At 41.5% G+C, this 57671-nt stretch carries 57 protein-coding genes (2 of these 57 cut by a window edge); 55 read left to right on the top strand and 2 right to left on the bottom strand.

Annotated elements, in window-relative coordinates; genetic code table 11:
* From BLP87_RS02345 to BLP87_RS02190, 32 genes are all read left to right on the top strand, one after another.
* On the top strand, window positions 1-1960 hold the 3' portion of the coding sequence (locus BLP87_RS02345) for a chemotaxis protein CheA (RefSeq protein ID WP_074461265.1). It extends 167 nt beyond the left edge of the window; the window shows 1960 of its 2127 coding nt (coding positions 168-2127); its start codon lies off the left edge, out of view; it ends in the stop codon at window positions 1958-1960.
* A gap of 38 nt (window positions 1961-1998) precedes the next feature.
* On the top strand, window positions 1999-2502 hold the full coding sequence (locus tag BLP87_RS02340) for a chemotaxis protein CheW (protein WP_074461264.1): 504 nt from the start codon (window positions 1999-2001) through the stop codon (window positions 2500-2502).
* 18 nt (window positions 2503-2520) lie between these two features.
* Window positions 2521-3156, top strand: coding sequence for a chemotaxis protein CheC (locus BLP87_RS02335; RefSeq protein WP_026654766.1), 636 nt, complete (start codon window positions 2521-2523; stop codon window positions 3154-3156).
* A 10-nt stretch (window positions 3157-3166) separates the two neighbouring features.
* A complete protein-coding gene (locus BLP87_RS02330) occupies window positions 3167-3652 on the top strand; it encodes a chemotaxis protein CheD (RefSeq protein WP_074461263.1) in 486 nt (161 codons plus the stop codon).
* A complete protein-coding gene (locus tag BLP87_RS02325) occupies window positions 3649-3990 on the top strand; it encodes a hypothetical protein (RefSeq protein ID WP_074461262.1) in 342 nt (113 codons plus the stop codon). The genes BLP87_RS02330 and BLP87_RS02325 overlap by 4 nt, the downstream gene beginning before the upstream one ends.
* A gap of 26 nt (window positions 3991-4016) precedes the next feature.
* A complete protein-coding gene (locus BLP87_RS02320) occupies window positions 4017-4790 on the top strand; it encodes a FliA/WhiG family RNA polymerase sigma factor (RefSeq protein WP_074461261.1) in 774 nt (257 codons plus the stop codon).
* A 28-nt stretch (window positions 4791-4818) separates the two neighbouring features.
* On the top strand, window positions 4819-6396 hold the full coding sequence (locus tag BLP87_RS02315; RefSeq protein ID WP_074461260.1) for a DUF342 domain-containing protein: 1578 nt from the start codon (window positions 4819-4821) through the stop codon (window positions 6394-6396).
* Window positions 6397-6411: 15 nt separating this feature from the next.
* Complete coding sequence (locus BLP87_RS02310; protein WP_074461259.1) at window positions 6412-6807, top strand: hypothetical protein; 396 nt, start codon at window positions 6412-6414, stop codon at window positions 6805-6807.
* Window positions 6808-6873: 66 nt separating this feature from the next.
* Window positions 6874-7716 (top strand): DUF6115 domain-containing protein, encoded by an 843-nt coding sequence (locus tag BLP87_RS02305; RefSeq protein WP_074461258.1) that lies wholly within the window; start codon window positions 6874-6876, stop codon window positions 7714-7716.
* A 14-nt stretch (window positions 7717-7730) separates the two neighbouring features.
* Window positions 7731-8564: an MltG/YceG/YrrL family protein gene (locus BLP87_RS02300; protein ID WP_074461257.1), complete on the top strand. Its 834-nt coding sequence runs from the start codon at window positions 7731-7733 to the stop codon at window positions 8562-8564.
* A 278-nt stretch (window positions 8565-8842) separates the two neighbouring features.
* The gene (rpsB, locus tag BLP87_RS02295; protein WP_074461256.1) at window positions 8843-9598 is read left to right on the top strand and encodes a 30S ribosomal protein S2; all 756 of its coding nucleotides are present in this window, start codon (window positions 8843-8845) and stop codon (window positions 9596-9598) included.
* 80 nt (window positions 9599-9678) lie between these two features.
* Window positions 9679-10632 (top strand): translation elongation factor Ts, encoded by a 954-nt coding sequence (tsf, locus tag BLP87_RS02290; protein WP_074461255.1) that lies wholly within the window; start codon window positions 9679-9681, stop codon window positions 10630-10632.
* 176 nt (window positions 10633-10808) lie between these two features.
* On the top strand, window positions 10809-11552 hold the full coding sequence (minC, locus tag BLP87_RS02285) for a septum site-determining protein MinC (RefSeq protein ID WP_074461254.1): 744 nt from the start codon (window positions 10809-10811) through the stop codon (window positions 11550-11552).
* Window positions 11553-11564: 12 nt separating this feature from the next.
* On the top strand, window positions 11565-12344 hold the full coding sequence (gene minD / locus BLP87_RS02280; protein ID WP_074461253.1) for a septum site-determining protein MinD: 780 nt from the start codon (window positions 11565-11567) through the stop codon (window positions 12342-12344).
* A 15-nt stretch (window positions 12345-12359) separates the two neighbouring features.
* Window positions 12360-12641, top strand: a complete 282-nt coding sequence (gene minE, locus BLP87_RS02275) for a cell division topological specificity factor MinE (protein ID WP_074461252.1) — start codon at window positions 12360-12362, stop codon at window positions 12639-12641.
* Window positions 12642-12769: 128 nt separating this feature from the next.
* Window positions 12770-13213 (top strand): MarR family winged helix-turn-helix transcriptional regulator, encoded by a 444-nt coding sequence (locus BLP87_RS02270; RefSeq protein ID WP_074461251.1) that lies wholly within the window; start codon window positions 12770-12772, stop codon window positions 13211-13213.
* A gap of 121 nt (window positions 13214-13334) precedes the next feature.
* On the top strand, window positions 13335-13625 hold the full coding sequence (locus BLP87_RS02265) for a metal-sensing transcriptional repressor (protein WP_026515425.1): 291 nt from the start codon (window positions 13335-13337) through the stop codon (window positions 13623-13625).
* Window positions 13626-13752: 127 nt separating this feature from the next.
* Window positions 13753-15591, top strand: coding sequence for an NADH-quinone oxidoreductase subunit 5 family protein (locus BLP87_RS02260; RefSeq protein WP_242871798.1), 1839 nt, complete (start codon window positions 13753-13755; stop codon window positions 15589-15591).
* The gene (locus tag BLP87_RS02255; RefSeq protein WP_074461250.1) at window positions 15591-16460 is read left to right on the top strand and encodes a respiratory chain complex I subunit 1 family protein; all 870 of its coding nucleotides are present in this window, start codon (window positions 15591-15593) and stop codon (window positions 16458-16460) included. The genes BLP87_RS02260 and BLP87_RS02255 overlap by 1 nt, the downstream gene beginning before the upstream one ends.
* Window positions 16461-16477: 17 nt before the next feature.
* Window positions 16478-17167: an NADH-quinone oxidoreductase subunit B family protein gene (locus BLP87_RS16455; protein WP_074461249.1), complete on the top strand. Its 690-nt coding sequence runs from the start codon at window positions 16478-16480 to the stop codon at window positions 17165-17167.
* Complete coding sequence (locus tag BLP87_RS02245; protein ID WP_074461248.1) at window positions 17164-17496, top strand: NADH-quinone oxidoreductase subunit C; 333 nt, start codon at window positions 17164-17166, stop codon at window positions 17494-17496. Before BLP87_RS16455 ends, BLP87_RS02245 begins: the two co-directional genes overlap by 4 nt.
* Window positions 17497-17510: 14 nt before the next feature.
* On the top strand, window positions 17511-18590 hold the full coding sequence (locus BLP87_RS02240; protein ID WP_074461247.1) for a hydrogenase large subunit: 1080 nt from the start codon (window positions 17511-17513) through the stop codon (window positions 18588-18590).
* Window positions 18591-18622: 32 nt separating this feature from the next.
* Window positions 18623-19075, top strand: coding sequence for a 4Fe-4S dicluster domain-containing protein (locus BLP87_RS02235; RefSeq protein WP_074461246.1), 453 nt, complete (start codon window positions 18623-18625; stop codon window positions 19073-19075).
* Window positions 19075-21456: a carbamoyltransferase HypF gene (gene hypF / locus BLP87_RS02230; RefSeq protein ID WP_074461245.1), complete on the top strand. Its 2382-nt coding sequence runs from the start codon at window positions 19075-19077 to the stop codon at window positions 21454-21456. Before BLP87_RS02235 ends, hypF begins: the two co-directional genes overlap by 1 nt.
* Before the next feature lie 2 nt (window positions 21457-21458).
* Window positions 21459-21677: a HypC/HybG/HupF family hydrogenase formation chaperone gene (locus tag BLP87_RS02225; RefSeq protein WP_074461244.1), complete on the top strand. Its 219-nt coding sequence runs from the start codon at window positions 21459-21461 to the stop codon at window positions 21675-21677.
* Window position 21678: 1 nt separating this feature from the next.
* Complete coding sequence (hypD, locus tag BLP87_RS02220) at window positions 21679-22725, top strand: hydrogenase formation protein HypD (protein WP_074461243.1); 1047 nt, start codon at window positions 21679-21681, stop codon at window positions 22723-22725.
* Window positions 22726-22755: 30 nt separating this feature from the next.
* A complete protein-coding gene (hypE, locus tag BLP87_RS02215) occupies window positions 22756-23766 on the top strand; it encodes a hydrogenase expression/formation protein HypE (RefSeq protein WP_074461242.1) in 1011 nt (336 codons plus the stop codon).
* Window positions 23767-23816: 50 nt separating this feature from the next.
* Window positions 23817-24665, top strand: a complete 849-nt coding sequence (locus BLP87_RS02210; RefSeq protein ID WP_074461241.1) for an adaptor protein MecA — start codon at window positions 23817-23819, stop codon at window positions 24663-24665.
* Between the two features lie 96 nt (window positions 24666-24761).
* Window positions 24762-25472, top strand: a complete 711-nt coding sequence (locus BLP87_RS02205) for a pseudouridine synthase (protein WP_176756588.1) — start codon at window positions 24762-24764, stop codon at window positions 25470-25472.
* Window positions 25473-25539: 67 nt separating this feature from the next.
* Window positions 25540-27582, top strand: coding sequence for an NAD-dependent DNA ligase LigA (gene ligA, locus BLP87_RS02200; RefSeq protein WP_074461240.1), 2043 nt, complete (start codon window positions 25540-25542; stop codon window positions 27580-27582).
* Window positions 27572-28549, top strand: coding sequence for a homoserine O-acetyltransferase MetA (gene metA / locus BLP87_RS02195; protein WP_074461239.1), 978 nt, complete (start codon window positions 27572-27574; stop codon window positions 28547-28549). Before ligA ends, metA begins: the two co-directional genes overlap by 11 nt.
* A gap of 114 nt (window positions 28550-28663) precedes the next feature.
* On the top strand, window positions 28664-29149 hold the full coding sequence (locus BLP87_RS02190) for a hypothetical protein (RefSeq protein ID WP_074461238.1): 486 nt from the start codon (window positions 28664-28666) through the stop codon (window positions 29147-29149).
* A gap of 115 nt (window positions 29150-29264) precedes the next feature.
* Here the strand turns inward: BLP87_RS02190 and BLP87_RS02185 are convergent, their stop codons facing one another.
* A complete protein-coding gene (locus BLP87_RS02185) occupies window positions 29265-33518 on the bottom strand; it encodes a 2-hydroxyacyl-CoA dehydratase (RefSeq protein WP_074461237.1) in 4254 nt (1417 codons plus the stop codon).
* Window positions 33519-33697: 179 nt separating this feature from the next.
* Between BLP87_RS02185 and BLP87_RS02180 the strand changes: the two genes are divergently transcribed.
* The 4 genes from BLP87_RS02180 (at window position 33698) to BLP87_RS02165 (ending at window position 36755) form a co-directional block, all read left to right on the top strand.
* Window positions 33698-34606: a hypothetical protein gene (locus BLP87_RS02180; protein WP_074461236.1), complete on the top strand. Its 909-nt coding sequence runs from the start codon at window positions 33698-33700 to the stop codon at window positions 34604-34606.
* An 82-nt stretch (window positions 34607-34688) separates the two neighbouring features.
* Window positions 34689-35567, top strand: coding sequence for a rhomboid family protein (locus BLP87_RS02175; RefSeq protein WP_074461235.1), 879 nt, complete (start codon window positions 34689-34691; stop codon window positions 35565-35567).
* Between the two features lie 7 nt (window positions 35568-35574).
* Entirely contained in the window at window positions 35575-36342 is a 768-nt protein-coding gene (locus tag BLP87_RS02170; RefSeq protein ID WP_074461234.1) for an RNA polymerase sigma factor region1.1 domain-containing protein, read from the top strand.
* Window positions 36339-36755, top strand: coding sequence for a hypothetical protein (locus BLP87_RS02165; protein ID WP_074461233.1), 417 nt, complete (start codon window positions 36339-36341; stop codon window positions 36753-36755). The genes BLP87_RS02170 and BLP87_RS02165 overlap by 4 nt, the downstream gene beginning before the upstream one ends.
* 120 nt (window positions 36756-36875) lie before the next feature.
* Here BLP87_RS02165 and rpmB read toward each other — a convergent pair whose 3' ends face one another.
* Window positions 36876-37061 carry a 50S ribosomal protein L28 gene (gene rpmB / locus BLP87_RS02160; RefSeq protein WP_026512990.1) on the bottom strand — a complete coding sequence of 62 codons (186 nt, stop codon included), beginning with the start codon at window positions 37059-37061 and terminating at the stop codon, window positions 36876-36878.
* 221 nt (window positions 37062-37282) lie between these two features.
* Here rpmB and BLP87_RS02155 point away from each other — a divergent pair, with 221 nt between their 5' ends.
* The 19 genes from BLP87_RS02155 to hisIE all read left to right on the top strand — a co-directional run.
* On the top strand, window positions 37283-37645 hold the full coding sequence (locus BLP87_RS02155; protein ID WP_026654842.1) for an Asp23/Gls24 family envelope stress response protein: 363 nt from the start codon (window positions 37283-37285) through the stop codon (window positions 37643-37645).
* A 33-nt stretch (window positions 37646-37678) separates the two neighbouring features.
* Entirely contained in the window at window positions 37679-39562 is a 1884-nt protein-coding gene (locus BLP87_RS02150; protein ID WP_074461232.1) for a DAK2 domain-containing protein, read from the top strand.
* A 78-nt stretch (window positions 39563-39640) separates the two neighbouring features.
* On the top strand, window positions 39641-41710 hold the full coding sequence (recG, locus tag BLP87_RS02145; protein WP_074461231.1) for an ATP-dependent DNA helicase RecG: 2070 nt from the start codon (window positions 39641-39643) through the stop codon (window positions 41708-41710).
* A gap of 95 nt (window positions 41711-41805) precedes the next feature.
* Complete coding sequence (locus BLP87_RS02140) at window positions 41806-42675, top strand: DegV family protein (protein ID WP_074461230.1); 870 nt, start codon at window positions 41806-41808, stop codon at window positions 42673-42675.
* A gap of 111 nt (window positions 42676-42786) precedes the next feature.
* Entirely contained in the window at window positions 42787-44709 is a 1923-nt protein-coding gene (locus tag BLP87_RS02135) for a DNA gyrase/topoisomerase IV subunit B (RefSeq protein ID WP_074461229.1), read from the top strand.
* A 10-nt stretch (window positions 44710-44719) separates the two neighbouring features.
* Window positions 44720-46957: a DNA gyrase/topoisomerase IV subunit A gene (locus tag BLP87_RS02130; protein WP_074461228.1), complete on the top strand. Its 2238-nt coding sequence runs from the start codon at window positions 44720-44722 to the stop codon at window positions 46955-46957.
* Complete coding sequence (gene rsmD / locus BLP87_RS02125; protein WP_074461227.1) at window positions 46954-47511, top strand: 16S rRNA (guanine(966)-N(2))-methyltransferase RsmD; 558 nt, start codon at window positions 46954-46956, stop codon at window positions 47509-47511. The genes BLP87_RS02130 and rsmD overlap by 4 nt, the downstream gene beginning before the upstream one ends.
* Window positions 47508-48011 carry a pantetheine-phosphate adenylyltransferase gene (gene coaD / locus BLP87_RS02120; RefSeq protein ID WP_074461226.1) on the top strand — a complete coding sequence of 168 codons (504 nt, stop codon included), beginning with the start codon at window positions 47508-47510 and terminating at the stop codon, window positions 48009-48011. The genes rsmD and coaD overlap by 4 nt, the downstream gene beginning before the upstream one ends.
* Window positions 48012-48725 carry an ATPase gene (locus BLP87_RS02115; RefSeq protein WP_074461225.1) on the top strand — a complete coding sequence of 238 codons (714 nt, stop codon included), beginning with the start codon at window positions 48012-48014 and terminating at the stop codon, window positions 48723-48725.
* A gap of 94 nt (window positions 48726-48819) precedes the next feature.
* Window positions 48820-49860: an N-acetylmuramoyl-L-alanine amidase family protein gene (locus BLP87_RS02110; RefSeq protein ID WP_074461224.1), complete on the top strand. Its 1041-nt coding sequence runs from the start codon at window positions 48820-48822 to the stop codon at window positions 49858-49860.
* A 2-nt stretch (window positions 49861-49862) separates the two neighbouring features.
* The gene (locus tag BLP87_RS02105) at window positions 49863-50594 is read left to right on the top strand and encodes a pseudouridine synthase (RefSeq protein WP_083334410.1); all 732 of its coding nucleotides are present in this window, start codon (window positions 49863-49865) and stop codon (window positions 50592-50594) included.
* A gap of 37 nt (window positions 50595-50631) precedes the next feature.
* A complete protein-coding gene (locus BLP87_RS02100) occupies window positions 50632-51240 on the top strand; it encodes a hypothetical protein (protein ID WP_074461223.1) in 609 nt (202 codons plus the stop codon).
* Window positions 51241-51248: 8 nt separating this feature from the next.
* Window positions 51249-52232: an RluA family pseudouridine synthase gene (locus BLP87_RS02095; protein ID WP_074461222.1), complete on the top strand. Its 984-nt coding sequence runs from the start codon at window positions 51249-51251 to the stop codon at window positions 52230-52232.
* Window positions 52233-52283: 51 nt separating this feature from the next.
* Window positions 52284-52820, top strand: coding sequence for a Holliday junction resolvase RecU (locus BLP87_RS02090; protein WP_074461221.1), 537 nt, complete (start codon window positions 52284-52286; stop codon window positions 52818-52820).
* Between the two features lie 149 nt (window positions 52821-52969).
* Window positions 52970-54079 (top strand): ATP phosphoribosyltransferase regulatory subunit, encoded by a 1110-nt coding sequence (gene hisZ, locus BLP87_RS02085; protein ID WP_074461220.1) that lies wholly within the window; start codon window positions 52970-52972, stop codon window positions 54077-54079.
* Between the two features lie 11 nt (window positions 54080-54090).
* Window positions 54091-54726, top strand: a complete 636-nt coding sequence (gene hisG / locus BLP87_RS15955; RefSeq protein WP_026512974.1) for an ATP phosphoribosyltransferase — start codon at window positions 54091-54093, stop codon at window positions 54724-54726.
* Window positions 54727-54729: 3 nt separating this feature from the next.
* Complete coding sequence (hisD, locus tag BLP87_RS02080; protein WP_027208379.1) at window positions 54730-56019, top strand: histidinol dehydrogenase; 1290 nt, start codon at window positions 54730-54732, stop codon at window positions 56017-56019.
* Between the two features lie 184 nt (window positions 56020-56203).
* Window positions 56204-56794, top strand: a complete 591-nt coding sequence (gene hisB / locus BLP87_RS02075; RefSeq protein ID WP_074461219.1) for an imidazoleglycerol-phosphate dehydratase HisB — start codon at window positions 56204-56206, stop codon at window positions 56792-56794.
* A gap of 3 nt (window positions 56795-56797) precedes the next feature.
* Window positions 56798-57671 carry the 5' portion of a bifunctional phosphoribosyl-AMP cyclohydrolase/phosphoribosyl-ATP diphosphatase HisIE gene (hisIE, locus tag BLP87_RS02070; protein WP_074461218.1) on the top strand. 413 nt of this gene lie beyond the right edge of the window, so 874 of the gene's 1287 nt are visible here — the first part of the coding sequence; its start codon is at window positions 56798-56800; its stop codon lies beyond the right edge, outside the window.

Genomic DNA, 57671 nt, shown 5'->3' with positions numbered 1-57671 from the left:
CTATACCAGAATGCAGAACCTTACCCATGACATGGAGGATGTTTTCTCAGATGTCAGAGCGGGTAAGATCAAGATCAAATCAGAGATGATCGACGTGCTTCTTCAGTGTCTTGATGCTATTCAGGGATATGTTGACAACATTACCGAAAATCAGGACGAAGGTACTGAAGAGCATCAGAATATTATAAAAGCTCTCGCTGATATCAGATCCGGAAATTCCGGAGCGGCAGCTGCTTCCGATGGAACTGCTGAAGTTTCGGAGCCTGCGGAAAGTTCTGCACCGGCTTCTGAGCCAAGCGGAGATCCTGCGAGTGACTACAGGGCTATCAAGCTCGACTCTTCCGCAAGAACAACTTTGGAAGAAGCTAAAGCTCAGGGAAAAAATGTATTGGGAGTTACCGTACATATTCAGGAATCCTGTATTCTTAAGGCTGCAAGAGGTTTTCTTGTATTTAAGGGAATCGAAGAGGTCGGTGAGATCGTTGTTTCCGAGCCCAACACACAGGATATTGAAGACGAGAAATTTGATTTCTCATTCAGCCTTGTAATAATTACAGATGAGACAAAAGAAAAGGTAGCTGAAATAGTTAAGTCTGTTTCTGAAGTTGCAGGTTGCGAATGCGGAGAATTCGATCTCGATGCGGAAAAAGCAGCTGCTGAGGAAGCTCCCGAACCTGCACCCGCTGCAGCAACTGCTGCGCCTGCACCCGTTCCCGCACAGGGTTCGGCACCTGCACCCGCACCTGCAGCAGGAAAGGCACCCGCCGCAGGACCTGCAGGCGGAAAGAAGCCTTTGGGTAAGCCTGTTGTAAACAGAACAGTCCGTGTTGATATTGAGAAACTTGATGTTCTTATGAATCTTGTTTCCGAGCTTATCATCGCGAAGAACTCACTTATTTCCGCAGCCAACACTTCGGGTGTCAGCAACGGAAACGTAAATGAGCAGATTGAATATCTCGAGAGTGTTACCACAAACCTTCATGAGTCGGTCATGAAAGTTCGAATGGTTCCTATCGAGAGTGTTCTTCAGAAGTTTCCTCGTATGATCAGAGATCTTAACAAGACTCTCGGCAAGAAGATGGAACTGACAATGACCGGTGAAGATACAGAAATGGACAGAACCGTGGTTGATGAGATAGGTGATCCTTTGATGCACCTTATCAGAAACAGTGCCGATCACGGAATTGAATCAGCTGATATCCGTGCCCAGAGAGGCAAACCGGAAGTAGGACAGATTTTCCTTCACGCTTTCCAGGACGGTAACAGCGTTGTTATCGAGGTTGGTGATGACGGTAACGGAATAGATGCAGAGGCAGTTAAGAACAAGGCCATTGAGAAGGGAATCGTTACACCCGAGCAGGCAGCTCTTTTGACAGAGAAACAGTGCGTAGAGCTCTTGTTCCATCCCGGATTCTCCACAGCCAAGCAGGTTTCCGAGATTTCAGGACGTGGTGTTGGACTTGATGTTGTTAAATCCAAAGTTGAATCTCTTTCGGGTGAGGTATCTGTTAATACCAAGCTTGGTTCGGGATCTACATGGATAATCAGACTTCCTCTTACACTTGCCATTATTCAGGCTCTCATGGTTATTGTCGGAGACGAGAAATATGCAATTCCTCTTGATTCGATCCAGAGTATTGAGGATGTGTCTCCTTCAGACCTTAAACTTGTAGAAAATAAAGAAGTTATCAATCTTCGTGGAAGCGTAACACCTATCGTAAGACTCAATGAAGTGCTTGATACAAAGTCAAGTAAATCAGCAGACGATGATATGGTTGTTGTTATCGCAAGAAAGGGAGATCAGCAGATCGGACTTGTTATCGACGAACTTATGGGACAGCAGGAAATCGTTATCAAGCCTTTGGGTAAATATACAAATAAGTGCAAGCTTATAAGCGGAGCAACTATCCTTGGTGACGGTGAGATAGCACTTATTCTTGATACCAATTCAATTTTCTGATGGTAACATTTGTTTAGCGAAGAAAGGATGAGCCGAATATGAATGAGATAAAAGAAGTTAAAGAAAAAGCCGATAAAGGCGAACTTATCCAGTATATTGTAATTAAGATCGATGATGAGCAGTATGGCATCAACATCAAATTTATAGATAATATTGTAAGAATGCAGCAGATTACGAGAGTACCGAAGGTGGATGCTTTCCTTAAGGGAGTTATCAATATCCGAGGCGAGATCGTTCCTGTTATGAGCGTTAGAATGAAGATGGGACTTTCGGAAGACGTGATCACGGGCGCTTCGAGAATAATCATCTTAAAGACCGAAACGGGAGATCTCGTAGGCATAATCGTGGATCAGGTTAATCAGGTTCTTACTCTTAATGAAAAAGACATTGAGAAAGTCCGTTATGACGATAAAAAGGGACAGTCAAAAGTCTCTTTTGTCAGCGGCGTAGGTCACTATGACGGCGGACTGGTTTCAATACTCGATCTCGATGCGGTTGTGTCTGAGAAAGAATCAAAAGAAAAAGCGTCTAACGCAAGTTAATTTCGGAGGATTTATTTTATGGCAGACATGAGTTTGGATAATTTATCCGACAAGTATTTTGATGTGCTGAAGGAACTTGGTAATATCGGTGCCGGGAATGCAACTACAGCGCTTGCTCAGATGATCGGAACAAAGGTTGATATGTGTGTTCCGCAGGTACGTCTTTTGGACTTCAAAGATGTCGGAGACCTCATGGGCGGAGCTGAGAAGATAATGGCAGGTATTTATCTTGCCGTTGACGGTGATATCGACGGAAGCATTATGTTCCTCTTGGGCAAACAAGCTGCCAGACATTTGGTCGATCAGCTTATGGGTACAGGCCCCAAGCCTGAAGATCAGGATTTTGATGAAGTTGAGATGTCAGCTCTTAAAGAAGTCGGTAATATCATTACCGGTTCGTATCTCAATTCACTTTCCATGATGACAAACCTAAAACTCATTCCGTCAATTCCGTATGTTGCCATTGACATGGCTGCGGCGATACTGAGTGTTCCCGCAATTCAATTCGGAATGATGGGAGACAAGATCCTTCTTATAGAGACACAGTTCTTTGATGAACTTAAGTTGAGCGGTTATTTTATTCTTTTACCTGATATTGATGGATACCGTAAAATTCTCTCTTCTTTAGGCATGGGAGACGTTTCAGATTCGTGAAGGGGCTAATATGAGTCAAATAATTAAGGTTGGAATGGCCGATCTGAATATTTGTGTCAGCCCCGACGGAATTACAACTTTGGGGCTTGGGTCCTGCGTTGGAATTGCTATTAGGGATCCTGTTACCAAGATTGGTGGGCTGGCTCATGTAATGTTGCCGGATTCAACTGAGATTAGGAACAATTCTAATATACCTAAATTTGCAGATACAGGAATTGAGGAACTTGTAAGGCTCATAGTTGCCAAAGGCGGCAATAAAACGCGCCTTGTGGCAAAGATTGCCGGCGGTGCGCAGATGTTTGCTTTTCAGTCAAACAATGCAACGATGCGTGTCGGTGACAGAAATGTCGCGGCATCACTAAAAAAATTAAAGGAGCTAAATATTCCTGTACTTGCTCAGGATACCGGTGATTCGTACGGACGGACAGTAATTTTTTATCCCGAAAACGGAAACTATATTATCAGAGCTGTAGGAAAGCCTGAAAAAATCATATGAATACCGATTTAGAAGAACTGAAAAAAATAAACACCAAACTAATAACTCCACTGATAGTGCTTTCAGCAACGGCTGTAGTATCAGTATTTACGTTCTTTAAGCACTATCCGGTCGGAGAGTGGATTGTTATTGTATTTGTTTCGGTAGTTATATTTTTGGTGATCGGTCTTATCACAGAGAAGATGATCGCCAAGTTTTTGGATATTAACTACGAGAAAGCTTTGGCTGAAAAGCTTGAAGCCGAGAGACTCGAGGAAGAGGCCAGAGCGGCAATGGAGGCAGAAAGTAGTGCCGGGGAAGATGTCGACAATATGGAAGTTCACGACATTCCTCAGTAAAAAAATAGAACCGGGGAAACTTAGACATGGATGATGCAGCTAGAAATAAATTATGGACAGAATATGGTAATACCAAATCCGGGGAACTGAGAGAGCAGCTCATATTGGAGTATGCTCCTCTTGTCAAGCTTGTAGCCGGAAGACTTAGCATGTATCTCGGATTTAACGTCGAATATGACGATCTTGTCGGATATGGCATTTTCGGACTTATAGATGCCATTGATAAGTTTGATCTCATGAAGGACGTTAAGTTTGAAACTTATGCCAGTCTGAGGATCAGAGGAGCAATCCTTGACCAGATCCGTAAGATGGACTGGATTCCCAGAACTATAAGACAGAGACAGAAGAAGATCGAGACTGCGATCAGAGAAATTGAAAAAGAGAGCGGTCATATAGCTACAGACGCCGAAATAGCGGCTAAAATGGATATTACTGAAGATGAATACCAGAACTGGCAGAACCAAATGAAGGTTACGGGGGTAGTTTCCTTAAATGAGTTTATGGATCAGGGTGCGGATATTGCCGATGATTCAAGTAATACCGGTTCAGGTTTCACAAAGCCTGAGGAGGCTATAGAAAAGGAGGAACTAAAAAAGATGCTGGCCGAATCCTTGGAGCATCTTACCGACAAGGAGAAAAAGGTCATTCTTTTTTACTATTATGAGGAGCTTACATTAAAGGAGATAAGTGAGGTTCTGGAGGTTTCGGAGTCGAGGGTATCACAGCTTCACACAAAGGCGCTTCAAAAGATGCGCGAAAAGTTGGGAGATTATCTGGGAATTATTACAAACTCCAGATAGTAAATTTTATTTGATGGAAGAGGATTTTATGAACGGATATTTTCAACTCGTAAACACACCGCAGGGAACCGGTATCAGAATTTATGCCCCAACCGATGGGGGAAAGTCTCTAAACGTTAATGTTGTTCGTGAGTACTTGGACGAAAGAAAAATTCAATACGATGTAATTAAGCTAAATGATGCTGTGAACAAGTCTGACGCAAATGTCTATGTATTTACCGAAGCGAAGGTACTTCCTGAACGTGAGGGGGTAAAGTTTGACGTTTCCAAGGATAAAATGACTGTCACGGCATTTTTCTATCCGCCGACGGAAGGCGCACAGCTTATGACTGAAGCGGAATTTAGAAGCTCAATCGCGTACAGAAAATACACTTATGGAATTCAGGAAGAGAATATAAAAGCTTTTTTTGAACATAGAGAATACTGTAAAGAGATACTTATTGCAAAAGGAAAAGAAGTAGTTCAGGGTAAGAATGCTTATGTTGAGTATCACTTTAATACCAACTTAAGGGCACGTCCTACTCTTAAAGAAGACGGAAGCGTTGATTATTTTCATCTTAACCTGATCAATAATATAAATGAAGGCGACCTTCTCGCCACACTTCACAGGGAAGTTCCGGGAGTGCCGGGAATAAATGTTTACGGAGAACAGATAAAGCCTGCCGTTGTTAAGCCTTCACATATCAGAGCAGGCAGAAATACCATTCTTTCGGATGATAAGCTTACACTTAAATCGGCAAAATCAGGCCATGTAACTTTGAGCGAAGGAAAAGTCGTTGTTTCCGACGTGCTGCAGCTTGAGAATGTCGATGTTGCAACGGGAAATATAGACTACGACGGAAGTGTTGAGATAAACGGCGTTGTTGCCACCAACTTCAGCGTAAAAGCGGGCGGAAATATCATTGTTCGCGGAATTGTTGAGGGCGCTGTTCTTGATGCGGGCGCCGATATAGTGCTTGAATGCGGAGCAAAAGCCGGCGGAAACATAAAAGCCGGTGGAAATATCGTAACAAGATTTATTGAGAATGCGACTGTAAACGCTAGGGGATGCATCACAAGTGAATGTATACTCCACTCAAATGTTTCCTCGGGAACAGAGGTAAACGTAACCGGCCGAAGAGGATTTATTGCCGGAGGAAGAGTTAGTGCCGCAGATAAGATCCAGGCTAAAGTTCTCGGATCCGAGATGGGAGCAAATACCATCATAGAAGTTGGGGCGGATCCGCAGCTTAAACAAAGGCTGAAAGAGCTTCAGAAGGAAATGACGGAAGCACAGAAGAATATAGAAAGCATAAGACCTACCATTGAAGGATTTACGAAGATGCTCAAGGCGGGAGTAAAGTTTAGTCCTCAGCAGGTTGAAAGTGCAAAGAAACTTATAGAGTTAAACAAAAGCCTTACAGAACAGATCCAGGATGACTCGGAAGAATACGCAAATCTTATGGAAAGGCTTGCGGAAGCAAAGGAAGCCGAGGTTGTGGTTGAGGGAACCGCATATCCCGGAACTACCGTTAATATCGGTGAGTTGTCTATGATCGTAAAAAAACCTGTTCACTACAGCAAGTTTGTTGTCAGGGAAGGAGATGTAAGATTAGCACCTATCTAAACGGAGGAGAGAACCATGTCAATAAACAGAATTGACTTTGGCGTGATCGCTGCTTCTAATGAGGTTTCCGCGGTGAAGGCGTCGGAGGATGCAAGACCCATGATGGACAGGCAGAACTTTCAGACTCAGTTTAACGAAGAAGTTGATAATCAGCGCAATTCGGTTATTCAAAAGGATGACGTTAGCGGAGCTAAAGTTTCTGCGGATGCCGGTGAGAAAGGCGGCAATGAATATTCGGGGGACGGCGGAAAAAATAGAAAAAAGAAGCAGGACGAAAAGAATGAGAATAATCCTATTTTAGAGAGACAGCTTTCAGTTGAAAAAATGGAAAAAATTTCGGAACACATGCTTGATCGAAATGGAAAACCTGTAGATCTTGGTATTTCTCACGGTTTTGATTTGAAGATTTAACATTTCTATATTATAATGGTGGAAACGGGCGTGGTGCCTGAATTTTTTAGCAAAATAGGCGGATAAATGATTAGTATTACAGAGATTGTTCTCATCGTTGTCGGATTCGCGGCAATAATATTGGGTTACCTTCTTCCTGCGGGGAAGAAACTCGACGAAGAAGATAAGATGCTCATGGAGAGAGAAATCCGTGAGCTTGTTCGTCGTGAAGTCGAAGACCAGCGAGAAAATATTGAAAATATGGTAGACGATACCGTAGATCTTTCTTTGGACAGAACAGAGAGAGCAATGGAACGTATATCAAACGAAAAACTTTCCGCTATCGGGGAATATTCCGATACTGTGATCAATGATATTCACAAGAATCATGATGAAGTAATGTTTATGTATGATATGCTCAATGACAAGCATAAGAATCTTACTTCAGTGGTTTCCGAAGTAACGAAGAAAGCCGACGAGGCCAAAAAGGTTGTCAAAGAGGTTGAAGAAAAGATAATTCTTCCTACAGAACCGGAAGAACCTGTACCTGTTGCGACCGTTGAGAAAGAGCCTGTCATGGAACTTGAAAAGATCACGGCTAAAGTTATAACTCCGGAAGAAGCTATGGGACTTCATGTTGTAGGAAATACTTCGAATGATGAAGACGAAATAAAACCTATACAGGAACAGCAGCCAAATGCCAAAGTTGTTCCCATCACCGAAGCTGTAAGAGTTGAAGCTAAGAGTACCAATCCCGACAAGAACATGAAAGAACTCACAGCAGCCGATCCGATTTCTCAGAACAGACAGATCATCGAGATGCATAAGGCCGGAAAATCAAATATGGTCATTGCAAGAGAGCTTGGTCTGGGCATCGGGGAAGTAAAGCTTGTGATAGATCTTTCCAACAAGCACAGAAAAGTTAAGTGAGGAATATTCTATAAATGAAACTAAAATATTACCTTAGGGGAATTGGCCTTGGCGTTATAATTACCGCGATAATTATGGGCTTTGCACTGGGAGCGGGAAAAGCACCTATCAGCGATGCCGAGGTAATAGAAAAAGCAAAGGGCCTCGGAATGGTTGAAGGCGGCGTCCTTTCCGATTATTCGGATGAAGATGCAAGCGGTGAAGATATGTTGCCGGAAGACGCCGGCGTTTCGGCATCTGCAGATAAAATGATAAATACGGCAAGCGGCGCTGACGGTGGTCCTTCCTTTAAGGATACATCAGCAAGCAATTCGGCTACGGCCGCATCTGTTGCAGATATTAAAGCCGATGCCGATAAAAAAGTCGAAGCTGATACGGGCATCGGTTCTCCGGCTGTTGCAAACGGTATAAGCGGTGCGGCATACAAGAATTCATCCGCAGCAGCTTCTCTTAGTTCCAAAGATCTTAAAGATGCCGACAAGAACAAAGACAAAGATAAGGATAAAAATAAAGAAAAACCTGTTATTGACAATAAGAAGAAAGAAGAAGTGACGGAAGAACCCGAAGAAGCTTCTGAGGAGCCTGCAGAAGAGCCGAATAATACCGAAGAAAACACTCAGCCTGAACCTACTCCGGCTGAGCCTGTGTCGGTTCAGGTTACAATCTCCGGAGGCTCATCATCAGACAAAGTAGCCAAGATACTGTATGATGCGGGACTTGTCGATGACGCCGTTAAGTTTAACAGATTTCTTATCGAAAGCCATCTTGATACAAGGATTCATTCGGGCAACAAGAACATTATGAAGGGTGCTTCTTATGAAGATATAGCGAAAGCTATCACTCAGTAAATGCATATTAAATAATTTTAGCTTTAAAGCTGTGAAAATAACTTATTTTCACAGCTTTTTTACTTGAAATATGCTTTTCCTTATGATATAGTTAAAAAGCTGTGTTCATAGGTGTGTTTATGCCTATTTCACGGTAAAACAAATAATCACGCACATTTAATTCTCTTTCCGGTGTCGGTAATGCCGATCAGAAGAGAGCTCTGTATATCGGAAAACGCGCCGATATATCGCATGAGCCAGGGATGTGCGGAAGATTCTAACCAAATGGAGGTAATATCATGAGCGTTGTATCAATGAAGCAGTTACTTGAAGCAGGTGTTCACTTTGGACATCAGACAAGAAGATGGAACCCTAAAATGGCTCCTTACATCTTCACAGAGAGAAACGGAATCCACATCATCGACCTTCAGAAGTCAGTTATCAAGGTTGACGAGGCTTACAAGGCAGTATTTGAGATTGCACAGCAGGGTGGAACAATCCTTTTCGTAGGAACAAAGAAGCAGGCACAGGACGCTGTTAAGTCAGAGGCTGAGCGTTGCGGAATGTACTACATCAACGAGAGATGGCTCGGTGGAATGCTTACAAACTTCAAGACAATCCAGAGCAGAATTGCAAGAATGAAGACTATCGAGAAGATGCAGGAAGACGGAACTTTCGAAGTTCTCCCCAAGAAGGAAGTTGCTCAGCTTAAGAAGGAGCTTACAAAGCTTCAGGCTAACCTTGGCGGAATCAGAGATATGAAGAGAATTCCCGATGCTATTTTCGTTGTAGATCCCAAGAAGGAAAGAATCTGCATTCAGGAGGCTGAGTCTCTTGGAATCACTCTTATCGGTATCGCTGATACAAACTGCGATCCTGAAGAGCTTGACTTCATCATCCCCGGAAATGATGATGCTATCAGAGCAGTAAAGCTTATCGTTGGTAAGATGGCTGACGCTGTTATCGAAGCTAATCAGGGTGCTGAGGCTGACGTTGCAGCAGAATTCGTTGCAGAGGAAGCTGAAGACATCGAAGAAGTTGCAGATGCAGAGTAATAGATTGATAACTTTGAACTAAATTGTCGCAGCCAATCATTTATGGTTGGCTGCTATTATAAAAACGGAGGAAAATACACATGGCTATCACAGCAGCAATGGTTAAAGAATTGCGTGAGTCTACCGGTGCAGGAATGATGGAATGCAAGAAGGCTCTTACAGAAACTAACGGAGATATGGATGCGGCAGTAGAATTCCTTAGAAAGAACGGAATCATGAAGGCTGAGAAGAAGGCCAGCAGAATCGCTGCAGAAGGTCTTACAAGAGTTGTTCTTAAGGATGATAAGACAGCAGCAGTTGTAGAAGTTAACTCAGAGACAGACTTCGTTGCACAGAACGAGAAGTTCCAGAGCTTTGTTGAGGCAGTTGCTCAGCAGGCAGTAAATTCAGATTCCAAGGATCTTGATGCATTCCTCGCTGAGAAGTGGAACCTTGATGAGTCTAAGACTGTAAATGATGCTCTTGTTGAGATCACAGCTGTTATCAGCGAAAAGCTCAGCATCAGACGTTTCGAGAAGGTTGTTGCATCAAACGGTATTGTAGTTCCTTACGTACACGGAAACGGAAGAATTTCTGTTATCGTTGAGGCTGATACAGATGTTGTAAATGACGATATCAAGGAAGCAGTTAAGAACGTAGCTATGCAGGTTGCAGCTCTTAATCCCAAGTATGTTTCAACTGATGATGTTTCTCAGGAGTACAGAGATCACGAGAAGGAGATTCTTCTTGCTCAGGCTATGAAGGAGAACGAGGAGCTTCCTGAAGGAAAGAGAAAGCCTCAGGAGATCATCGAGAAGATGCTTATCGGACGTCTTAACAAGGAGCTTAAGGAAATCTGCCTTAATGAGCAGGTATTCGTAAAGGCTGAGGATGGAAAGCAGACAGTTGGCCAGTACATCGCTAAGGTTGCTAAGGACAATAACGCTAAGTTCTCTATCAAGAGATTCGTACGTTTCGAGACAGGTGAAGGTATCGAGAAGAAGAACGAGAACTTCGCTGAGGAAGTTGCTAAGCAGGCTGCCGGTCTCAACTAATAATATTAGATTATTAAATGAGCTTCGGATTTCCGGAGCTCATTTTTTCGGTAGAAAATCATATAATTTGCCCAACAAACCTTTGGCATAAATGGGCTTTGATATCTTTAATTTTTTACAAAAATAGCCTATACTGTTGTAGTATAGATTTTTATAAAGGTTGGGTGAATCAAACATTGAGTCAGTTAGTTACAATTAAGGGTACAAGGTCTGGCATTATTCTTGTTTTGGATCCCGAGGTCGATTTTTCAACGCTTATCAAGGAAGTTGGCGAGAAATTCAAGGAAGCATCTTCTTTTCTCGGAAAAAATAACATGGGGATGATCATCAGAGGCAGAAAGCTCTCTGAATCGGAAGAAGATGAAGTTCTAAAGAGTATCAAAGATAATTCAATGCTTACAATTACATGTATTATTGACGAAGAGTCGGATATTCAGAGGAAATTTGAAGATGTCGCCGCTTCAAACGATAATGTTGATCCTGAGGTCAATACGAACAAGAAGGCAGACAGTGTAGTTAATGTGGATCAGAACAGCGCGCTTATATATAAGGGCAGCTTACGATCCGGTCAGGATATTTCCTGCGAACAAAGTATTGTTATATTGGGAGACGTTAAGCCCGGTGCTAACGTAATCTCCTATGGAAGCATTTTTATCCTGGGAGAACTGCGAGGCAATGCATTTGCCGGTGCAGGTGGTGATAAGGATGCTGTAGTAATGGCACTTGGTCTCAACCCTTTGCAGGTCAGAATTGCGGATTCTATCGCAATATCGCCTGAATCTGAAAAAAGTGCCAAACTCAAACTTGGAAGAAAGAAACCTTCTGTGACTGAGAATGAGCCTGAAGTTGCTTATATCGAAAACGGTCACATTGTGAAGAGTGTTTACGGATCTTCTTTTTTGAGACAATTTAATATGTAAACGGAGGAAACTATGGGAGAAGTTATAGTTATAACATCGGGAAAAGGTGGCGTAGGTAAAACTACAAGTTCCGCTAATATCGGAACGGGCCTTGCAAAGCTGAACAAGAAGGTTGTTCTTATCGATACGGATATAGGACTTCGTAACCTTGATGTTGTTTTGGGACTCGAGAACAGAATTGTTTATAACCTTGTTGATGTTATTGAAGGTAACTGCAAGATCAAGCAGGCGCTTATCAGAGATAAGAGATATGAGAATCTTTTTCTTTTGCCCGCAGCACAGACTAAGGACAAGACAAGCGTTACTCCTGAGCAAATGAAGAAGCTTACTGATGAACTTAAGCAGGATTATGATTATATTATTTTGGATTGTCCTGCAGGTATTGAACAGGGATTCAAGAATGCCATCGCAGGTGCCGACAGAGCACTTGTTGTTACAACACCTGAGGTGTCGGCTGTACGTGATGCCGACAGGATCATCGGTCTTCTTGAAGCAAACGAGATTAAAAAGACTCATCTCATAGTAAACAGACTTCGCCCTGAAATGGTCAAGAGAGGTGACATGATGTCAGCAGATGACGTCATTGATATTCTTGCTATTGAGCTTATAGGTCAGGTTCCTGATGATGAGAGTATTGTTGTTGCAACTAATAACGGTGAACCGCTGGTAGGAGACAACTCACTTGCAGGACAGGCTTATATGAACATCTGTCGCAGAATTACAGGCGAGCAGGTTCCATTTCTTGACCTTGAAGCCAAGAGAGGACTTTTTTCTTGGTTTAAGAAAAAGTGATAAGGGGGCAAAGTTATGAAAATCACTGATTTTTTCAAAAAGAAATCTTCAAGTGATATAGCTAAGGATAGACTGAAGCTTGTTTTAGTTTCGGACAGAGCATCTTGCTCACCTGAGCTTATGCAAAAAATCAGAAGCGATATCATAGAAGTGCTTTCGAAATATGCCGAGATAGATATGGATGGAATTGACATCAATATTACAAGTCTCGATGCTGAAGATAACGGCGGTAAATCCGCACCGGCTCTTTATGCAAACATTCCCATCAAAAATATGAATCATAATTCAAAGCCTTGATCGGTATTGTAACCCGTGAAAATTCAAGAGATTTTCACGGGTTTTTTCTTTTTTTTAAATGAACGCTTAATCGCTGTTGTGATATAATGATATATGATTAAATAGTATAAAATTTTTTGGAGATTGTTATGAATTGTAATAATAACAAATATGATTCGTTAAAACTTGATAATCAATTATGCTTTCCATTGTATGCTTGTTCGAAAGAGATAATCAGAAAGTACAAGCCCCATCTTGACGAGATCGATCTGACATATACCCAGTATATTACAATGATGGTCATGTGGGAGAAGAAGTGCGTCAATGTAAAGACTCTTGGAGAAAGTCTGTATCTTGACTCGGGAACACTTACGCCTGTTCTTAAAAAGCTTGAGAGCAAGGGGTATATAACGAGAGAGAGGTCTGAAAAGGACGAGAGAAATCTTGTTGTTTCCATCACCGATTCCGGTATGAAATTAAGAGAAAAAGCCGCTACAATTCCTGCCAAGATAGGAAGCTGTGTAAAGCTCACAGAAGAAGAAGCGGCTACCTTATACAGTCTTTTACATAAGATTATCGGTAATGTAAGATAATCTTTATTGTAATTTTTTTTAGAAGGAATATAATATAATTTGGTAAAAATATATGTAGATTTATTTTTTGACCGGAGACAAGTTAAAAAAATAACAATACATATATTTATTTGGAGGTTTTATGAGTTCTCATACCCATAAACATCATCATGATCCTGAGAAGATGAAGGCTATTGTAAACAGACTTTCCAAGGCAATCGGACATCTTGAGTCTGTTAAAAGGATGGTTGAGGATGACAGGGATTGCACCGAAGTGCTCGTACAACTGGCAGCCGTACGCGCAGCAATCAATGGAGCAGGCAAGGAGATACTTAAAGAGCACATAAGCCATTGTATCGTTCATGCAGTTTCAGATGGTGATGAAGAGGCTATCGTTGAGTTAAATGATGCCATCGAGAAATTTATGAAGTAATGAGTTGCTCGTGAGTATGTATGTGAAAGGGGCGAACACCTTGGCAAATTTTTTGAATTTAGTTTATTTTCTGATCCTATTTCCCTTTTGTATGGCAATCATAATTTCTTTGTTTAAGCATGCCAGCATGTTTAGAAGCCTGCTTATCATGATGGGCGGTCTGGCTATCATGGGCGTTGCTGTTTATGTTGCCGTCAATGTTCTTTTGTCCGGTGATACATCTAAATTTGTATATCTTGAACATGCAGAGATTCCTGAAAAGGCAATTCTTTGTGGGGAAGTCTTCTTAATGGTACTTGTATGTTTTCTTAGTATCAAGTACAAGAAGTATTATGCAATTCTTTTTTCACTTGTGGGAACGATCCCGGTTTTATGGATGGATCTGACTCATAAGGCAATCGAAGGAAATACCTGCATCAGGATTGATACATTTGCTGCCGTAATGTATTTGATCGTTGGTTTTGTAGGAATTCTTATCTGTATTTATGCATCAGGTTATATGAAGGATTACCATCATCATCACACGGATGTTGAAGATCGTTCCGGATATTTCCTTGCACTTATGTTTGTATTTCTCGGTGCAATGTTCGGACTTATTTCATCAGATAATCTTGGATTTATCTATTTCTTCTGGGAGATCACAAGCGTATGTTCATTCTTAATGATCGGATATACAAGAACGGAAGAGGCCGTAAATAATTCATTTAGGGCTCTTTGGATGAATCTTCTCGGTGGATGCGGATTCGCTGCAGGACTTATGTACTGCAACATGGTTCTCGGAATTTCCAATCTGAGCCAGATCACACCGCAGGCAGCCGGTTCAATTATTGTTCCCGTTACCTTATTTGCATTTGCAGCTCTTACAAAGAGTGCTCAGTTCCCGTTCTCAAGATGGCTTTTGGGAGCGATGGTTGCGCCTACACCTTCAAGTGCGCTTTTGCACTCTGCAACGATGGTTAAGATTGGCGTATATATGCTTATAAGACTTGCACCTGTAATGTACGGAACTCTTACGGGAATCATGATCACCGTTATTGGTGGATTTACTTTCTTTGCTGCATCGCTTCTTGCGATCACTGTCAGTGACGGTAAGAAGGTACTTGCTTATTCGACTATTTCCAATCTCGGACTTATTACCGCTTGTGCGGGAACAGGTACTACCGAAGGTGTATGGGCGGCTGTTATGCTCGTTTTGTTCCATGCCGTTTCAAAGTCACTCCTGTTCCAGACGGTGGGAGATATAGAAAACTGTATGGGAAGCCGTGATATTGAGGATATGCACGGACTTATAATCAAACTTCCCAGACTTGCATTTATCATGATAATCGGTATTTGCGGAATGTTTATGGCACCCTTTGGAATGCTTGTTTCCAAGTGGGCTGCACTTAAATCTTTCGTTGATTCGGGTTCTGTTTGGCTTGTTCTTTTCCTTGTATTCGGATCGGGAAGCACATTGTTCTACTGGGCTAAGTGGCTTGGCAAGATCTGTGCGGTAATTCACCAGTCATTTGAACTTGAAGATATAACTCCCAGAAGTGAGATGGTATCTATTTTACCTCTTACGACAATGATAGTTGTTATGTGTTTTGCTTTCCCCTGGATGTCGGGAAATATGATCCAGCCTATTCTCGATGAGGCTTATCATACAAATATCCCCGATGTTATCGGCGGAAGCGATGTCATCATTATGATGATCATGGTTGCGATGGTATTTATTATTCCAATCGGATCCAGATTCCTTTCCATCGGTAAAAACAGTAAGATGACAATGTCTTACGTTGCCGGTGTAAATGCGGGAGATGACAGACATTATATAGATTCTTTCGGTAAGGAAAGAGCACTTTATATGTCTAACTGGTACATGGATGAAATCTTTGGCGAAAAGAAATTCTTAAAGCCTTGTATTTATGTTGCAACCGTTCTTGTTGCCGTTATGCTTATTGTTGTTGTCGGAGGTGCTATCTAATGGATATTTATATGATATTGAGAGTTTTATTATATATTCTTCTGGCACCTGTTTTAGGAGGCCTTCTTTCCGGAATCGACAGAGTATTTTCTGCCCGTATGCAGGGAAGACAGGGCCCACCGCTTTTTCAGCCTTTCTATGATGTAGCTAAGCTGATGAGCAAGCAGACAACCGTTGTAAACAGTATTCAGGTACTGTTCGTTACAAGTTATCTTATATTTACCATTTTTACAGGTGCATTGTTCTTCGCGGGCGGAGATATGCTTTTGGTATTTTTTGCGCTTTCCATGTCTGAAGTGGTTATGGTCCTTGCGGCTTTTTCAACCAACGGACCATACAGCATCATGGGCGCTCAGCGTGAACTTTTGCAGATGATGTGCTATGAGCCCATGACTCTTTTGGTTGCCATCGGATTTTATTACGCAAACGGAAGCTTTATGGTAAATGAACTGGCAAAGGCTGATGTTCCTGCTATTGTACAGATTCCGGGATTCTTTGTCGGATTTGTATTTGTACTTTTGATCAAGCTCAGAAAATCACCTTTTGATCTCAGTACCTCGCATCATATGCATCAGGAGATGGTAAAAGGTCTTACAACCGATCTTTCGGGCGGAAATCTTGCACTTGTGGAGATCGCGGAGTGGTATGACGTGGTACTTATGATGGGTATTGTCGGAATGTTCTTTGTTACTTCTGCACCTGTCAGTATTCTTGGAGCAGTGATAGCCTGCAGCGTTGTATTCTTCCTGGAGACATTTATCGATAACCTGTTCCCCAGAGTTAAGTATATGACAATGCTTAAGGTTACCTGGTCGGTTATATTGATTTTTGCAGGTACAAATTTGCTTATTCTTAATGTATTGAAATAAGAAGAAGGGAAAGAACAATGAAAATATCAAAATCACCATGGGTGTTACATTATGACGGATCTAGCTGTAACGGCTGTGATATAGAAGTTTTGGCTACGATGACTCCGCTCTATGATGTGGAGAGATTCGGAATTATAAATACGGGTAATCCCAAGCATGCCGATGTGCTCCTTCTTACGGGAGGAATGAATGCGCAGACGGCGCCTGTCGTAAGACAGCTTTATAATATGATGCCCGATCCTAAGGTTGTTGTTGCTTGCGGAATATGTGCATGCGACGGCGGAATCTTCAAGGAGTGTTATAACATTTTGGGCGGCGCCGACAAGATTGTTCCTGTTGACGTATATGTTCCCGGATGTGCCGTTAGACCTGAAGCTCTTATTCAGGGCGTTGTTAAGGCGGTTGGAATCCTTGAAGAAAAGAAGAAGAAGTTAAAACAGTCAATGAAGGCCGGATATTGTACTGTAGACTACAGCAAGATGGCTGTTCATATGACAGAAGAAGACTATAATCCTGCAGATCAGTATGATGCGGTTCTTACTGAGGAAGCTCTCAGAGAGCAGGCGGAAGAAAAGATCAAAGCTTCTGCAAAGCCTGTTCCCAAGCCTGCAGCTCCCGCTGCGGCTCAGAATGCTGCACCCGCCGCGAATACAGGTGCTCCGGCTACTACCGCAACAAATGCTGAGAAAGGAGACAATAAGCAATGAATACCGAGTTTGTAAATGTTAATCCTGAGAATGTCATTGACGAGTCTCAGAAGCTTAAGTTTGACGGATATCATCTTATGCAGCAATGCGCAACAAGAATACCTGATGCTTTTGAACTTATTTATACATTCGGAAAAGATCTCGAAGTTAAGCAGCTTAAGATCACACTTCCCGAAGATAATGAGATTTCAAGTATCACAAGTATTTTTCCTTGTGCTTTTATCTATGAAAATGAGATGCACGATCTTTTCGGAGTTAAGATCAAGATGATAAATATTGATTATGAAGGAAAGCTCTATCGCACAGCTATAGAGACACCGTTCAAATAATTGGAGGAACTGTAATGTCTAACAGAAGTGTAATTCCATTTGGACCTCAACATCCGGTTCTTCCGGAGCCTATTCACTTGGATCTTGTTATGGAAGATGAGAAGGTGGTTGAGGCTATTCCTTCAATCGGATTCATCCACAGAGGTTTGGAGAAACTGGTTGATAAAAAAGATTTTAATGAGATGGTTTATGTTGCAGAGCGTATCTGCGGTATCTGCTCACTCGGACACGGACTTGGTTATTCCGAGGCAGTTGAGCATATCATGGATATCGAAGTGCCTGCAAGAGCCAGATATATGAGAACTATCTGGTCTGAGCTTAGTAGGATCCATTCACATCTTCTCTGGCTCGGACTTTTGGCAGATGCTTTCGGCTTCGAAAGCCTTTATATGGACTGTTGGAGACTCAGAGAGGAAGCCCTTGATATGTTTGAGGAGTCTACCGGCGGCCGTGTAATCTTTTCCGTTATGAAAATCGGCGGAATCAGAAGAGATATCACCGACGATATGCTCAAGGATTTCGATAACAGGATTTCTAAAATGGAGGAAGATCTTAAAGCCATTGCAAGGCCCTTCCTTGAGGATGCAGCCGTTCAGACAAGACTTAAGGGCGTAGGTGTTCTCAGTGCGGAGCAGGCGGATGCGCTTGGATGCACCGGACCTTTCCTTAGAGCAAGCGGAATTGTAAGAGATATCAGATCTACAGGTTATTGTGCATACGGTGATGTCAACTTTGAGCCTATCGTAAGCAGCGAAGGCGATTCCTATGCGCGTACATATTGCCGTATACAGGAGATATTCCAGGCATTTGACATTATTCATCAGCTTATAGCAAAGATGCCTGACGGACCTATCGAAGCTCCCGTCAAGGGAATGCCGAACGGCGAATATATGATGAGAATAGAGCAGCCCAGAGGCGAAGCTCTTTACTATGTTAAGGCAAACGGAACCAAGTTCATTGACAGAATGAGAGTTCGAACACCTACTTTTGCAAACCTTTCAGGCCTCGTAGAGATCCTTAAAGGCTGTGATCTTGCTGATGTTCCTATTCTTGTACTTACGATCGATCCTTGCATCAGTTGTACGGAGAGATGATGTAGTGAACTCAGCACAGATAGGAGATTGAAATGGCAATTGTAAGTTTTAAAAATACAATTTTAAAGAACCTTTTTTCAAAGCCATATACCAGAAAAACCGAGAAAGAGTTTCCGGAAGGAACAAGAGGACATGTTGAGAATGACATGGATCTGTGTATCCTTTGCGGTCTTTGTTCCATAAAGTGTCCGACTCATGCCATAACGGTCGATAAGGTGGAAAAAACTTGGAACATCAGACCTATGAGCTGCATCCAGTGCAGATGCTGCGTGGACAGCTGTCCCAAGAAATCTCTTTCTATGGGAACAAGGTTCCAGGAACCCGGCAGTGAAAAGGTTGTAAAATCGTTTAAGCAGTCCGAGAAGGCTATTGCCGCTCAGGAAGCTCTTATGAAAGCTGCAAAAGAAAGAGCTGCCGCTGCAGCCAAAGCAAAGGCTGAAAAGGATGCTCAGGATAAAGCAGCACAGGAAAAAGAAAACAAATAATGATTCTTTTGATCAAAGTAAAAGGGGCGGTACAAGGAGTAGGATATCGCCCCTTTATTGCTAAGAAAGCAACTGAATACGGATTAAAAGGCTATGTCAAAAACATAGGAGCAGCTGTAGAGATTCTTGTAGAGGGAGATAAAGAAAAGCTCGATGCTTTTTCAGATCTTCTGAAAAAAGAATATCCTGCGGGTGCTTTTATTTTAGATGTCGAGATTTCTGAGAAGAATGAAGAAACGGTTGATCTTAAGGACTTTTCCATTGTTGAGAGTTCAGATATCGACCTTTCATCCGAACTTCCGGTTTTTCTTCCGGATATCGGAATCTGCGACGATTGTCTTAATGAAATGCTTGATCCGGGTGACAAAAGATACGGATATCCGCTTATAAGCTGCGCGGTATGCGGACCGAGAATAAGCATAGCCGATGCGCTTCCTTATGACAGGGACAATACGGCGATGAAGCCTTTTAAAATGTGTCCTTCCTGCAAAGCCGATTATGTAAACGGAAGACGCAGGCATGCTCAGACGGTCTCATGCTTCGACTGCGGTCCTCAGCTCATCTTAAAGTATGAAGAAAACGGAGAGATGATTTCTATAGATAAAAAGGATTCTGTCAATAAAGCAATCGGGCTTCTTCAAAAAGGCAAAATTTTGGGCATAAAAGGCGTTTCCGGTTATCAGCTTATCTGTTTACCTCAAAGTGCTGCGGCAGCTCGTTTAAGGGAAATAAAAGGGCGTGAGAGCAAACCTTTTGCAATTATGTTTGCAGATTCTCAGACAGCAAGAGAATATTGCAGATTAAGCTCTTTTGAAGAAAAAATATTAAATTACTCCGCAAGGCCGATAGTTCTTCTTGATAAGATAAAAGATTTTCCCAAGGAAGTATGCGGAGACAGCGACTATATCGGAGCATTCCTTCCGTCTGCCGGAATACACAGGCTTTTATGTGATGCTTTGGGCCCGCTTATTGTAACAAGCGCGAACAGATCGGGCGAACCTATTGTAACAGAAGATGATGATTTTACCGGGAAATTTTTTGACCGTAATAAATTCAAAAACTGTGAGGATGAAAAGATCAATACGGAAGTTCACGAAAATCATTGCGTCGACGGTGTTCTTTGGCATGAGCGAAGGATAAACATGGCGCAGGATGATTCGGTTGTTTTTGCATGCAGAGCATTTAATGAAAGCTCTAATGAAAGTATTGATATAAGTTCTTTTGAAAATGACAAAGCTCTTTTTATCAGGAAATCGCGCGGCTATGTTCCGCTTCCTCTTATATTAAAAGGCGTTAGCGGCTGTGAAAAGTCCGTTCTTTCCTTGGGTGGTGATTTAAAGAGCACTTTTTCTTTCGGGAAAAAAGACAGGATAATCATATCACAGTACATCGGTGATCTGGAAGAAGTCGGATGTTTTGATAATTTCAAAGACTATATCGAAAGATATATGAAGCTCTATCATATAAAGCCTGAAATGATCGTATGTGATATGCATCCCAAGTATCATTCGGCCAAATATGCGGAGAAGCTTGCGAAAAATATGAATATTCCGATATATAAGATACAGCATCATCACGCTCATGCATTGTCTGTAATGGCTGAGTATTCGTTAAAGAGCTGCATCGGAGTTTCACTTGACGGAACGGGATACGGAACAGACGGTAAGATCTGGGGCGGAGAGTTTTTACTATGTAACAATACCGAGTTTACAAGGGCCGGTCATCTTTCATATGTCAAACTATGCGGCGGTGATAAGGCTTCTGTTAACTCAGAGCTTGTCAAAGAATGTTATGAATATGCATCGGATGAAGAAAGCGCTGAAAGCACCGGTATCAATCCGCTTATAAAGGCGGCTCTTTCAAATAATATAAATACATTTGAAACTTCAAGCACGGGAAGATTGTTTGACTGTATATGTGCGCTTCTTGAGATAAAAAAAGAAAACTCCTATGAAGGTGAGTGCGCGATACTTCTTGAAAAAGCCGCGCGAAGGGGAGAAAATTTGAATAAGCCGGTCTTTTCATTTAAGATAGATGAATCGGAAGGTATGATCGTTGCAGATCAGATACAGCTATTTAATGATGTAAAAGATGCATATGAGAGCGGCAGATATGAAAAAGAGGCCGTTGCTTATGCTTTTCACTCGGCACTTTCTGAAGCTATTGCAAGAATCTGCCATATTATAAGAGATAAAAACAGCGAAAATAATGTATGTCTTTCAGGAGGCGTATTTGCTAACAGGATTTTACTCGAAAAGACTGTAAGTGCGCTTAAGGAAGACGGATTTTTGGTATATATAAATGAGTTTGTTCCTGCGGGAGATGCGGGAATTTCGCTCGGGCAGGCTTACTATGGCCTGCTGTCGCAGAAAGAGGTGTAAAGATGTGCGTTGCGATACCGGGAAGAGTTATAAGTATTGACGGAAGGAAGGCCACCGTTGATTTTAGCGGAAATACTGTTATTGCAGACGCCGGACTTGTTGATACAAAAGTCGGCGACAGAGTCCTTGTTCATGCGGGATGTATCATCCAGACGATGAATGATGAACTTGCCGATGAAGTTGAAAGTCTTATGAAAGAAATCGAGGATTTAAGTAACTGATATGGCAGATTTTGATATAAAAATGATTGCTGAAGAACTTAAAAACTATGACGGCGAAGAAGTCAGGATCATGGAAGTTTGCGGAACCCACACCGCAGCCATATCCGAAAACGGTATTCCTTCCATGCTCTCTGAAAAGATAAAGCTTATCTCGGGGCCGGGATGCCCTGTCTGCGTAACCGTTACGGCGGTTATCGATAAGCTGATCGAATTGTCGATGCGAAGCGATACGGTTGTTCTTACATTCGGAGATCTTATAAGAGTCAAAGGGACTTTTAAGTCACTCGCAGAGGCAAAAGGCGAGGGCGCCAACGTAAAGATGGTCTATTCGCCTATGGAAACGGTAAAGCTTGCAAAGGAAGATCCTTCTCACACATATGTGTTTGCGGCTATCGGCTTTGAGACTACAACTCCCGTATATGCAACTGTCTTGGAAGAAGCTGTAAAAAATAATCTGAATAATTTAAAACTTCTCACATCCTTAAAGACCATGCCTGAAGTTATAAGATTTGTTGTCAAGAACGGCGGCGGAGTTGACGGATTCATAGCTCCGGGACACGTTGCGACGATCACGGGAAGCAATATTTACAAAGAACTTTCAAAGGAGCTTCAGATACCCTTTGTCGTATCCGGATTTGAGGGAACACAGCTTCTTTTGACCATATATTCTCTTGTAAAAATGAAGGGAAAAGGCGGTTTTAAGAATCTGTATAAGAGCGCTGTTAGAGAAGAAGGCAATATTAAGGCAAAAGAAATTATCCAAAAGTTTTTTGAGCCTTCGGATGCATCGTGGCGAGGCATGGGAAAAATTCCCGGTTCCGGACTTATACTCAGGGAAGAATACAGAAAGTTTGATGCCGGAAGCGATATGCTCGATGAGGACAATATGCCTCCGGGATGCAGATGCGCGGATGTTCTTGTAGGAAAGATAAAACCGGCCGACTGTCCTTTGTTCGGTAAGAAGTGTACGCCCGATACGGCTCACGGAGCCTGCATGGTATCGACAGAGGGAAGCTGCTATAATTATTTCATTTCAGGCAGAAGATAAGATCACATTACAATATGAAAGAGGCGGGATATGAAGGTAACAATGGCGCACGGAAGCGGCGGAGAGTCAACTTCCGGACTTATAAAAAATGTTTTTGCCAAATATTTTAATAATGATATATTAAACAGACTCGAAGACTCTGCGGTTGTTCCGGGAAATTCAAGGCTTGCGATGACAACAGACAGTTTTGTTGTAACACCGATCGAATTTCCGGGAGGCAATATCGGAAGACTTTCTGTCTGCGGAACCGTAAACGATCTACTTATGAGCGGATCAAAGCCCATGTATATCACATGCGGTTTTATCCTTGAAGAGGGACTTGATCTGGATGATCTTGAAAGACAGGTCAAAGCACTTTCCGAGTGCGCAAAAGAGGCCGGAGTAACGATAGTTACTGGAGATACTAAGGTTATCGAAAACAGAGGCGGAGAGCCGGGGCTTATAATCAATACTTCCGGAGTCGGCTTTATTCCCGACGGTTCTGAGGCTATCGGTCCTTCCAATCTTAAGGATGGTGATGTCATCATTCTTTCAGGAAATCTCGGAGATCATCATGCGGCCATTCTTTCAAAAAGAATGGGAATCGAAAATAATATACAGTCCGATGCGGCACCTTTAACAGAGGCTGTCGGAAATCTTATGGCGCAGAAAATAAGAGTTCATGCTATGAGAGATGTTACAAGAGGCGGACTTGGCACTGTTTTAAATGAGTTTGCGGAAAGCTCGGATTGTGAAATAGACCTTTATGAAGAAAAGCTCCCCGTATCTTCTGAAGTAAGAGATTTTTGCGGACTTCTCGGACTGGACCCGATATATATGGGTAATGAAGGCAAGTTTGTTCTCAGTGTTCACGCGGATGATGCTAAAAAGGCACTTTCAATAATTCGTGGTTCAAAATACTGCGAAAATGCAGTGGTTATCGGCGAAGTCAAAAAAAATAATCGCGCTGTTGATATGCACAGAGTCATATTAAATACTGCAATAGGCGGTAAAAGAGTGGTTGGCCTAATGTACGGAGAGGGTCTTCCAAGAATCTGTTAAATGTTGTAAAATAGTTATGCTGTGCAATCGTATATATGCGAGGTAGATTAATGGAATTTAAGAGAATCAATAAAGATACCGTCAACTGTATCATCACCGAAGATGATATGGATGAACAGGGAATAAAGCTTGAAGACCTTTTTGAAAAGAAAAAAGAGGCACTGGATTTTTTACATGATGTTATGCTTAAGGCACAGGAAGAAGTTGACTATAAGCCGACAGGTTCTTTTATGCCGCTTCAGATAACTGTTTTACCGGATCATTCGATTTCACTTACTCTTTCCGAAAATGCATCGGCTTCATTCGGGGAAATCTTGAGAAATCTTACTGAGAAGGCGGGAGTCAATATTCCAAAGAACGTTCTTGAGGATATTGGAGATGCAGTTGATGAAGACAGACTTTCAAGGCTTAATGATTACCTTAAGAGTCTTAAGAATCTGACCAATTCAATGAAGAATATAATAAATAAAGAATCCGTACCTATAAATGTAAACGGATCTGCCGATAAGAACAAGAATCTTGCCGACAGTCTTTCTGTCGGTGCAAAGAGAAAAGCGGAGAATCCCCGTATTCACAACGAGGAGAATCTCAAGCAGCTTCAGTTCAGCGAATTTGTATTTTGCTTTGACAGCTTCAGGGAAGTCAAAAAATTCTGTGTCAAAGCACCTGTCGATAACAATATCTGCAGCACATTGTACAAGGATGCTGAAAACGGAAAGTATTTTCTTGATATCAGAAGAGGCGACGAAGATACCAAGAAATTCGCTTCGCTGTTTACAATGGCTTATGAATTTGGACACTTCCAGTGTTCGGCACCACAGGCCATCTCATTTATCAGAGAGAGCTATGAGTGCATAATCAAGGAAAATGCGATAAATCATCTTGCAGAGATGTTTTAAACGGAAAAAAGAGTTTTGTATACAAAGCTCTTTTTTAATTGAATGAATAGGAAAATTCGTTGAAAATCCTATCAGTGTATTTAATCTGAGGTGATAATGAGGCTTAACAAGTATATTGCCTCCTGCGGTATATGCTCAAGGAGAGAAGCTGATAAGCTTATAGAAGATAACAGAATAACGATAGGCGGCGTTGTTGCAACGTGTGGTGCGCAGGTTAATGAAGGAGATGTGGTCTGCTTCGACGGAAAAGAAATTCATCCCCAAAGCGACAGGATTGTTCTTGCTTACTATAAACCTGTAGGTGTTGTATGCACGGAAAGTGATGTTCATGCCAAGAAAACGGTAATAGAAGACCTCGGATATAAAGAGCGCGTGACCTATGCGGGACGCCTCGACAAAGATTCCGAGGGACTTCTTATAATGTCAAACGACGGCGATCTTATAAATTCAATGATGAGAGCCGCAAACAAACATGAGAAAGAATATGAAGTCACGGTAAATAAGCCTGTGACGGGTGATTTTATAAATGATATGTCGGGCGGAGTTTTTTTGCGTGAGCTCGGTGTCAGGACAAGGAAGTGCAAGGTCTCCAAGACAGGGAAAAGATCTTTTGACATAATACTCACACAGGGGCTTAACAGGCAGATACGGCGAATGTGCGAAGAACTCGGATATGAAGTTGTTACACTTAAAAGAGTTCGCGTAATGAGTGTTAAGCTTAGCGATTATAATCTTAAACCCGGAGAATATGCGCAGCTTTCCGATGAGGCCAAAAAACAACTGTACAGTGAAGCCGGAGTTAAATAGTTTGACCATATTCATGCATTTGCTGATATAATGAGGTTTATAGATTTTTTAATTCGGGGAGTGTTGTATGTCATTAAATCAAGATACAGATTTGATAAAAAAAGAGTATGAGGGGCTTGTTAAGACAATAAAGTATCATATGGATCTTTATTACAATCAGGACGAACCTGAGATTTCCGACTATGAGTACGATATGATGATGAAAAGGCTCAAGGAGATCGAGAAGGAGCATCCTGAATTTGTAAAGAAGGACTCGCCAAGCAGGATAGTTGGCGGAGTTGCCAAGAGAGAAGCGGGAGTTAAGATCACGCACAATGTCCCGATGCTTTCTATAGAGGATGTCTTTAGCAAGGAAGAAGTTAGTGAATGGATCGGAAAAGTAACGGCAAGACACAGTGATGCTGTTTTTTCCGTTGAGCAAAAGATTGACGGGCTAAGCCTGTCACTTAGATATAACAGAGATGAAAGTGATGGAAAGCTTCATCTTAAGACTGCGGAAACAAGAGGCGACGGCTATATCGGCGAAGATGTTACGGAAAACGCCCTTGTTATTCCTGATGTAAAAAAAGTGATCGATCTTCCCTATGAGTATCTTGAGCTCAGAGGCGAAGTTTATATGTCTCACGAAGATTTTGACAAGTATAACGAGATACAGGAAAAGCTTGGGAAAAAGCTTGCCGCAAATCCGAGAAATCTTGCTGCCGGAACGCTCAGACAGCTCGATCCGCAGGTGACCAAAGAAAGAGGTCTTCGAATGTTTGTATTTAACGTTCAGGACGGCCCGGCGGAGGTAAAGAGCTCACATGTTGAAGGTCTGGATATCCTTGAAAAAGCAGGCGTTAAGACTGTTTATCACAGAGCTTGCGGTTCAGCGGATGAAGTTATCTCAGCCATCGATGATATCGGCAACATGAGAGAAAATCTTGATTTCGACCTTGACGGCGCCGTTATCAAGATCGATACAACTTCTTGGAGAGAGGAATTCTCAACAAGCTCCAAGTATTCAAGCGGACATATCGCATACAAGTATCCGCCTGAAGAAAGAGTTGTTGTTATGGATGAGATCCTTGTCGATGTCGGAAGAACCGGAAAGCTTACGTTTACAGGAAGTTTCCATGACAAAGAAACAGGGAAGGCTGCGAGACTTTGCGGAACAAGTGTATCCAGAGCAACGCTTCACAACCAGGACTACATAAACGAAATGCAGGTCGGGATCGGCGGTGAGTACAAGCTGTTTAAGAGCGGAGAGATCATTCCGAAGTTAAACGGCTGCGTAAAAGCGCCTGATGAAGTTTATAAAGCACCGAAAACCTGTCCTGTGTGCGGAGGCGTGCTTGTAAGAGAGGAAGATACCGCTGATATCAGATGTATCAATCCTATCTGCCCAGCGCAGGTTACCAGAACGATCGCGTATTTTACATCAAGAGATGCCATGAATATTATGGGACTTGGCGATACGCTTGTTGATGCGCTTGTTTCCGGCGGATATCTCAATAACTACGCGGATATTTACAGCCTTAACGAGCACCGTGATGAACTTATCGAAAAGGGAATCATCGGAAAAGAGAAAAATACTGACAAGCTTCTCGGTGAGATAGAAAAGTCAAAGTCAAACGATGCGGTCAGACTCCTTACGGGACTTGCTATAAGAAATGTCGGAAAGTCAACGGCACGTGAGATCATGAAGCATTTTGACAATATCATGGATCTTTCCAAAGTTACAAAAGACGGTTTCCTTCAAATTCCGGATATCGGAGAGACGACCGCGGGCGATCTTTATGAGTTCTTCCATGACGAGAAGAATCTTGCGGTCTTATCAAAGATGCAGACCCTCGGAGTAAATATGGAAGCTACAAGAGATGAAGACGCTTCCGATATATTTGCCGGAAAAACTATCGTTGTTACGGGAACGCTGCCTACACTTGGCAGAAAAGAGGCGGAAGAACTTATCGTTAAAAACGGAGGAAAAGCCTCCGGCAGTGTTTCCAAAAAGACAAGTTTTGTTCTTGCGGGTGAAGCGGCAGGCAGTAAGCTTACCAAAGCAAACGATCTTGGTATAAAAGTTATAGACGAAACTGAATTTATGGAGATGATTAAAAATGCCAATTAAAATACAGAATGATTTACCTGCCAGAGAGATTCTTGAAAAAGAAAATATATTTGTGGTAGATGAAAACAGAGCCTGTCATCAGGACATAAGATCGCTGCAGATATGTATTTTAAATCTGATGCCGTTAAAAGAGGACACCGAGCTTCAGCTTCTGAGGTCAATGTCTAATACACCGCTTCAGATTGATGTTTCTTTTATGCAGATGAGTTCACATCATTCAACGAACACATCGCCCAATCATCTGAATCGTTTTTATAATACATTTGATGAACTTAAAGACAGAACATTTGACGGAATGATCATTACCGGAGCGCCTGTCGAGCAGATGCCTTTCGAAGAGGTTGATTACTGGAAAGAGCTCTGCGAAGTATTTGAATGGACAAAGACAAACGTAACTTCCACATTTCATATCTGTTGGGGCGCACAGGCCGGAATATATTATCATTTCGGAATTGATAAGAAACCTCTTGCAGAAAAGAGATTCGGTATATATGAACACAAAGTCATGAACAGGAAAGTTCCTCTTGTAAGAGGCTTTGACGATGTCTTTAAACTTCCTCATTCAAGACATACAGAGACTCCTTCGGATGCGATCCATGCGTGTGAAGATCTTGTTGTTCTTGCCGAGTCTGAGATTGCCGGAGTGTTCCTTTGTATGAATAAGTCGGGAAGCCAGATCTTTGTGATGGGACATGCGGAATATGACAGGCTGACACTTGATTCCGAGTATAAACGCGATCTGTCAAAGGGACTTGATATCAGGATGCCAATAAATTATTATCCGGACGACGATCCTGCCAATAAGCCGGCTCTACAGTGGAGAAGTCATGCGAATATCTTATATACAAACTGGATCAACTACTATGTATATCAGAATACGCCTTATCAGTGGGGACAGATTCTTGATGAGGAAAAGAGAAAGTTGGCATCAAAAGGGCTTACGCAGCAATGCGTACATACTAAATAGCAAGTCCCGATTGGTTGTAAAATATTCCTAAATAAGTTAAAATATATATGTTGATTCGTTCATATTACTACGATATAGTGCATCGAAAGCGTTAAACGAAAAGGAGAATGCTTTATGGGTCTTGAGCTTGAAAATAATGAAAATGAGATGGAAAAAAAGAGCGATATAAAGAAGAAACCTACCAAAAAGACCAAAGAGATGCTTGAAGAGAATGCAAGGCAGATAGAAGAACTTAAAAATGAGAAAGTTAAACTGAGTGATGTCTTGAACGATCTTGAAAAAGAAGAGGCCGATCTCGGAGAAAAGTCTGCTCTTAAAATGAAAGTCAATCATAGAAAATTTGGCGAAGGACAAGTGATTACACAGGACGGCAAATATATTGAAGTAAAATTCAAGGATGTTGTTAAGAAATTTGTTCTTCCCGGTTGTATTGCCGATAAATATCTTGAAGTTGATGATGAAGATGTCTATAACTATTATGTGAAATGTAATGAGGCTCATAAGAAGCGCATGGAGACGGAGCTCAAGATAAAGTCCGCTACTTACGCCATCCAAAGGCATGAGGATGCGATTGAGAAGCTCAATGCAAAATATAAGTAATATACTTGGGAAAAAAATCCCTTTATCCGGTAGCATTTAATATGGGCATGAAGATAATATAATAACAAAAACACCGTACACCTTTAAGGGGTACGGTGTTTTTGCGTATATGTCATCAGCTTGTTTTTCTGACTTTTTCTTCAACTTTCTTTTGTGCGGTTGAAAGCATCAGCTTGATACGGTTTAGCTGATTAACTTCCGAAGCACCCGGATCGTAGTCTATTGCAACAATGTTACAGCCGGGATAGAGGTGACGCATCTGCTTGATAACACCTTTTCCGACCACATGGTTGGGAAGACATCCAAAAGGCTGAGTACAAACAATATTGCTTGTGCCATTCTTTATAAGTTCGACCATCTCACCTGTAAGGAACCATCCTTCACCTGTCTGATTTCCGATATCTACGATAGGTTTTGCATATTCAACGGTCTCATATATATCGGTAGGCGGATCGAAGTGAACACTCTTTTTGAGAGCCTGCGAAGCACCGCTTCTGAGTTTCTCTATTGCCCATATACCAAGCTTGCACAAAAGAGCTGTTTTCTTGGATGTTCCGATATTCTCTGCTTTGTAGATCTGATTGTAGAAGCAGTAGAGCATGAAATCCATAAGATCCGGAACAACAGCCTCGGCACCTTCATCTTCAAGGAGCTTAACAAGGTGGTTGTTTGCTGCGGGAGCAAATTTAACAAGGATCTCGCCAACGATTCCGACACGAGGTTTTACTTCGTTTGTGACCTCAATCCTGTCAAAGTCCTCAACAATCTGTCTGCACATTTTTTCAAACTTAAAGATACTCGGATGATCTGATGTAACAAACTCTTTGCATCTTTCAAGCCATTTCTCGTGACAGGCATTTACAGAACCCGGAATCCTCTCGTAAGGTCTCATTCTGTAAACACATCTCATAAATATATCGCCGAAGATAACAGCATAAGCAGCCTTTACAAACATCTTGGCATCGATATGGAAGCCCGGATTTGCTTCAAGTTTACTTAAGTTGAGTGAAACTACGGGAATCTGCTCCATTCCGGCTTTTTTAAGAGCACGTCTTATAAAGCTTACATAGTTTGTTGCTCTGCATCCGCCGCCTGTCTGAGACATCATTACGGCAACCTTATCAAGATCGTATTTTCCGGATAAGAGCTCGTCCATAATCTGTCCGACAACCCAAAGTGAAGGGTAGCAGGCGTCATTGTTAACATATTTAAGTCCGACTTCGACCGCGTGTCTGTTGTCATTTTGCATTACGACAAAGTTGTAGCCGCAGGATGCAAAGGCGGGTTCAAGAATGTCAAAGTGAATAGGAGACATCTGAGGACAGAGTATCGTATAATTCTTTCTCATATTCTCATCGAATATCACTCTGTTATGTGCGCTCGATCTGATGGTCCTTTCCTTAATATGCTGCTTGCGGACTCTGATGGCAGCAAGCAGAGATCTTACTCTGATCCTTGCGCTTCCGAGGTTGTTAACTTCGTCAATCTTAAGACATGTATATATCTTATCCGAACCTGCAAGGATATCGTTGACCTGATCTGTTGTAACTGCATCAAGTCCGCATCCGAAGGAGTTTAACTGGATAAGATCAAGATCATCCCTTGTCTTTACAAAGCTTGCAGCAGCATAAAGTCTTGAATGATACATCCACTGATCCGAAACAATAAGAGGTCTCTCAGGTTTTCCGAGGTGCGAAACACTGTCCTCTGTAAGAACTGCGACACCGTATGAGCAGATCATATCAGGAATTCCGTGGTTGATCTCGGGATCTACGTGATAAGGTCTGCCTGCAAGAACGATACCGTGCTTATTGTTTTCTTCCATCCACTTAAGGGTTTCTTCGCCCTTTTTGCGGATATCGTTTCTTGTATTTTCCATTTCATCCCAGCCAAGTTTTGCGGCTTTTATGATCTCGCCGGCCGGAATCTCCGAAAACTCTTTTACAAGTGCATGAGTAGCGGTCTCAAGATCTGTAAATGCCATGAAGGGATTTCTTATCCTGACGTCGCCGTTTGTTATCGCCTCAACATTGTTCTTGATATTCTCGGAATATGAAGTGACGATGGGGCAGTTGTAGTGGTTGGTTGCGCCCTCAACCTCTTTTCTCTCATAGAAAAGACCGGGGTAAAAGATGAAATCAACCTTCTGCTTAATAAGCCACTCGATGTGTCCGTGCGAGATCTTTGCGGGATAACATTCGGACTCACTCGGGATTGACTCAATTCCAAGTTCGTAAATCCGGTGTGTGGACCTCGGTGAAAGTACAACTTTATAACCAAGTTCCGTAAAGAAAGTGAACCAGAAAGGATAGTTCTCATAGAAATTAAGAACTCTGGGTATTCCAACGGTTCCTCTTTTTGCCTTTTCGGCGGAAAGAGGTTCATATTTGAATATTCTCTTATATTTATAGTCAAAAAGATTTGGGATATTGTCGGCATTTTTTACCTTGCCGATTCCGCGCTCACATCTGTTTCCTGATATGTGCTGGCGGCCGCCTGTAAACTTGTTGATCGTAAGTCTACAGTGGTTGGTACATCCCTGACATGTCGTCATGCTTGTCGAATACTCGAGCTTATTGATCTGGTCAATCGACAGCATGGTAGTCTTGTAATCATCTGTTTCAAAAAATCTGTCTCTTGCAATGAGAGCGGCACCGAAAGCGCCCATGATTCCCGCAATGTCGGGACGGATTGCTTCAGCACCCGAAATAATCTCAAACGCACGAAGAACGGCATCATTATAGAAAGTTCCGCCCTGAACCACGATGTGTGAACCGAGGTCCTTTGCATCTGAAACTTTTATAACCTTAAATAAAGCATTCTTGATAACGGAGTATGCAAGACCTGAAGAAATATCGGCAACATCGGCACCTTCTTTCTGAGCCTGCTTAACTCTCGAATTCATAAATACGGTACATCTAGTTCCGAGATCAACTGGAGACTTCGCAAACAAAGCAACTTTAGCAAAGTCCTGAACGCTGTATGACAGAGATTTTGCAAAAGTTTCGATGAAAGAGCCGCAACCCGATGAACAAGCTTCGTTCAACTGCACCGAATCAACGGAGTGGTTCTTGATATGTATACACTTCATATCCTGACCGCCGATATCAAGGATACAGTCAACTTCGGGATCGAAGAAAGCGGCAGCGTTGTAGTGAGCTATCGTCTCAACTTCACCGTCATCAAGTAAAAGCGCAGACTTAAGCAGAGCTTCACCGTAACCTGTAGAGCAAGCTCTTGAAATCTTAACGCCTTCCGGCATAAGCTTATATATTTCCTGAATGGAAGAAATCGCTGTTTTAAGCGGACTTCCGTTATTACTTGAGTAAAAAGAATAGAGCAGATCGCCGTCTTCACTTATAAGAGCACACTTTGTTGTGGTTGAACCGGCATCGATTCCGAGGAAAGCGTTACCTTTATAGTCATCGAGCTTTCTTGTCTTTACCTTGTGACAATCCTGACGTGCTCTGAACTTTTTATAATCGTCTTCATTTTCAAAGAGAGGATCGAGACGTGATACTTCAGCATCCATAACAATCTTATGAGAGAGTTTTTTTATCATCTCATCCATTTCATAAGAAATCTTCTCATCTGCGTTAAGAGCAGAACCGATAGCGGCGAAAAGATGAGAGTTCTCTGTCTCAATCGTATGCTCTTCATCAAGATTAAGTGTCCTTATAAATGCCGCTTTAAGCTGATCGAGGAAGTGAAGCGGTCCTCCGAGAAAAGCAACATGTCCGCGAATAGGCTTTCCGCAGGCAAGACCGGATATTGTCTGATTAACTACCGCCTGAAAAATAGAAGCGGCAAGGTCTTCCTTAGTTGCGCCTTCATTGATGAGCGGCTGAATATCTGACTTGGCAAAAACACCGCATCTTGCTGCAATAGTATAAAGTGAATTGTAATTTTGGGCATACTTATTAAGCCCTGAGGCATCTGTCTGTAAAAGCGACGCCATCTGGTCGATAAAAGAACCTGTACCGCCGGCACAGATTCCATTCATACGCTGTTCTACATTTCCGTCTTCGAAATAAATAATCTTTGCATCTTCTCCGCCGAGCTCGATCGCAACGTCAGTCTTTGGTGCGAGAGTCTTAAGTGAAGTCGATACAGCAATAACTTCCTGAACAAAAGGTACATCAAGATGTTTGGCAAGTGTAAGTCCGCCCGATCCCGTGATAACGGGATGAAGGATGATATTACCTGACTTCTTGCCGGCCTCTTCGAGCAATTCCGCCAGTGTTTCCTGAATGTTTGCGAAGTGCCTTTTATAGTCGGAAAAGATTATATTTCTTTCTTTATCCAATAGAGCTATCTTGACTGTGGTAGATCCGATGTCAATTCCTAAAGTATAGTCGTTAGAAATCATTTTTAACCTCTTCTTATTAATATGCATAATTATATTGATTATAATGCACGAGAGATTAAAAATCAATTTACTGAATCCGATATACGCTGTAATGCTCTGTTTAAGGTCAAACTGTTTATGCTATACTTAGGGGACCGCTGATTAATTCAGCATTTTCCTATATATTCGGAGATTTTGATATGGAAACAGAAATTGACAAGATATTAAAGAAAGAGCAAAAAAGACAAAGGAAAGAAGCAGAGAAAAAACTTGAAAAAGAAAAAGATCGTGCGCGTGAGTGGTGGAATGATGTCACCATGCTGTTCTATGATATTTCAATAGATGCAAATAACAAAAATTATAAAGCTTCGCTCGGAACCGTTATAGTCTCTGATGAGATAAAGACGCAGGCTGCGGAGAAATACGAATCAGATAAGAAGAAAAAGATAATAATGTATTTTATTTATCTTGTAGCCTGCATGATATTTGTGCTGGCGCTTGCCTTATCCGTGTATTTTCAAAATGTTGCCGGGATCTTCTGGTCATCATTATCCATGATCGCGGTCTATTACATAATAAAAGCGTTTGAAAGCAAGCATAAACTCGGCTTGAGAAAATATTTTGAAGAAAAGGATTCCAATAAAGAAAAGCTATATAAAGCAATAGCTCTTTTGGCCAAAGCAAAGGGATGTACCAAGGACGATCTCAATATTTATTTTCTTGGAGGATTTTATAAGAAGAGGTTGAATATCTTAAGTCTTTATCATGAGCAGATTTTGGGCATAATATTTGCGGCAATGCTTTTGCCCGGAATATCTCAGCTTGTGAATGAACGGTATGAATATATTATGATGTCGATATTCACGCTTCCGGGGCTTTCCGATAAGGGTGCCGTGCTTGCCGCCAATGTGCCGCTTCTTGGGATATCGCTGTATGCGGTCTTGTTCTGGTTTATGACACTTACAATATGCATCCTTACACAGCTTCCTGCAAATATACTTATAAATGAGATAACCAAAATGCTGACAACGGATGAACTTTTTTATTTTTTTAAAGATTGTATTTTCGAAGACAGGCTAAAAAAAGCAAATAAGCTTCAGGTAGAATAGCAGTAACAAACACACATGTTTACAATAAATTCTCACAATGTTAAAATCAAAAAATATCAAATAAAAAACAGAGGCTTATCAAATGAACAAATTTTTGAATGATCTTGAGAGAAAAATCGGCAAATATGCGATTGTGAATCTTACAAAGTACATTGTTATGCTGTATGCCGTGGGTTATGTCTTACAGCTTGCACCTCAGAGCGTTAATATAACAAATCTTCTTAATCTTGATCCTTATCTTATACTTAAAGGACAGGTGTGGAGGCTTGTATCTTGGGTGCTCATACCGCCGGGAAGCTTTAGTCTTCTTATTATCATAACATTGATGTTCTACTATTTTGTCGGAAACGGCATGGAGAGGACACTTGGGACATTCAGATACAATGTGTTTATTTTTGGCGGAATGATACTTATGATCATTGCATCTTTTGTTACAATGCTTGTGTATCAAGTATTTTTCGGTATTACAGGTGATGCTCTTGGGATGCTTATGTTCAGATCTTCGGGGGCATTCAGCACGTATTATATCCAGATGATGGTATTTCTTGCTTTTTCGGTTATATACCCGGATATTCAGGTTCTTCTGATGTTCCTCATTCCTATAAAGGTGAGATGGATTGCTATCGCATATGGGATCATTCTTGCATATCAGTGCATCGGAGCGCTTATAAATAAAGATTTTGCGACGTTTTTTGCGATAGCTTCGCAGTTTATCAATCTTTTGCTCTTCTATATGAGTACAGGTAAGCTTAATCATATAAGACCCGGAGAGATCAAGAGAAAAAGAGAATTCAAATCAAGCGTCAAGATGCAGCCAAAGGGAATTACAAGGCATAAATGCGCGGTCTGCGGAAGAACGGAGCAGGACGATCCCAATCTTGAATTCAGATTCTGTTCAAAATGTAACGGAAACTACGAGTATTGTCAGGATCATTTGTTTAATCATGTACATGTAAAGTGAGGCTTAAATGGGAAATTTAGACAACAAGGAAAAAGAATTTGCAGAGACACTTAAAATCGTTACAAGAACAGCGAGAGAGAACAGAAATATCATTTCCAAAGAAGAAGTAATTGAGGCTTTTTCAGATCTCGACCTTTCTTCCGAACAGTTTGAGATGGTATTTGAATATTTGAGAAACCACAAGATAGGTGTAGATGAGCCGGCTCCCGAGACTGAGGATGAGTTTACCGAAGAAGAAAAGAACTATCTCGATGAATATATAAGCAGCTTGGAGCAACTTCCGACTTTTACCGACGGAGAAAAAGAAGCGATCAAAATTGCGGCACTTGCGGGCGAGAGCGATGCAAAATTAAAGCTTATAGATATGTATCTTCCTCTCGTCGTTGACGTAGCAAAGATGTATGCCGATCAGGGCGTATATATCGAGGATCTTATCGGTGAAGGAAACTATGCGCTTACAAGAGGCGTAAATATGCTCGATGCCGTAGGTGAGCCACAGGAAATTGAGAGCTTTTTGTACAAGCTTATGCTTGATGCAATGGAAAATATAATCGAACAGGACCTTGAAGAGGCTGCAGGCGGCCAGAAGGTTGTTAAGCTTGTTCAGGAAGTTGCGGATAAGGCCAAAGAGCTTGCTGACGACCTCAGAAGAAAAGTTACAGTGCAGGAGCTTATGGAAGAGACCGGCTGGGACGAAGATAAGATCAGAACCGCGATCAAGTTCAGCGGCGACAATATAGAAGATCTTGACAGCGGAGAGAAAAAAGAGTCATGAATAACATTGTAAACGATGATGATTTTAAATACTGCATGCAGGATCTTGAGCGAAACTATTTCGGCGCAAGATACAGCTACGACGAGCTTCTTAAGAATGAGATGGTTCCGTTTAAATTCAAGACTATCATTATGAAATATATAAAAGAAGATGTTGATATGGATGTCACTCTTGAAAGTCACTTTTACTATATGACAAAGGAGACTTACGACTACAGAGTCTACAAGCAACTTCGAAGCAGAATAAGAGTTTCTCAGTACAAAGATATGAAGAAACCCGAGAAAGGCTATAAAGAAAAGGTCTATACGATAGAGAGCCTTGTGAAGATCACTCCTGAAGAAAAAGAGCAGATGGGAATGATCGTAAGGGAGCTTATCATATCAAAGCTGGCTCTTTTTGGTTTCAGCATATAATATTGTTTGACGAAATATTTGATTTACAACAGGCGGGAAAATTTCCTGCCTTTTTCATTTGAAGTGCAAAAAAAGAAGCGGGGTAAAAACCTCGCTTCTTACTTTTGGTTTCAAATTCGATTAAGCTCTTTCAACCTTATTTGATCTAAGGCAGCTAGCGCAAACGTGGATTCTCTTTGTGCCGCCGTTAACTTTAACAGCAACGCGGTGAACATTTGAATTCCAAACTCTGTTAGATCTTCTATGAGAATGGCTTACATTGTTACCGAAATGAACGCCTTTGCCACAAATATCACATTTAGCCATTTTGACACCTCCTTATAAGCCATGTTCGTTCAATAGCATATTATTGCATACATCCGCAACATTGATATATTAGCAGAAGAAAAACAGAATTGCAAGCAAAATATACGAAAAAATATGTTGCTAAAAATTATATGGTTTATTTTTCGATAAATTGCTATTATAATACATGTGTATGCTAAAACGGAGCTTCATAGGAGTTCCGAGTATTAAGGAGGATATATATGAAGGCTTCTTCTATGAATACTCACATGGGTAGTATATCTATTGACAACGAAGTTATCGCTCAGTACGCAGGAGCTGTAGCAATGGAGTGCTTCGGTATAGTGGGGATGGCAAACGTTAATGTTAAGGACGGACTTGTGAGTCTTCTTAAGATTGATTCAATGACAAGAGGAATCAATGTTTCTCTTGATGCAAATAACAAACTGATACTTGACTTCCACGTAATTGTTGCTTATGGAGTTAGCATTTCAGCTGTTTCGGATAATTTGATCGACAATGTTAAATACAAGGTTGAAGAATTTACCGGGCTTGAAATCGAGAAGATCAACATCTATATTGAAGGTGTTCGCGTAATTGATTAAGCCAAGCTATCAAGTTCTAGGAGGAATTTTGTTTTGAGTAATAATATAATTGACGCTAAAATGCTGGCTAAGATGTTTTTAAGCGGCGCCAAGAATCTGGAAGCGAAAAAAGAATGGATAAATGAACTCAATGTGTTCCCCGTTCCGGACGGTGATACCGGCACTAACATGACAATGACTATCATGTCGGCTGCCAAAGAGGTTTCAAATTTAGGTGACAATGCTTCCATGGAAGCAATTTGTAAAGCCATTTCTTCAGGCTCACTCAGAGGAGCAAGAGGTAATTCCGGAGTTATTCTTTCTCAGCTTTTAAGAGGATTTACCAAAGTTGTTAAACAGCATGATGAAGTTGATGTGGCAATACTTGCAGAGGCATTTGACAAGGCTGTAGAGACTGCTTATAAGGCAGTTATGAAGCCTAAGGAAGGAACAATCCTTACAGTTGCCAAGGGTGCAGGAGAGAAGGCACACGAACTTGCAGTAGAAGGCACAACGGATATCGCTTATTTCTGCGATGAAGTTATCAAATATGCGGACGAAGTTCTTGCAAAGACTCCCGATATGCTTCCTGTTCTTAAGCAGGCAGGTGTTGTGGATTCAGGAGGACAGGGTCTTGTTCAGGTACTTAAGGGAGCATTTGACGGATTCCTCGGAAAAGAGATCGATCTTTCCATCAGTGAGGAACAGGTTACTCCCGGAGCAAGAGCAAAAGAGTCTGCACAGGAAGAGGTTGATATTAAATTCGGATATTGTACCGAGTTTATAGTTCTTTTGAACAAGCCTCTCAATATTAAACAGGAGATCGATTTCAAGGGATTCCTTGAGTCTATAGGTGACAGTATCGTTCTTGTTGCGGATGATGAGATTTGTAAGGTTCACGTTCATTCAAACGATCCGGGACTTGCGATACAGAGAGCGCTCATGTACGGTCAGCTTTCCAACATGAAAATCGACAACATGAGAATGGAACACAGAGAAAAGCTCTTCCATGAAAACAAAGACGGTTCATGGGCAGAGATAGAGACAGAGATTAACGGAGCTGCAGAGCTCACTCCTACATATGAGCCTGATGACAAGAATATTCCTCTTGCAGGAAAGGTTGATTCTTCAGCTGTTTCCGAAGCTAAGAGTGATAATGCTCCCAAAGCCGATACTTCGGCACAGTCAAATGCTGAGCCTGAAGTAAAAGAAGAGACAAAAGCTCAGGAGCCTGCTCCCGTAGCAGAAGAACCCAAGATGCCCCGTAAGGATGTGGGATTTGTTACCGTTTGTGCGGGCGCAGGTCTTGCAGAGATATTCAGAGGTCTTGGTGTTGACTACGTAATTGAAGGCGGACAGACAATGAACCCCAGTACCGCAGATATTCTTGATGCGGTTGAGAAGGTTAATGCAGATACTGTTATCGTCCTTCCAAACAACAAGAATATTATACTTGCTGCAAATCAGGCAGCCATTATGTCTGAAGATGATGACAGCGACAAGAAGATAATCGTTGTTCCTTCCAAGACTGTTCCTCAGGGTGTTACCGCGATCATCAACTATGTTCCCGATATCCCTGTCGAGGACAATGTTGCGGCAATGACTGAAGCGATAACAACAGTTAAGACAGGTGAAGTTACTTATGCTGTCAGAGACACAGTTATTGATGATGTTCAGATCAGACAAGGTGATTTCATGGGAATCGGCGACTCGGGTATTCTTTCCGTAGGCGTTGATATGTCTGATGTAACATTTGATATGCTCAACAAGATGATGAATGACGATCTTGAACTTATCAGCATATACTACGGTGATGATGTTAAAGAGAGCGATGCAGAGGACCTCAAAAAGAGGATTTCAGATAAATATCCTCAATGTGACGTTGAGCTTCAAAATGGCGGACAGCCAATTTATTACTACGTTATTTCAGCAGAGTAATTATTGTATATACCGGCCGGGCAGTTTAGCCCGGCTTTTCAATTTCATGGCAATTTAATTATAAAAAATGAGGAATATATGGGCGAAAGAGAACTTTCGGAATCAGTTATAAATTTAAAAGGTATCGGTGAAAAGACGGGTAAGCTCTTTAATAAATGCGGTGTATATACCTGTAGAGATCTTATATATTACTTTCCGAGAACATATGATGAATTCAAAGCTCCCGTTCATGCGTCTGAACTTGTTGAAGGTGAAGTCTGCGCTGCTACACTTACGATTGTCGGAAGCATTATGAAAAGAAGAGTCAGAAATCTTTCCATAATATCTTTTGAAGCCGTAGATTACACCGGAAAAATTAAGATGACATACTTTAATGCGCCTTATCTTGCAAGCTCTTTAAAATCCGGTACAACCCATGTTTTTAGAGGCGTTGTCAGGAAAAAAGGAAATTTTTTTACCTTTGATCAGCCCAAAATGTACAAACCAAGTGAATATGACACTTTATGTGGCAAATTGATGCCAAGATACCCGCTTGTAAAGAGTCTTAGCAATAATACAGTCACAAAGGCGGTTCAAAATGCCTTTAAAAACGCAGGAAGATTTGATGAATTTGTGCCCGAAGATATTATAAAAAGACTTGGGCTTATGAGCTATTTTGATGCGATATATAACATACATTTTCCGAAGAATTCCGCGATTCTCGAGCAGGCAAGGAGAAGGCTTGCGTATAATGAGTTTTTCCTTTTTATATTAAAGCTTCGTCTCTTGAAAAAAATTCAGGAAGAAAACAAAAATACTTTTCCAATGATGGAAGTTGCGGAAGCTAAGCGCTTTCTTGAAAAACTTCCGTATAAACTTACAAATGCGCAGTTAAATTCATACAATGATATTTTAAGCGATATCTCCGGCAGATATGTCATGAATAGGCTTATTCAGGGAGATGTGGGTTCCGGAAAGACCGTGGTTGCTTTTCTGGCTCTTTTAACTGCTGCCGCAAACGGCTATCAGGGAGCAATTATGGCTCCTACGGAAGTTCTTGCCGCGCAGCACTTTGAAGGCTTTAAGGAGATGATAGACAAATACGGACTTACGAGCCTTAAACCGGTTCTTTTGACGGGAGCTCTTTCTGCAAAAGATAAGAGAGAAGCCCAGAGAATGATAAAAGAGGGCGAAGTCAACTGCATCATCGGAACAAATGCCCTTATTCAAGAAAAAGTCGAGTACAAGAACCTGGCGCTTGTCGTAACGGATGAACAGCATAGATTCGGCGTTCGTCAAAGAGAAGCTCTTGCCGGAAAAGGTGAAAATGTTCATGTTCTTGCGATGAGTGCAACACCGATTCCGAGAACACTTGCAATTATCCTGTACGGCGATCTTCATATTTCGATAATTGATGAGCTCCCCGGCGGACGTATTCCGATAAAAAACTGCGTTGTAGGAACCGATTACAGAAATACCGCTTATAAATTCATATGCGATCAGGTAAAAGAGGGTCATCAGGCGTATATTATCTGCCCGATGGTCGAAGAGGGCGAACTTGACGGCGTTGAAAATGTAACAGATTATACAGACAAATTAAAATCTGTATTTCCTTCCGACATCTCTGTTGCGATGCTTCACGGAAAGATGAAGCCTTCTATGAAGGATGAGATAATGGAGGCGTTTGCAAGAAAAGATATTGATGTTCTTGTTTCGACTACCGTTATCGAAGTTGGTATAAACGTGCCCAATGCTACGGTCATGATGATAGAAAATGCCGAGAGATTCGGCCTTTCGCAGCTTCATCAGTTAAGAGGGCGTGTCGGAAGAGGAAATGCGCAGTCTTACTGCATCTTTTTGAATACATCAAAGTCTGATGATGCAAAGAAGCGCCTAGATATAATGAATAAGTCAAATGACGGATTCAAAATTGCGGAGGAAGATTTAAAGCAAAGAGGTCCGGGCGAGCTGTTCGGTCTCAGACAGAGCGGAGAACTTAATTTCCGTATCGGTGATATTTATCACGACAGCGACCTCCTAAAAGAGGCTTCGGTGGATGCCGACAGGATTCTTTCAGAAGATCCGGAATTAAGCGATACACAATATAATGTACTTAGAAGTACGTTAAATACTAAATCGGCAAATTTTGTTGACTTTACTACTTTATGAACGTAATATTATTTTAGGGAAATGCTGATTAAATCGGTATTTTCTTTATTTAAGAAGGTTAAAAATAGGAGGACGGCTATAGCCGAAAATATTTTATGGCCAAAATAGCGATTTTAACAGACAGTAACAGTGGAATAACACAGGCACAGTCCAAAGAGCTCGGAATTTTCGTAGTTCCTATGCCTTTTATGATCGATGAAGAAGAGTTTTTTGAAGATATAAATCTTACTCAGGAGCAGTTCTATCAAAAGCTCGGTGATAATGCGAATGTTTCTACAAGTCAGCCCACTCCCGATTCTCTTATGAAGATCTGGGATGAGCTTTTGAAAGACCACGACAGTATTATCTATATTCCCATGAGTTCCGGACTTTCAGGCTCTTGCCAGAGCGCTTATATGTTTGCTCAGGAAGAGTATGAGGGCAAGGTTTTTGTGGTTGATAACCAGAGAATCTCCGTAACTCAGAGACAATCTGCGATCGATGCAAGAGATATGGCAGAAAAAGGCTACTCTGCAGAAGAAATCGTGCAGAAGTTAATGGAAACAAAATTTGAATCAAGTATATATATCATGCTTGATACGCTATATTACCTCAAAAAAGGCGGAAGGATCACACCTGCTGCCGCTGCGCTCGGAACACTGTTAAGACTGAAACCCGTCCTTCAGATTCAGGGCGAGAAACTTGATGCTTTTGCCAAAGCAAGAACCAGCAATCAGGGCAAGAGCATAATGATAAATGCTATAAAGAATGATATAGAAACTCGCTTTGGCGGAGAAGAGGCAAAAGATTACTGGATAGCTGTTGCTTATACCAAGGATATTGATGCCGCAAACGAATGGAAAAAAGAGCTTGAAAAAGAGTTCCCAGGCATGGATATTCACATGGATCCGCTGTCACTTTCCGTTGCATGCCACATCGGTCCCGGTGCACTTGCTGTAACGGTAACAAAGAAGCTGCATTTTTGATTGGATTAAAAGAATTGGATCAAACGATATTGATAGCGATGCTTTAATCGCTTCATCATGCAGAATAATATTTATGAAAAGAAAAAAGTTTTGAAAAGGGGTTTAAATTATATGGCTTCACACGATGCATATGATGCTTCGAGTATTACTGTCCTGGAAGGTCTTGAGGCAGTAAGGAAACGTCCCGGAATGTACATCGGAAGCGTAACCACGAGAGGCCTTAATCATCTTGTGTATGAGATCGTGGACAATGCGGTGGATGAGCACCTTGCCGGATTCTGTACTCTGATAAAGGTCACTTTGGAAGCGGACGGCTCCGCGACAGTTTCCGATAACGGAAGAGGTATTCCCGTCGGTATGCACGCAAAGGGAGTTACTGCTGAACGAATCGTTCTCACAACACTCCACGCCGGTGGTAAATTCGATAATAATTCTTATAAAACAAGCGGTGGACTTCACGGTGTAGGTTCATCGGTTGTTAATGCGCTCTCTACAAGAATGAGCGTCAAAGTCTATAAGGACGGATATATCTATCAGGATACTTACGAGAGAGGTATTCCGACAACAGAGCTTAAGAACGGTCTCTTAGAGCCAATCGGAACTACCAAAGAAACAGGAACAACGATCAATTTCCTTCCCGATGATACTATCTTTGAAAAAACAAGATTCAAGGAAGATGACATTAAATCAAGACTTCACGAAACGTCTTATCTTAATCCTTCACTTACAATAATATTTGAGGATAAAAGACCCGGTGTCGAGGAATATATGCAGTTCCATGAGCCGGACGGTATAACAGGCTTTATTCGCGATATGAATAAGTCAAAAGAGGCTGTTCATGACGTTATTTCTTTCAGAGGCGAGAGCGAAGGCGTTGAAGTTGAAGTTGCTTTCCAGTATGTAAACGAATTCCATGAGGAAGTGCTGGGATTTTGTAATAATATCTATAATGCCGAAGGTGGTACGCATCTTACGGGATTTAAGACTATTTTTACCAACATAATCAATCAGTACGCACGTGAGCTTAATATATTAAAAGAAAAAGACGTCAACTTCACGGGAACAGATGTAAGAAACGGTATGACCGCCGTTGTATCGATTAAACATCCCGATCCCAGATTTGAAGGTCAGACAAAGACTAAGCTCGACAATCAGGATGCCGCAAAAGTTGTTTCCAAGATCACGGGCGATGAGATGACAAGATTTTTTGACAGAAATCTTGAGACACTTAAAGCTATCATAGGTTGTGCGGAAAAAGCGGCAAAAATCAGGAAGACTGAAGAAAAAGCCAAGACAAACATGCTTACCAAGCAGAAGTATTCCTTTGATTCCAACGGAAAACTTGCAAACTGCATAAGTAAGGATGCGTCCAAGTGCGAGATCTTCATCGTAGAGGGAGATTCCGCGGGCGGCAGTGCGAAGATGGCACGAGACAGAAATTATCAGGCCATTCTTCCCATCAGAGGTAAGATTCTTAATGTCGAGAAGGCAAGTATCGACAAGGTTCTTGCAAATGCCGAGATAAAGACAATGATAAATGCTTTCGGATGCGGATTTTCCGAAGGATACGGCAATGACTTTGATATAAACAAGCTAAGGTATGACAAGATCATCATCATGGCGGATGCCGATGTAGACGGTGAGCATATTGCGACTCTTTTGCTCACTCTTTTCTACAGATTTATGCCTGAGCTTATATACCAGGGACATGTCTATATTGCTATGCCTCCGCTTTATAAGGCTATGCCTTCAAGGGGCAAAGAAGAGTATCTGTACGACGACAATGCGCTTGTAAAATACAGAAATACTCACAAAGGAAACTTTACACTTCAAAGATATAAGGGTCTTGGTGAGATGGATCCCGAGCAGCTTTGGGAAACCACACTCGATCCCGAGAGAAGACTTTTGAAAGCGGTCGAGATTGAGGATGCGAAGATGGCATCTCAGATGACTGAGCTTTTGATGGGAGTTGACGTACCTCCCAGACGTGAATTTATACATCAGCATGCAACAGATGCTGAGCTTGATATTTAAAGGGGAAAATATGGAAGACAGAATTATAAGGACCGAGTATTCGGATATAATGCAAAAGTCGTTCATAGACTATGCCATGAGCGTAATCGTTGCTCGTGCGCTTCCTGATATAAGAGACGGACTTAAACCTGTTCAGAGAAGAACTTTATATGATATGTATGAACTCGGCATCAGATATGACAGACCGTACAGAAAGAGTGCGAGAATTGTCGGCGATACCATGGGTAAATATCATCCTCACGGAGACAGTTCAATCTATGACTGTCTCGTTGTGATGACACAGGATTTTAAAAAGATCGTTCCTCTTGTTGACGGTCACGGAAACTTTGGAAATATAGAGGGCGACGGCGCTGCGGCAATGCGTTACACAGAGGCGAGACTCTCTAAGCTCACACAGGAAAACTTCCTTGAAGATCTTGATAAAAATGTAGTTGATTTTGTTCCGAACTTTGATGAAACGGAAAGAGAGCCTTCGGTTCTTCCTGTTAAGATCCCGAACTTTCTCATAAACGGTTCGGAAGGTATCGCGGTAGGTATGGCAACAAGCACGCCTCCGCACAATCTTGCGGAAGTGATCGACGCCGAGATAGCATATATACAAAATGATTCCCTTACGACAAAGGACCTCATGAAGTATATAAAGGGACCTGATTTTCCTACTGGCGGTGTCGTTATCAATAAGGACGAGCTTCTTAATATCTATGAAACGGGTACCGGCAAGATCAGGATAAGAGGTAAGGTTGAGACCGAGAAAGGAAAGAACGGTCATATCAATCTTGTGATAACCGAGATTCCTTACACCATGATTGGTATGGGCATCGGTAAGTTTATGGCTGATGTTGCGGAACTTGCCGAGAAGAAGATCACAAATGATATCATCGATATCTCAAACCAGTCTTCAAAAGAAGGAATAAGGATTGTTATCGAACTTAAGAAAGATACTGACGTTGATAACTTTACCAATCTTCTTTACAAGAAGACAAAGCTTGAAGATACATTTGGTGTAAACATGCTTGCTATCGACAACGGCCGTCCCGAGACAATGTCTCTTAAGGATATTATGAGGGCGTGCGCCGATTTCCAGTTTGAGATAGCAACAAGAAAGTATACAACGCTCCTTAAGAAAGAACAGGAGAAGAAAGAAATCCAGGAAGGCCTTATCAAGGCGTGCAACGTTATAGACCTTGTTATCGAGGTTTTGCGCGGTTCAAAAGACAGGGCAATGGCTAAGAACTGCCTTGTAAACGGCGTTACCGACGGTATTAATTTTAAATCAAGAGAATCAAAAGCAATGGCTGCACAGCTTCTTTTCACAGAGGTTCAGGCCGATGCCATTCTTGAGATGCGTTTATACAAGCTCATAGGACTTGAGCTCGAGGCTCTTATAAAGGACCATGAGCAGACGGTCGCAAATATATACAGATATGAGGATATTCTTGAGAGCCACGAGTCGATGTCAATGGTTATCCAGGACGAACTTGGCAAGATCAAGAAAGAATATCAGGCAAAAAGAAAAACCGTTATTGATAACAGGGAGAATGCCGTATACGAAGAAAAGCCCGTTGAGGAAATCGATGTTGCATTCATCATGGACAGATTCGGATATGCTAAGACGATCGATGCGACGACTTATGAAAGAAACAAGGAGACTATCCAAGCCGAGTTTAAGTATTCATTTGTGATGAAGAATACAGGTAAGATTTGTCTTTTCACAAGTGCGGGTAATCTGCATACCATCAAGGCGATGGATCTTCCTCAGGGAAAGATGCGAGATAAGGGCGTTCCGATCGACAACGTAAGTAATTACAATGCTTCCGATGAAACGGTCATTCTTGTTGCAAGTCAGTCGGAACTTAATCTTTACAGGCTTATCTTTACAACAAAGTCATCCATGATGAAAACGGTAGACGGCGGTGAATTTGATGTTTCAAAGAGAACCGTTGCCGCAACAAAACTCACGGACGGCGATGAACTTGTAAACGTTGAAGTGCTTAAAGAACAAAAGACTGTTATACTTAGAACAGAGGATGGTTATTTCCTCAGATTTCCTGTCGACACCATTCCGGAGAAAAAGAAGACTGCAGTCGGTGTCCGCGGAATGAGGCTTGGAAAAAATGATTTTGTCAGAGACGTTTATTATCTGAACGATCTTGAAGAAAAAACTGTTGAGCACAACAATAAAAAGCTGGAGCTTGCCCATCTTAAGATAACAAGCAGAGATACTAAGGGAACAAAGGTAAGAATATGAGAGTAATTGCGGGAACTGCAAGAAGGCTTAGACTTGTTACCCCCGAAGGTAATGACACAAGGCCGACTCAGGACAGAATAAAAGAGACACTTTTTAATATGATCCAGAACGAGGTACCGGGTGCCGTATTCTTAGATCTTTTTGCCGGAAGCGGCGGAATCGGCATTGAAGCACTTTCAAGAGGAGCTTCAAAGGCATATTTTATCGAAAACTCTGCGGCAGCATATAAGTGCATAATGCAGAACATTAAGACGACGCATTTTGAAGAAGATGCCACGGTCCTTAAGCAGGATGTTGTCATCGGACTTAGGAATATTCATGAAAAAGAGGTTGATATTATCTTCCTCGATCCTCCGTATCACGAGGATCTCTATGAGAGAACGCTTGCTCAGCTCGGAACGATGAACTATGTTACCGAGCATACGATGATAATCGTTGAAAGTTCATCAGATATGGACTTTTCATTCGCTGAAGATTATGGTTTTGAAGTTAGACGCGAAAAAGAATATAAAACAAATAAGCATGTCTTTTTGTACAGAAAGGAAGCGCTATGAAAACAGCGGTTTATCCGGGCAGTTTCGATCCAATAACCTACGGTCACTTGGACATAATAAAACGTGCGGCTTCAATGTTTGACAAAGTAATTGTTGCCGTAATGTGTAATTCAGCGAAAACTCCATTGTTCACACTGGATGAACGTGTTAAAATGATTAAAGAGTCTGTAACTGGAATTGACAACGTTGTAGTTGAATCTTTCAGTGGACTTTTAATCGATTATTGCAAGAAAGAAAACATACATATCGTCATCCGTGGACTAAGAGCGATAACCGATTTCGAATACGAACTCCAGATTGCACAGACCAATAAGGAGTTGTCACATGATGAGGTCGATACGGTTTTCCTCACAACTAATATCAAATACTCATATCTTAGCAGCTCTGTGGTAAAAGAGGTCGCAAGTTATAAAGGTGATATATCACCTTGTGTTTCAGATTTTGTCGCAACAGCTCTATACAAAAAGTTTGAAAAACAGAAAGATCAGGGGGATGTATAAATGACCAGCAAAATCGAGCAGTTAATTGATGAGATCGAGACTTATATTGATAATTGTAAGCCTCAGCCATTGTCACAAACAAAGATTATTGTAAATAAAGAGGAAATTGATGAGCTTTTACGTGAGCTTCGTCAAAAAACTCCCGAGGAAATTAAGAAATATCAGAAGATCATCAGTAATAAAGAAGCCATCTTAAACGATGCGCGCAGAAAAGCCGAAGATATAGTAAATCAGGCTACAATAAAAACAAACGAGCTTATAAATGAGCATGAGATCATGCAGCAGGCTTATGCTCAGGCCAATGAAGTTGTTTCACAGGCTGCTGTTCAGGCGAAAGAAATTCTGGACAATGCAATGACCGAAGCCAACAGCATGAAATCGGCAGCCGTTCAATATACAGATCAGCTCCTTGCGGGAGTTGAAGATATCATCACTCAGTCTATAGATGTAACAAGCAAGAGTACAGATGATATCGTAGAGACAATAAAGCAGAACAGCATCAATATGGTAAAAGAAATTTCTCAGAGTACAGACAGCGTTCTGTCTGCGCTTACTCAGTATGGTGAAGTTATCAAGTCTAACAGAGCGGATTTAAGACCGCCTGAGACTGTTTCAACCAATACTGTACCTGCCGAGGAAAATTCAACGGGCGAGTCTCAGGGACAGGGACTTACCGAGCAGGAAGCCATTAATCTTGATATGCTGAACGGTTAAACAGAATAGCTAAGCTGCCGCTTTTTTGCGACAGCTTTTTACATTTTCAGTAGGAACCAAGGATTTTGTTTTAAAAAGAAAAGAGGAGAGAAGTATGAGAAGATCTATCGCAACTATTGTTACAGCCGCTTTGTTATCTGTAAGCGGACTTGTTCCGTCAACTGTTGTTACTTCAAATGCAGCCGATAAGCCGGTGGTTATCGTTATCGATCCCGGACACGGCGCAGACAACCGCGGTGCGGAGTACAACGGTCTTACCGAGAAAAATATCAACCTTACGGTTGCGAATTCAATGAAAGCGGAACTTGAAAAGTATGACAATGTAACCGTTTATATGACAAGAAATGCAGATCAGGGACTTTCTCTTGAAGACAGAGCTGCTTTTGCACAGAGCGTAAATGCTGATTTCCTGTTCAGCCTTCATTTCAATGCATCCAAGGATCATAATTTCTACGGATGTGAAGTTTGGACATCGGCATTCGGTAATCAGTACCAGAAGGGAACAGATTTCGGAAAGATTGAGATCGCAGAGCTCGGAAGCCTCGGAATTTATCAAAAGGGCGTTAAGACCAAGATCGGATCAAAGGGATCTGATTATTACGGTGTTATCAGAGCATGTACTGCAAGAAATATCCCCGGTGTAATTATTGAGCATGCATATATCGATCACGGTTATGATGTTCAGAAGGTTAAGTCACAGAACTTTTACGCTCAGCTCGGTGTAAAGGACGCAACTGCCGTTGCAAAGTATTTCAAGCTTAAGTCTTCAAAGACGGGAGCCGATTTCTCGGGATTTAAGTATGATCCTACACCCGCACCCGCAGGTCCCGTTCGTCAGGATGAAACAGCCCCCGATGTATGTGATATAAAGGTTCTTGCATCAAGCAAGAAGGACGGAAACGTTCTTGTTCAGATGACAACCAAGGATAATCAGAGTCCTGTTGCTTATTTTGCATACAGCTATGATGGCGGAAAGACTTTCAGTCCTTTCCAGATGTGGGACAGATCCAAGGAAACTCAGTCATATAACGTAAAGGTTCCTGCCGGATATGAAAATCCCGTGATCGTATGCCGCGCATATAATATTTATGAACTCGGTAAGGAAAGCAATGCTGTTCCTGTAAAGGATTATTGATCTTGAGACTCGATAAATATCTGGGTGACCACAATTTAGGAACCCGAAAACAGATAAAAGAATATTTGAAAAACGGTCGTTGTACGGTAAACGGTATTGTTGCCGTTAAACCTGATGTACATATAAACGAACTGTCTGATGAGATTGCTTTTGATGGTAAAGTGCTTTCTTATGCCCGCTTTCACTACTTCATGCTGTATAAACCGGCAGGAGTAGTGTCTGCGACAAATGACAAAAGAAATGTTACCGTTCTCGATCTTCTTAAAGAAGAGAATTTAAAGAATTTAAGCCCCTGCGGAAGACTTGATATAGACACCGAGGGGCTGCTTCTGATAACTGACGACGGAGTGATGATACATAATCTGTTGTCTCCCAAAAAGCATGTGGACAAGGTATATGAAGTCCATATAGCCCATGAACTTTCGGAAGAAGATATCAAAAGACTTACAGACGGAGTTGATATCGGAGATAAGAACGATGACGGTTCCGTTAAGCCAACGCTTCCTGCGGTTGTAACGCAGAAGGAACGTGACAACGACGGAAATCCCGTTATCGAACTTACCATACACGAAGGCCGTTTTCATCAGGTTAAAAGAATGCTTGAAGCGGTCGGAAATGAAGTTCTTTTTCTTAAAAGACTTTCAATGGGACCGCTTTTTCTTGATGAAAAATTAGCGCCCGGTGAGTATAGAGCACTCACGGATGAAGAAATAAAGAAGTTAAGTAAGAACTGATATTATATTCTTATATTTTTTACGGAAGGTGAATAAAGTGAGTCTTCACAGAGTATATAAAGGCGATTTTGGTTATATCACATACAGAAAAAAGGTTGCAATATTTAGAACGGTTATATGCCTTGCGATCACTGTCGGAATATATCTGACAGGTCTTTTCAGATACGGTTCGCAAAAAAATGTTATGAGTATCATCGCGGCTCTCGGATGCCTTCCTACGGGCTGGAGCGCCGTAAATATGATAATGTTCATAAAAGCAAGAGCATGCACCGAAAGTGACAAGAATAGGATCGAAGCATGCAGAGGCGGGCTTCTTATTCATTACGACCATGTGATAACGGCTTATGATAAGAATTTCAATGTGTCCGCATCAACCGTTCTTGATAAGAATATTTGCTGCTATTCTTCGGATGAAGATATTGATGAGATTGACTGTGAGAAGCATATCAAGAAAATGATCGCTCAGAGCGGATATTCAAGCTACAGCATCAAGATATTTACGGATATAGATAAGTTCTGCGAAAGGCTTACTCAGCTTGAGAAGCTTCGCTCGGATAAAAATATCGATCCCGTAGCAATTGAAGAGAGTTGGATTCCCGGAACGACACAGACTCCTGCATCAATTCTTTTGTCCATTTCATTATAAGGGTGACCATGAAAGAAATTAAAATTGGAAAAAACGTAGCGGGTAAGCGTCTTGACAGCTTCTTAAAGGGGTATCTTCCGGGAGCTTCCGGCGGATTTATTTATAAGATGTTGCGTAAAAAGAATATTACTCTAAACGGCAGGAAAGCTGACGGAACAGAGAAACTTAGCGAAAACGATCTTATTAAGATCTTTTTTTCTGACGAAACGTTCGCTAAATTCAAAGGAAATAGTGACGGTATAAAGAATGCCGGCAGTGTCGACAAAGAAATTGACCTTTCAAAATACGGAGATGTGAAGGTTGTCTACGAAGATGACAATATTATTCTTGCATCAAAGCCTGTAGGACTTCTTTCGCAGAAAAGTTCTCCGAAAGATATAAGTTTAAACGACTGGCTGATTGATTATCTTTTGTCCGAAAAAAGCGAAGCGACAAAAGATCTTGACGTATACAAGCCTTCTATATGTAACAGGCTCGACCGCAATACTGGAGGAATCGTCATCTGCGCGAAATCACTTCCCGGCGCGCGGGAAATGAACAATCTTTTAAAGAGCAGAAATCTTGATAAGTATTACAGGACGATAGTTTCTGGAAATCTTACCGAAAGTATTTATCTAAAGGGCTTTTTATATAAAGATGAAAAGAAAAATAAGGTCTTTATAAAAAAGAATGACCCAAAAGATGAAAGATATTCATATATCGAAACTCAGATTGTTCCTGTAAAATATAATAAGGATGCGGATCTTACCATGCTTGAAGTTAAGCTTATAACCGGAAAACCGCATCAGATAAGGGCTCATCTTTCAAGTATCGGACATCCTCTTATAGGCGATGTCAAATACGGCGGAAAAGTATACAAGAAAGTCAATCATCAGCTTCTTTTTTGTTATAGGATATGTTTTCCGGATGATATGCCCGATGAATTTGAAAATATCAGGGGAAGAGAATTTAAGACGGATCTTCCCGATGTTTACAATAGATTTTTTGAATAATAACATGCTGCAAAACAGTGTTATCATAAATACATTATAAAGGGGAATACAATGCCGACCTGGAAATCAAGAGGACTTCGAGGTTCTACTTTGGAGGAACTAATTAACAGGACAAACGAAAGGTACAATGAGCTTTCGCTTGCTCTTATTCAGAAGATCCCGACTCCGATAACTCCCATACAGATTGATAAGAGTACAAGACATATTACGCTTGCATATTTTGAGCAAAAGAGTACCGTCGATTATATAGGTGTCGTGCAGGGGATTCCCGTTTGTTTTGATGCAAAAGAGTGCGCGGCGGAGACGTTTGCGCTTGAAAATATCCATCCGCATCAGGTTGAGTTTATGAAAACTTTTGAAAAGCAGGATGGGATTGCTTTTTTTCTGATCTATTATACGGGACTTAATGAATTTTATTATCTGCCGTTCAGAAAGCTGTGTGAATTCTGGGAAAGAGCGGAAAAAGGCGGAAGAAAAAGCTTCAGACACGATGAATTGTCAGAAGAATATGTAATTAAGTCTCCCGGTGAAAACGGTCTTCTTATTCCTTATCTGGATGCACTTCAAAAAGACTTGGATGCCAGATAATAAAAGTGATTGACAGCTTTATAAAATTGATGTTAAACTCTGTGGTATAGTAATTAATTAGCACTGTGCAATACTAAAGTGCATGTGCTTTTATTATTTTTTGTTTTTGGCTTTTGGTTTTTATGACATACAAATTAAGTGAGGTTTTTATGAATAAAGTTCTTTTACATACTCCGGACGGAGTACGTGATGTATACGGAAGTGAATACAGCGACAGACTTATTATCGAAAACAAGATCCACAACGTGATCAAGAGCTACGGTTATAGCGACATTGATACGCCTACGTTTGAGTTCTTTGATGTTTTTGCAGAGGAGATCAATGCTTCGGATGCACGTGAACTCTATAAGTTTTTTGATAAGGACGGAAATACTCTGGTTCTCAGACCCGATTTTACGCCCGCGATCGCACGCTGCGCATCAAAGGTGATGCTTGAGGATTCGAAGCCTGTGAGAGTTTGCTATAAAGGCAAGACTTTCCTTAATACGTCAAGCCTTCAGGGTAAGCTCAAAGAGAATACAAATATCGGCGTTGAGCTTATGAATGACTCTTCGGTATATGCCGATGCGGAGAATATAGCTCTTTTGATCGAGGCTCTTAAGAGCACGGGACTTACAAATTTCCAGATCAGTATCGGTGATGCGGATTATTACAAGGGAATCTGCGAAGAAGCCGGAATCGATGCAGAGACAGAGGAAGAGATCAGAGAGCAGATCATTGATAAGAATATTTTTGCCGTTGAGGGTATCTTGAGTGAGAGAAATGTTCCCGAGAAATATCGCGGGCTCATCGGTAAAGTTGCTGAATTTATCGGAACCGATCAGGCACTTGATAAGGCTCAGAACGAAGTCAGCAACAAGCGTTCACTTGATGCGATAAAGAGACTCAAGGATCTCTACAGGGTTCTTACAAATTACGGTGTTGAGAAATATGTTTCTTTTGACCTCGGAATCCTCAGTAAATTCAACTACTACACAGGCGTGATTTTTCTTGCGTATACATACGGCGTGGGAGATGCGATTGCCAAGGGCGGAAGATATGATAATCTTCTCGGAAAATACGGAACGGATGCTCCTTCAATCGGTTTTTCAATTGTGATCGACGATCTTATGTCGGCTCTTTACAGACAGAATGCTGAGGTTGAGCATGAAGCCGAGCGCGTTGTCATAACATACAATGAGAACAATTTTGAGGAAAAGCTTAGCAAAGCAAAAGAACTTAGACAGAATGGCACAAATGTTGCTTTGGAGGCTGAATGATCGGAGGAGACATGAGATACTTAACTTTTGCACTTGGAAAAGGCAGACTTGTAAAAGATACAATGGAACTTTTGAATAAATGCGGGATTGAATGCGAGGAAGTTCTTGATAAGAAGACAAGAAAACTTATTTTTACAAACGAGGAACTCGGACTTAAGTTCTTTCTTGCAAAGGGACCCGATGTGCCGACTTACGTGGAATACGGAGCCGCCGATATCGGAATTGTCGGAGCGGATACAATCCTTGAAGAGAACAGACGTGTATATGAAGTCCTCGATCTCGGATTCGGAAAGTGCAGGATGTGTGTGTGCGGACCGCATGATGCAAAAAGCCTTTTGGAACATCGCGAGATGATCCGCGTTGCAAGCAAATATCCCAATATTGCAAAAGATTACTTTTTTAATAAAAAGCATCAGACCGTAGATATCATAAAGCTTAACGGATCTGTTGAGCTCGGACCTATTGTTAATCTCTCGGATGTTATCGTTGATATAGTTGAGACGGGTTCCACACTGAGAGAGAACGGACTTGAAGTTCTTGAGGAAATCTGTCCGTTGTCTGCAAGGGTAATCGTTAATCAGGTTAGCATGCAGATGGAAACAGAGCGAATCAGAAAGCTCATCAATGCCATGAAGGAGAATTTATAAGATATGCGCACATTAAAACTTACAGAAGAGACTCAGAGTGAACTTCTCGGAAATCTTTTAAACAGAAATCCCGGAAGCTACACAGAGTATGAGAATATTGTAAACGATATAATCGATAATGTCAGAAAGAACGGCGATAAGGCTGTTTTCGAATACACTCTTAAATTTGACAAGAGCGAGCTTAACGCTTCAAACATAAGAGTTACAGAGGATGAGATCAAGGAAGCTTATAAAGAACTTGATCCCAAGTTTGTTGAAGTTATGAAAAAGAGCGCTGAGAACATCCGCGTATTTCATGAGAAGCAGAAGAGAAACTCATGGATTGATACAAGAGAAGACGGAAGCATTCTCGGACAGCGTATCCTTCCCATCGAGATCTCGGGCGTTTATGTGCCGGGCGGAAAGGCAGCTTATCCTTCAAGCGTTCTTATGAACGTTGTTCCTGCCAAGGTTGCGGGTGTTGAGCGAATTGTTATGTGTACACCTCCCGGAAAAGACGGAAAGGTAAATCCCGGAACTTTGGTTGCAGCAGATATCGCAGGTGTTACGGAAGTTTACAAGGTCGGAGGAGCTCAGGCTATTGCTGCCATGGCCTTTGGAACGGAGAGTATTCCCAAGGTTGATAAGATCACAGGCCCCGGAAATATCTTTGTTGCTCTTGCAAAGAAAGCTTGCTTTGGGCACGTTTCAATCGATTCCATCGCAGGCCCCAGTGAGATCCTGGTTGTTGCGGATGAGACCGCAAATGCAAGATATGTTGCCGCAGATCTTCTTTCACAGGCAGAGCACGATGAACTTGCAAGCGCTATTCTTGTTACAACTTCAGAGAAGCTTGCAAATGACGTTTCTGCTGAGATCGAGGGATTTTTAAAAGAGCTTTCAAGAACGGATATTATCAAGAAATCTCTTGATAACTACGGATATATTTTTATTGCTGATGATATGGATGCCGCTGTGGATGCCGCAAATGCAATTGCATCCGAGCACCTTGAGATTATTACAAAGGATCCGTATGAGGTTATGACTAAGATAAAGAATGCGGGAGCTATTTTCTTGGGCGCTTATTCTTCAGAACCTCTCGGAGATTATTTTGCAGGTCCCAATCACATTCTTCCGACAAACAGAACTGCAAGATTTTTCTCACCTTTAAATGTTGACGATTTTATGAAGAAAACAAGTATCATTTCATATTCGAGAGATGCTCTTTGCAAGGTTCACGAAGATATTGAACTATTTGCCAAAGAAGAGGGACTTACTGCTCACGCAAATTCGATAGCTGTAAGATTTGAATGATATAATACGGTTGTTATTGTATTGCTTGATATTGTAAATACCGATAATTACTTTTTTGTAATTGTATATAATTGTTTTAAAATTGCAAGTGTACTTTCTAAAAAGTCCATAAAATGCAAGTTTACAGTTTTTAGTCATTAAATAACAACAATATTTTGTACTTAACAACAAGGAGACACAAGCTATGGATAACAGAATTGCAAGTGTTACCCGAAACACTAAAGAGACTCAGATTACCGTGACCATCAATCTTGACGGAACGGGAACAAGTGATATTTCAACAGGCATCGGCTTTTTTGACCACATGCTTGAAGGATTTGCAAAACACGGTCTGTTCGATCTTACCGTGAAGGTTACGGGAGATCTGAATGTTGACGGACACCACACTGTCGAGGATACAGGAATTGTTCTTGGGCAGGCTATATTGCAGGCGGTCGGGGACAAGAAAGGAATCAAGAGATACGGAAGCATGATCCTTCCAATGGATGAAACTCTTGTCATGAGTGCCGTGGATCTTTGCGGAAGACCTTATTTTGTGATGGATGCGGATTTTAACGCGCCGATGGTCGGAGATTTTGACACACAGCTTGTGAGTGAGTTTTTCTATGCTGTTTCTTATGCAGCAATGATGAATATTCACCTCAGAGTTATAACGGGATATAACGAGCACCACAAGATTGAAGCCATGTTTAAGGCATTCGCCAAGTCGCTTGATGAGGCTACATGTTTCGATCCAAGAATCAATGATGTTCTCAGTACAAAAGGAGCCCTTTAAATTATGACAGACAACAAGAAATTTATACCTTGCATTTATCTTTGTGAAGATAAGGCATGGTCTGACTTTACAAAAACAGATGTTATCAGCGAAGATCCCGCAGCTCTTGCGGAAGCTTATTCGGATGCGGGTGCCGACGAGCTTATAGTTTTCGATCTTTCACCCGAAGGAAATGACAAGCTCCACGAAGATTCACTTCATATGCTTCAGAAGATCTGCAAAGCCGTTGACGTTGATGTTTTAGGCGCAGGAAACGTAAAGCGCATGGAGGATATCAAGAAACTTCTGTATGCGGGATGCAAAAAGGCATTTCTTAATTATTCAAAAGAGGGTAACAGAGAAATCCTTAAAGAAGTTTCGGATAAGTTCGGCAAAGACAAGATTGGCATCTGCTATAGCAATCCTCAGAATATAACAAATGATATTGAAAATGTTGATAATCTTGCATCGGAGCTTATATTTTTAGGCGAAAACGGTAAGTTTATGACGAATTCTCTTTTGCCCGTTGTATTATATGTTGTTTCAGGCGATGACAACGGTCTTATAGAGAATCTTAAATCCGAGAAGATTCATGGCGTTACCGGAACATACGTAAATGCAAATTACGGAAGGATAAACGAATGGAAGGATGTCTGCAAGAGCGAAGGCATACCTGTATTTAGACTTGAAGCTGCTTTTTCATGGGATCAGCTTAAAAAAAATTCCGAAGGTATGGTTCCCGTAATTGTTCAGGACTATCGTACGGATCAGGTTCTTATGCTTGCTTATATGAACGAGGAAGCCTATAACACTACGATCAAGACCGGCAAGATGACATATTTTAGCAGAAGCCGCAACGAGCTTTGGATCAAGGGCGAGACAAGTTCACATTATCAGT

This window comes from Butyrivibrio hungatei, from assembly GCF_900101605.1.
Taxonomy (GTDB): domain Bacteria; phylum Bacillota; class Clostridia; order Lachnospirales; family Lachnospiraceae; genus Butyrivibrio; species Butyrivibrio hungatei_B.
The sequence above is the reverse complement of the archived record's forward strand: the minus strand, read 5'-3'. Positions and strand labels throughout refer to the sequence as shown.

Bases quoted from the DNA above. Each gene is read 5' to 3' on its own strand.
- BLP87_RS02340 (WP_074461264.1), top strand. From the start codon at position 1,999: ATGAATGAGATAAAAGAAGTTAAAGAAAAAGCCGATAAAGGCGAACTT.
- BLP87_RS02335 (WP_026654766.1), top strand. From the start codon at position 2,521: ATGGCAGACATGAGTTTGGATAATTTATCCGACAAGTATTTTGATGTG.
- BLP87_RS02330 (WP_074461263.1), top strand. From the start codon at position 3,167: ATGAGTCAAATAATTAAGGTTGGAATGGCCGATCTGAATATTTGTGTC.
- BLP87_RS02325 (WP_074461262.1), top strand. From the start codon at position 3,649: ATGAATACCGATTTAGAAGAACTGAAAAAAATAAACACCAAACTAATA.
- BLP87_RS02320 (WP_074461261.1), top strand. From the start codon at position 4,017: ATGGATGATGCAGCTAGAAATAAATTATGGACAGAATATGGTAATACC.
- BLP87_RS02315 (WP_074461260.1), top strand. From the start codon at position 4,819: ATGAACGGATATTTTCAACTCGTAAACACACCGCAGGGAACCGGTATC.
- BLP87_RS02310 (WP_074461259.1), top strand. From the start codon at position 6,412: ATGTCAATAAACAGAATTGACTTTGGCGTGATCGCTGCTTCTAATGAG.
- BLP87_RS02305 (WP_074461258.1), top strand. From the start codon at position 6,874: ATGATTAGTATTACAGAGATTGTTCTCATCGTTGTCGGATTCGCGGCA.
- BLP87_RS02300 (WP_074461257.1), top strand. From the start codon at position 7,731: ATGAAACTAAAATATTACCTTAGGGGAATTGGCCTTGGCGTTATAATT.
- rpsB (WP_074461256.1), top strand. From the start codon at position 8,843: ATGAGCGTTGTATCAATGAAGCAGTTACTTGAAGCAGGTGTTCACTTT.
- tsf (WP_074461255.1), top strand. From the start codon at position 9,679: ATGGCTATCACAGCAGCAATGGTTAAAGAATTGCGTGAGTCTACCGGT.
- minD (WP_074461253.1), top strand. From the start codon at position 11,565: ATGGGAGAAGTTATAGTTATAACATCGGGAAAAGGTGGCGTAGGTAAA.
- minE (WP_074461252.1), top strand. From the start codon at position 12,360: ATGAAAATCACTGATTTTTTCAAAAAGAAATCTTCAAGTGATATAGCT.
- BLP87_RS02270 (WP_074461251.1), top strand. From the start codon at position 12,770: ATGAATTGTAATAATAACAAATATGATTCGTTAAAACTTGATAATCAA.
- BLP87_RS02265 (WP_026515425.1), top strand. From the start codon at position 13,335: ATGAGTTCTCATACCCATAAACATCATCATGATCCTGAGAAGATGAAG.
- BLP87_RS02260 (WP_242871798.1), top strand. From the start codon at position 13,753: ATGTTTAGAAGCCTGCTTATCATGATGGGCGGTCTGGCTATCATGGGC.
- BLP87_RS02255 (WP_074461250.1), top strand. From the start codon at position 15,591: ATGGATATTTATATGATATTGAGAGTTTTATTATATATTCTTCTGGCA.
- BLP87_RS16455 (WP_074461249.1), top strand. From the start codon at position 16,478: ATGAAAATATCAAAATCACCATGGGTGTTACATTATGACGGATCTAGC.
- BLP87_RS02245 (WP_074461248.1), top strand. From the start codon at position 17,164: ATGAATACCGAGTTTGTAAATGTTAATCCTGAGAATGTCATTGACGAG.
- BLP87_RS02240 (WP_074461247.1), top strand. From the start codon at position 17,511: ATGTCTAACAGAAGTGTAATTCCATTTGGACCTCAACATCCGGTTCTT.
- BLP87_RS02235 (WP_074461246.1), top strand. From the start codon at position 18,623: ATGGCAATTGTAAGTTTTAAAAATACAATTTTAAAGAACCTTTTTTCA.
- hypF (WP_074461245.1), top strand. From the start codon at position 19,075: ATGATTCTTTTGATCAAAGTAAAAGGGGCGGTACAAGGAGTAGGATAT.
- BLP87_RS02225 (WP_074461244.1), top strand. From the start codon at position 21,459: ATGTGCGTTGCGATACCGGGAAGAGTTATAAGTATTGACGGAAGGAAG.
- hypD (WP_074461243.1), top strand. From the start codon at position 21,679: ATGGCAGATTTTGATATAAAAATGATTGCTGAAGAACTTAAAAACTAT.
- hypE (WP_074461242.1), top strand. From the start codon at position 22,756: ATGAAGGTAACAATGGCGCACGGAAGCGGCGGAGAGTCAACTTCCGGA.
- BLP87_RS02210 (WP_074461241.1), top strand. From the start codon at position 23,817: ATGGAATTTAAGAGAATCAATAAAGATACCGTCAACTGTATCATCACC.
- BLP87_RS02205 (WP_176756588.1), top strand. From the start codon at position 24,762: ATGAGGCTTAACAAGTATATTGCCTCCTGCGGTATATGCTCAAGGAGA.
- ligA (WP_074461240.1), top strand. From the start codon at position 25,540: ATGTCATTAAATCAAGATACAGATTTGATAAAAAAAGAGTATGAGGGG.
- metA (WP_074461239.1), top strand. From the start codon at position 27,572: ATGCCAATTAAAATACAGAATGATTTACCTGCCAGAGAGATTCTTGAA.
- BLP87_RS02190 (WP_074461238.1), top strand. From the start codon at position 28,664: ATGGGTCTTGAGCTTGAAAATAATGAAAATGAGATGGAAAAAAAGAGC.
- BLP87_RS02185 (WP_074461237.1), bottom strand. From the start codon at position 33,518: ATGATTTCTAACGACTATACTTTAGGAATTGACATCGGATCTACCACA.
- BLP87_RS02180 (WP_074461236.1), top strand. From the start codon at position 33,698: ATGGAAACAGAAATTGACAAGATATTAAAGAAAGAGCAAAAAAGACAA.
- BLP87_RS02175 (WP_074461235.1), top strand. From the start codon at position 34,689: ATGAACAAATTTTTGAATGATCTTGAGAGAAAAATCGGCAAATATGCG.
- BLP87_RS02170 (WP_074461234.1), top strand. From the start codon at position 35,575: ATGGGAAATTTAGACAACAAGGAAAAAGAATTTGCAGAGACACTTAAA.
- BLP87_RS02165 (WP_074461233.1), top strand. From the start codon at position 36,339: ATGAATAACATTGTAAACGATGATGATTTTAAATACTGCATGCAGGAT.
- rpmB (WP_026512990.1), bottom strand. From the start codon at position 37,061: ATGGCTAAATGTGATATTTGTGGCAAAGGCGTTCATTTCGGTAACAAT.
- BLP87_RS02155 (WP_026654842.1), top strand. From the start codon at position 37,283: ATGAAGGCTTCTTCTATGAATACTCACATGGGTAGTATATCTATTGAC.
- recG (WP_074461231.1), top strand. From the start codon at position 39,641: ATGGGCGAAAGAGAACTTTCGGAATCAGTTATAAATTTAAAAGGTATC.
- BLP87_RS02140 (WP_074461230.1), top strand. From the start codon at position 41,806: ATGGCCAAAATAGCGATTTTAACAGACAGTAACAGTGGAATAACACAG.
- BLP87_RS02135 (WP_074461229.1), top strand. From the start codon at position 42,787: ATGGCTTCACACGATGCATATGATGCTTCGAGTATTACTGTCCTGGAA.
- BLP87_RS02130 (WP_074461228.1), top strand. From the start codon at position 44,720: ATGGAAGACAGAATTATAAGGACCGAGTATTCGGATATAATGCAAAAG.
- rsmD (WP_074461227.1), top strand. From the start codon at position 46,954: ATGAGAGTAATTGCGGGAACTGCAAGAAGGCTTAGACTTGTTACCCCC.
- coaD (WP_074461226.1), top strand. From the start codon at position 47,508: ATGAAAACAGCGGTTTATCCGGGCAGTTTCGATCCAATAACCTACGGT.
- BLP87_RS02115 (WP_074461225.1), top strand. From the start codon at position 48,012: ATGACCAGCAAAATCGAGCAGTTAATTGATGAGATCGAGACTTATATT.
- BLP87_RS02110 (WP_074461224.1), top strand. From the start codon at position 48,820: ATGAGAAGATCTATCGCAACTATTGTTACAGCCGCTTTGTTATCTGTA.
- BLP87_RS02095 (WP_074461222.1), top strand. From the start codon at position 51,249: ATGAAAGAAATTAAAATTGGAAAAAACGTAGCGGGTAAGCGTCTTGAC.
- BLP87_RS02090 (WP_074461221.1), top strand. From the start codon at position 52,284: ATGCCGACCTGGAAATCAAGAGGACTTCGAGGTTCTACTTTGGAGGAA.
- hisZ (WP_074461220.1), top strand. From the start codon at position 52,970: ATGAATAAAGTTCTTTTACATACTCCGGACGGAGTACGTGATGTATAC.
- hisG (WP_026512974.1), top strand. From the start codon at position 54,091: ATGAGATACTTAACTTTTGCACTTGGAAAAGGCAGACTTGTAAAAGAT.
- hisD (WP_027208379.1), top strand. From the start codon at position 54,730: ATGCGCACATTAAAACTTACAGAAGAGACTCAGAGTGAACTTCTCGGA.
- hisB (WP_074461219.1), top strand. From the start codon at position 56,204: ATGGATAACAGAATTGCAAGTGTTACCCGAAACACTAAAGAGACTCAG.